The sequence below is a fragment of the Streptomyces sp. SN-593 genome, assembly GCF_016756395.1.
GTDB lineage: Bacteria > Actinomycetota > Actinomycetes > Streptomycetales > Streptomycetaceae > Actinacidiphila > Actinacidiphila reveromycinica.
The window spans coordinates 1728172-1785631 of sequence record NZ_AP018365.1; the positions used below are offsets into that span (position 1 = coordinate 1728172).

Below are 57460 nucleotides of genomic sequence, written 5' to 3' on the forward strand. Positions count from 1 at the left end.
TTGCCGCCGCGGCGCCGCCGCCTACCCGTCATGATCACTCGCGCCCCATGTCCCTGTGCACGGTCACCGTCTCCACTCCGTCCGCCGCCAGCCGCGCCGCGAGCCGTTCCGACATCGCCACGCTGCGGTGCTTGCCGCCGGTACACCCGACGGCGATGGTCACATAGCGCTTGCCCTCGCGCCGGTAACCCGCCGCGATGATGTGCAGCAGCTCGGCGTACCGGTCGAGGAACTCCTTGGCGCCGGGCTGATTGAACACGTACGTGGCGACCTCGTCGTTCAGGCCGGTGAAGGGCCGCAGCTCCGGCACCCAGTGCGGGTTGGGCAGGAAGCGGCAGTCCACCACCAGGTCGGCGTCGACGGGGAGCCCGTACTTGTAACCGAACGACATGACGGTGGCCCGGAGTTCCGGCTCCTCCTCGCCGGCGAACTGGGCGTCGAGCTTGGCGCGCAGTTCGTGCACGTTGAGGCTGGAGGTGTCGATCACCAGGTCGGCGTCGCCGCGCAGCTCGCGCAGCAGGTCGCGCTCGGCGGCGATGCCGTCGACGATCCGGCCGGAGCCCTGGAGGGGGTGCGGGCGGCGCACCGACTCGAAGCGGCGCACCAGCGCGTCGCCGGACGCCTCCAGGAAGATCACCCGGCGCTTGACGCCCTTGGTGGCGAGGTCGGCGAGCGACTCGCGCAGGTTGTCGAAGAACTGCCGGCCGCGGACGTCGACCACCACGGCGATCCGCGCCACGTTGCCCTGTGAGCGGGCGCCGAGGTCGACCATGGTGGGGATGAGGGCGGGCGGCAGGTTGTCGACCACGAACCAGCCGAGGTCCTCCAGGCACTTGGCCGCGGTGCTGCGGCCGGCCCCGGACATGCCGGAGATGATCACGAGTTCGGGGATGGCCGCGCCGGTCTCCCCCGTTGCGCCGCTGGTCATGTCGGTGCCGGTCCCGTTGTCGGTGGTGCCGTTGTCGTCGGCGCTGCTGTTGTCGCTGCCGCCGGTGGTGCTGCTGCCGGCGGTGTGCGCGCGAGTGGTGTGCGCGGTGTCCGGTGTCCCGGTCCTGGGTTCTTCCTGGTCGCTCATCTGCTCTTCCCCCGGTGGTCGGACGGGTCTGCCGCGGGCCCGGCGGGCCGCCCGTCACTGTCCTCGATGATCTCTCCGGTCGCGGTGTTCACGGCCGGCCCGGCCGGTGCGGCGGCGGCCAGGGTGGCGACGACGGTCTCCGCCGTGCGCCGCCCGATGCCCGGCACCTCGCAGATCTCCGCCACGGTCGCCGACCGCAGTCGTTTCAGCGAGCCGAAGTGCTTGAGCAGGGCCTGCCTGCGGGTGGCGCCGAGCCCCGGCACCGCGTCCAGGGCACCGGCCTTCATCGACTTCGAGCGCTTGCTGCGCTGGTAGGCGATGGCGAACCGGTGCGCCTCGTCGCGGACCCGCTGGAGCAGGTACAGGCCCTCGCTGGTGCGCGGCAGGATCACCGGGTCGTCCTCGCCCGGCAGCCAGACCTCCTCCAGGCGCTTGGCCAGCCCGCAGACGGCGACGTCGTCTATGCCGAGCTCGGCCAGCGCCCGGCCGGCGGCGGCGACCTGCGGCTTGCCGCCGTCGACCACGACGAGCTGCGGCGGGTAGGCGAACCTGCGGGGGCGGCCGGTGTCCGGGTCGATGGGCCCGCCGGCGGCTTCCCCGAACCCGTCCGCCCCGTCCGCCCCGGATTCCCCGAACTCTTCCCCGTGCCGACCATGGGCCCCGTGCTCACCGTGGATCTCGTGCTCACCGCGGACCTCGTGCTCCGCGTGCTCCTGGCCTTCCCCGTGGGCGGCGGCCGGACCGCCCGGACCGCCCTCCTCCTGCTCCTCCCACTCACTGGTGCGCTGCTTCTCCTGGAGGTAGCGGCGGAACCGGCGGGTGATCACCTCGTGCATGGACCGGACGTCGTCCTGCCCGGCGAACGTCTTGATCTGGAAGCGCCGGTACTCGCTCTTGCGGGCCAGGCCGTCCTCGAAGACCACCATGGAGGCCACCACGTCGTCGCCCTGGAGGTGGCTGATGTCGAAGCACTCGATCCGCAGCGGCGCGGTGTCGAGGTCGAGGGCGGTGGCGATCTCCTCCAGCGCGCGGGAGCGGGTGGTCAGGTCCGAGGCGCGCTTGGTCTTGTGCAGGGCCAGCGCCTGCTGCGCGTTGCGCTGCACGGTGGCCATCAGGTCCTTCTTGTCGCCGCGCTGCGGCACCCGCAGGCTGACGTGCGAACCGCGCCGCCCGGCCAGCCACTGCGCCACCGGCTCGGTCGGCTCCGGCAGCGCGGGGACCAGCACCTCCTTGGGCACGCCGCCGCTGCCGCCGGACTGCTCGGCGTCCCCCTGCTCGTCGCCGTAGAGCTGCTGGAGGGCGTGCTCGACCAGGCCGGCGGTGTCGACCGCCTCGACCTTGTCGGTGACCCAGCCGCGCTGCCCGCGCACCCGGCCGCCGCGCACGTGGAAGATCTGGACGGCCGCCTCGAGTTCGTCCTCGGCGACGGCGATCAGGTCGGCGTCGGTGGCGTCGGCGAGCACCACCGCGTTCTTCTCCATGGCGCGGCGCAGCGCCTCGATGTCGTCGCGCAGCCGGGCCGCCTGTTCGTACTCCATGGCGGCGGCCGCGTCCTTCATCCGCTGCTCCAGCCGGCGCAGGTAGGTGCCGGTGTGGCCGGCCATGAAGTCGCTGAACTCCTCGGCGAGTTCGCGGTGCTCCTGCGGGCTGACCCGGCCGACGCACGGCGCGGAGCACTTGCCGATGTAGCCGAGCAGGCAGGGCCGGCCGATCTGCTCGGAGCGCTTGAACACCCCGGCGGAGCAGGTGCGGACCGGGAAGACCCGCAGCAGCAGGTCCACGGTCTCCCGGATCGCCCACGCGTGGGCGTACGGCCCGAAGTAGCGCACGCCCTTGCGCTTGGGTCCGCGCATCACCTGGACCCGGGGGAACTCCTCGTTCATCGTCACGGCGAGCGAGGGGTAGCTCTTGTCGTCGCGGTACTTGACGTTGAACCGCGGGTCGAACTCCTTGATCCAGGAGTACTCCAGTTGCAGCGCCTCGACCTCGGTGGTCACCACCGTCCACTCCACGGAGGCGGCGGTGGTGACCATGGTGGCCGTGCGCTGGTGCAGGTGGGTGATGTCCTGGAAGTAGGACGAGAGGCGCTGGCGCAGGCTCTTCGCCTTGCCGACGTAGATCACCCGGCGGTGCTCGTCCCGGAACTTGTAGACCCCTGGGGAGTCGGGGATCTCGCCCGGCTTCGGTCGGTAACTGCTGGGGTCTGCCATGCCTTCCACCCTACTGTCGGGATGCGACGGTCCAGGAGCGATCCACGGGTGAACCCGGGGTGATCCGCGGGTGCTCCCGCAACGGTCCCGGCGCGGGTCGGGCGCGGTCCGGCGTCGGTCCCAGGCCGGTCCGGTCCGGTCCGGTCCGGACGCGGGGGATCAGGCCCCGGGGCCCGCCGTCAGCTTGCCGCCGACCGCCTTGACGTCCACCGCCGGCAGCGCCTTGTCGGCCGGGCCGCGCACCACGGCGCCGGTCTCGGCGTTGAACTCGCTGCCGTGGCACGGGCAGGACGCGGTGGTGCCGTCCACCGTGTCCAGCACGCAGCCCTGGTGGGTGCAGACCGCGCTGAACGCCTTGAAGGTGCCCTGCGTCGGCTGCGAGACCAGCACCTTGTCGTCGCGGTAGAGCTTGGCGCCGCCGACCGGGACCGCGGAGGACGCGCCGAGGTCCACCGCCGTGGTCGGGCCGTCCGAGGAGCCGTTCTTCTTGCCGCCGCACGCGCTGAGGCCGACGTCGGCGGCGCCGACGGCGCCGGCCAGGGCCACGCCGCGAAGGACGGTCCGGCGGGTGGCGGGCATTTCGGTGGACATGGGCGCTCCTGGTGCGATGGGGCCGGTCTTGCGGTCGGTACCTTACGTCCCGCCGCCGGGCGCCCACGCCTCGGCATGCCGTGGGCGCCCGACCGCCACCGCCGCCTGGACGGCCGGCGCTACGCCTTGGCGGCCCGTCGGCGCGGCGCGGCGGTCTTCTTCGCCGCCGCCTTCTTGGCCGGGGCCCTCTTCCTCGGGGCCGGCACCGCCGCGTCGCTGACCGCGTCCGGGCTGAGGATGTCCCGCAGGAACTTGCCGGTGTGGCTGGCCGGCACCCCCGCGATCTGCTCCGGAGTGCCCTCGGCGACCACCAGCCCGCCGCCGCTGCCGCCCTCGGGGCCCATGTCCACCACCCAGTCGGCGGTCTTGATCACATCGAGGTTGTGCTCGATGACGATCACGGTGTTCCCCTTGTCGACCAGCCCGGAGAGCACCTTGATCAGCTTGCTGATGTCCTCGAAGTGCAGGCCGGTGGTGGGCTCGTCCAGCACGTAGACGGTGCTGCCGGTGGCGCGCCGCTGGAGCTCGGAGGCGAGCTTCACCCGCTGCGCCTCGCCGCCGGAGAGGGTCGGCGCGGGCTGGCCGAGCCGGACGTATCCCAGGCCCACCTCGTTGAGGGTGCGCAGGTGGCGGGCGATGGCGGGCACCGCCTCGAAGAAGTCCAGCGCCTCCTCGATCGGCATGTCCAGCACCTCGGCGATGGACTTGCCCTTGTAGTGCACCTCCAGGGTCTCCCGGTTGTACCGCGCGCCGTGGCAGACCTCGCAGGGGACGTACACGTCCGGGAGGAAGTTCATCTCGATCTTGATGGTGCCGTCGCCCGAGCAGTTCTCGCAGCGGCCGCCCTTGACGTTGAAGGAGAAGCGGCCGGGCAGATAGCCGCGGACCTTCGCCTCCATCGTCTCGGCGAACAGCTTGCGGACGTTGTCGAAGACGCCGGTGTACGTGGCCGGGTTCGACCGCGGGGTGCGTCCGATCGGCGACTGGTCGACGTGGACCACCTTGTCCACCAGGTCGTCGCCGTCCACCCGGGTGTGGCGGCCGGGCACGCTGCGCGCGCCGTTCAGCTCGCGGGCGAGGTGGGTGTAGAGGATGTCGTTGACCAGGGTGGACTTGCCGGAGCCGGAGACGCCGGTGACCGCGGTGAGCACGCCGAGCGGGAAGGACACGTCGATGTCCTGCAGGTTGTGCTCGCGGGCGCCGTGCACGGTCAGCCGCCGGGCCCGGTCGATCGGGCGGCGCTGCGCCGGGGTCGGGATGGCGCGCTTGCCCGAGAGGTACTGCCCGGTCAGCGACTCGTCGTTCGCCAGCAGTTCCTTCAGGGAGCCGGAGTGGACGACCTTGCCGCCGTGCTCGCCGGCCCCGGGGCCGATGTCCACCACCCAGTCGGCGGTCTTGATGGTGTCCTCGTCGTGCTCGACCACGATCAGGGTGTTGCCCAGGTCGCGCAGCCGGACCAGGGTCTCGATCAGCCGGTGGTTGTCGCGCTGGTGCAGGCCGATGGACGGCTCGTCCAGTACGTAGAGCACGCCGACGAGGCCGGAGCCGATCTGGGTGGCGAGCCTGATCCGCTGCGCCTCACCGCCGGACAGGGTGCCCGCGGCGCGGTTGAGCGAGAGGTAGTCCAGGCCGACGTCGATCAGGAACCGCAGCCGCTCGTTGACCTCCTTGAGGACACGCTCGGCGATCTTGCGGTCACGGGCCGCGAGCTTCATCCCGGCCAGGAACTCGGCGCAGTCGCTGATCGACATCGCGGCCACGTCGGCGATCGACCGGTCCTGCACGGTGACGGCCAGCACGATCGGCTTCAGCCGCCGCCCCTCGCAGGTCGGGCAGGGCACCGCGCGCATGTACCCCTCGAAGCGCTCGCGGCTGGAGTCGCTCTCCGACTCGTTGTGCCGGCGGCGGACGTAGGGGATCACGCCCTCGAAGTGCGTGGTGTACGAGCGCTCGCGCCCGAACCGGGTCTTGTACGCGACCCGGACCTCGGACTTGTGCCCGTGGAGCAGCGCCTTCTTGGCGCGGGCGGGGAGCCCGGCGTACGGGATGTCGGTGCGGAAGCCGAGCTGCTCGGCCAGGCTCTGCACCAGCTTGTCGAAATACCCCTTGGACATGCCGCCGGACCACGGCGACAGGGCGCCCTCGTCGAGCGACTTCTGGTCGTCGGGCACGATCAGCTCGGGGTCGATCTCCATCCGGGAGCCGATGCCGGTGCAGTCCGGGCAGGCGCCGAAGGGCGAGTTGAAGGAGAACGAGCGCGGCTCCAGCTCCTCGAACGACAGGTCGTCGTAAGGGCAGTAGAGGTGCTCGGAGAACATCCGCTCGCGCTGCGGGTCGTCCTCGGGGAGGTCGACGAAGTCGAGGATGACCATGCCGCCGGAGAGCCCGAGCGCGGTCTCCACGGAGTCGGTGAGGCGGCGCTTGGCGCCGTCCTTGACGGTCAGGCGGTCGACGACCACCTCGACGGTGTGCTTCTCCTGCTTCTTCAGCTTGGGCGGGTCGGTGAGCTGGACGGTGACGCCGTCCACCCGGGCCCGGCTGTACCCCTTGGTCTGGAGGTCGGAGAAGAGCTCGACGAACTCGCCCTTGCGCTCGCGCACCAGCGGGGACAGCACCTGGAAGCGGCTGCCCTCCTCCAGCTCCAGCACCCGGTCCACGATCGCCTGCGGGGACTGCCGCGCGATCGGGCGGCCGCACTCCGGGCAGTGCGGCTTGCCGATCCGGGCGAAGAGCAGCCGGAGGTAGTCGTAGACCTCGGTGATGGTGCCGACGGTCGAGCGCGGGTTGCGGGAGGTGGACTTCTGGTCGATGGAGACGGCCGGCGACAGGCCCTCGATGAAGTCCACGTCGGGCTTGTCCATCTGCCCGAGGAACTGCCGGGCGTAGGACGAGAGCGACTCGACGTACCGACGCTGGCCCTCCGCGAAGATGGTGTCGAAAGCGAGCGAGGACTTCCCGGAACCGGACAGGCCGGTGAAGACGATGAGCGAGTCCCGGGGCAGGTCCAGCGAGACGTTCCGGAGATTGTGCTCGCGAGCGCCGCGGACGGTGAGTCGGTCGGCCACGCCAGTGCACCTTTCCGTAGGAGGGGGACGATGAACGGTCAACACCCCCCGGAAAGCCTAAACGGGGAGCAGCCGACTTTTCTTCCTGTCGGACCTCTTGCCGGTCCTGTCGCCGGCGTCCGAACCGGCCGCCGCGACTCCCACGACTCTATAGCACGCACATTCGATTTCCGGGCTCGTGCCGTCGCTTTCACCCGATCGTGTGGCGGCCGCGGCCCCGATGCGACAGGCCCTAGGCTTGGGCCATGGCGTATACGGGAGAGGTCACGGTCGGCGGCAAGCCCGACGTGCACGAACTGGAAGACCTGATCATCACGAAGATCGCGGTCGGTCCCATGAACAACAACGCGTACCTGCTGCGCAGCCGGGCCACCGGCGAGCAGTTGCTCATCGACGCGGCCGACGACGCGGGGGCCCTGCTGGAGGTCATCGGTACCGATGGTCTCACCTCCGTGGTCACCACCCACCAGCACGGCGACCACTGGCAGGCGCTCCAGGACGTGGTCACGGCCACCGGCGCCACCACGTACGCCGGGCGCGAGGACGCCCCGGGCATCCCGGTGGCCACCGACACGCTGCTCGACGACGGCGACACCGTGCCGCTCGGCCCGCTGCGCCTCACCGTCCGGCACTTGGTCGGCCACACCCCCGGCAGCGTCGCGGTGGTCTACGACGACCCGCACGGCCACCCGCACGTGTTCACCGGCGACTGCCTGTTCCCCGGCGGCGTGGGCAACACGCACGACGACCCGGCCGCCTTCACCAGCCTCCTCGACGGCGTGTCGGCCAAGCTCTTCGACGCGCTCCCGGACGAGACCTGGGTCTATCCCGGCCACGGCAACGACACCACCATCGGCGCCGAGCGCCCGCACCTCGCGGAGTGGCGCGCCCGCGGCTGGTAGCGGCGCGTCCGGCCGGGGCCCGTCCGCCGGGCCCCGGCCGGTCTCGGTCGTCCCCGGCCTTCCCGGTCGTTCCCGGCCTTCCCGGTCGTTCCCGGCCGGCCTCAGCGGCCGCGGCGCATCCGCGTGCCGACCTCGCCCTCGTCCGTCTCCCACCAGGGCCGGGTGGACACCGGCACCTCGGCCGCGACCTGGTCCGGTGTCCCGGAGGGCGCCGGCACGGCGGCCGCGGGGGCGGGCACCGGCGCGGGGCCGGACCGCGCCGACAGCGCGGCCTCGCGGTCGAGGGCCGCGTCGAGCACGGCGGTCCTGTCCCGCTCGGCCCGCCACCACTCCAGGAAGACCAGCAGGAGGAACGGCAGCCCGACCAGCTCGGCCAGGGCCAGCATGAGGCCGCCGCCGAGCATCTGGTCGCGCTGCACGGACGGGCCCCAGTCGCGGGTGTGCGCGTGGTACCAGTTGCCGGCCACCAGCGTGCCGCTGGTCATCACGACGATGCCCGGCACCGAGTCGAAGAGCCCGTCGAGGAAGACCAGCACCGCGCGCACCGGATGGGTGCACCAGCGCGGCAGCAGTTCCTGGCGGCTGAGCATGGGCAGCACGAACAGGCAGCCGGTGAGCAGCAGTTGCAGGTGCATAAGCTGCCGCACCGGGTCGCGGGCGAGCGCGTGGGCGAAGTACGGCGTGAAGTAGATGGTCAGCTCGGAGACGAGCACCAGGACCGAGCTGATCAGCGGGTAGGTGAGCACGCGCACCGGGCGGGAGGAGAACGCGCGCTGGAGGCGGCCGCCGGGCGCGGCGAGGCCGATCGGGTCGCCCAGGGCGAGCCCGAGCGGCGCGAACAGGTCGAGCAGGATGTTCTGCACGGCCGCCGGCCAGAACAGCACGCGGTTGTAGACCGCCAGCGCGGACATGGTCGCGAAGGCCAGCGTGCCGAGACCGAAGACGTAGAACAGGGCGGCCCGCCACAGGGGCCAGCGGTCGCCGGACGCGAGCTTGCGCCGCACCCCGTACCCGTACGCCGCGCCGAGCAGGACGACGGCGGCCAGGGCGACGCCGTCGAAGTGCCAGGTGCCGAGGAAGCGGCTCCCGGTCAGCTCGGGCAGTGCCTGGAAGCCGGGCGCGGCTGCCGTGGTGGCCACATCTGTGCCTTTCGCGTGGGTCCTGGACCGACGCAGCCACGCTAGTCCCCGTGCCGCGCCGCGCGTACGCAGGGGGGCGCTCGCGGGCGCGGTGTCGTCCGGGGGCGCGCCCGCGGACAGGAGCGGGCCGGCCCCGGGCACCGACGCGTCAGGCGCCCGGGCTGCGCTCCCGCAGGCACCGCCCGGCCGGGCTTCCGCCCTGGTCACGGATGTCCCCGGCACCTCCGGCGGTGGGCTGGCCGGGCAGTTCCGCCGGGGCGGGCGGGGCCGGCGCCGTGCTGTCGCGGCTGGCGAGCAGGCTCGTCACGGTCGTCACCGCGAGCACGGCCAGGATCACCCCCAGGGAGACGGGGACCGGGATCTCGGGCACGTGCGCGCCGGCCTCGTGCAGGGCGTGCAGCACCAGCTTGACGCCGATGAACCCGAGGACCAGCGACAGCCCGTACGCGAGGTGCACCAGCCGTCCGAGCAGGCCGCCGACGAGGAAGTAGAGCTGGCGCAGGCCCATGAGCGCGAACGCGTTCGCGGTGAAGACGATGTACGGGTCCTGCGTCAGGCCGAAGATCGCCGGGATCGAGTCGAGGGCGAAGAGCACGTCGGTGGTGCCGATGGCGAGCATCACCACGAGCATCGGGGTCATCAGCCGCCGGCCGTTCTCGGTGACGAACAGCAGGGTGCCGTGGTACCGGCTGGTGGACGGCACCCGCCGCCGCACTGCCCGCAGCAGCCTGTTCTCCTCGTACTCCTCCTCGCGCGCCGGTCCGGCCACCGCCTCCCCGGCCAGCTTCCAGGCCGTCCGGAGCAGGAAGGCGCCGAAGACGAAGAAGACCCAGGAGAAGCCGGCCACGAGGGTGGCGCCGGCGGCGATGAACACCGCGCGCAGCAGCAGCGCGATGAGCACGCCGACCAGCAGGACCCGCTGCCGGTACGGCGAGGGCACCGCGAACTTCGCCATGACCAGCACGAAGACGAAGAGGTTGTCGACGCTGAGCGACTTCTCGGTGACATAGCCGGCCAGGAACTCGCCGGCCGGTCCGGCGCCGGCGAAGACCAGCAGGCCGGCGCAGAAGAGCCCGGCGAGCACGGTCCAGACCCCGGTCCAGAGCCCCGCCTCGCGGACGGACACGTCACGGGGGCTGCGGCCGATCAGGAAGTCGGCGCCGATGAGCGCGATCAGTCCTGCGAGGGTGAGCGCCCAGAGGGTGAGCGAAACATCCACGGGCTCTCTCCGGCGGTGTCGGTCGGTCAAGCAACCTTACCCGCGACGCCAAAGGAGGGTAAAGGCGACGTCGGTCGTGTCGGCCGCGGACCGACCGGGCGCGGCCCTCACATGCCGTATGCCGGGCGCGCCGCCGCCAGCCTGCGCAGCACCTGCGCCACCACCTGGCTGCCGGGCGGCACCAGCGCGGGTTCGTACGTCCACGCGTGGCCGACCCACGGGTCGGCGAGGTGGTCGCTGGGCAGCGGGGTCAGCCGCAGCATCGAGCGCCACAGGACGTCCAGCACGGGGCCGTACGCCGAGGCGTCGTCGCGGTCCGCCACGAGCAGCAGGTGCACCCCGGCGGCCGGCCCCTCGTCGGCGAGGTACCGCAACTGGTTGACCGCCCGGTCGTCGAAGCCGTACGGGAACTCGTTGACGATCAGCAACTGCTCGGCCTGGTCGAATCCCGGCGGCAGGGCGTCGGCGGCGCCGCCGCGCATGGCCATCTGGAGCAGGTCCACCCGCGCGGTGAGGCGGCCGAGCACCTCGCTGACGCCGGCGGCGCCCGCGGCGGGGGGCGGCAGCGCCACCACGCCGCCGGAGTACAGCGGGGCGAGCGCGCCCGCCGCCGAGCCGGCCGGGTCCAGCACGTGCACGGCGAACCCGCCGGCCGGGTGGCAGGCGACCAGCCGGGCGGCGACCGCGGCGGCGGTCTCCAGGGCCCGCCCGCGCTCGTCCGCGCTGTCGACCCACAGCCCGCGCTCCAGCGGCAGCCTGACCAGCAGCGGGATGCTCAGCTCGGGCGCCTCCGGCACGGTCAGGCCACCGAGCCGAACGGCGATCGCCGGACGCTCGGGCACCTGGTAGGCGTGCCAGGCCGGGTTCTCCCAGCCGGCGAAGGCCGGGGGCAGCGCGGGCTCGACCACGTCCGCCTCGGCGGCGAGCTGGGCGAGGTCCCGGTCGAGCACGGCCCTGGCCTGGTCGACCAGCGCGACCCTCTTCGTCATCGCCTGGTCCCGGGCCGCCTCGGCCTGCGCCCCGCCGCGGGTGCGCGGGTCGGCCAGGAGCGCGTCCATCTCCTGGTCGTAGCGGGACTGTGCGAAGTCCTCGGCGCTGCGGTACGCGGCGACGGTGCGGGCCAGGTCCTCGAACATGCCCCAGATCTGGTTGTGCAGCCGCTCCTCCATCGTCCAGCCGCCGGCGTCCCCGGCGACCGGGGCGGGCGGGCCGTCCGCCGGGGCCGGCGCCTCGGGCGGCGGGGCGTACCGCGGCGCGTCGTCCTGCGGCGGGCCGGGGGTGTCCCCCGACGGCGGGGCCGGCGGCACGGGCGGCGCGGCCGGGGCGGCGCGGCGGCGCGGGTGGCGGTAGTCGACCGCTGGCGCGGGCGGCTCGCCGCCCGTGTCGGGGGCGCCGGAGGCGGCGCCCGTCGTGCCGGGGTCGGCGGGTCCCGCCGCCTCGTCGGCACGCGGGGCGGGGACGTCGGCGCGCGGGGCTGGCGCGTCATCGCGCGGTGCTGGCGCGTCGACCGAGCGGGACCGCTCGCGCCGCACCGCGGCGTGGATCTCGTCCGCGGCCGCGTCGGCGTCGGGCACGCCCTGGTCGAGGAGCAGCGCGGACAGCCCGTCGGCGTACCCCTGGCCGACCGCGCGGACCTTCCAGGCGCCCTGCCGCCGGTACAGCTCCAGGGCGAGCAGGGCCGTCTCGGCGCCGAGACCGGTCACCGTGTAGTCGGCGACGGCGGTGCCGTCGGGGGTGGTCACGGCCACGTGCGGGGCCGGCGTGGCGCCGAAGTCCGCCGGAGCGCCGGCCCGGTCGGCCGGCAGGGCCAGCAGGACGTGCACGCGGTGCACCGGCTGCGGCACGGCGCCGAGGTCGACGGCGAGGCGGTGCTCGGCGGCGGCCTGCCGCGGCACCTCCACGCCGGGCAGTTGAGGCGCGCCGGGGTGGGCCAGCCACTCCCGGTCGGGCGAAGGTCCTCCGCCGTCCGGTCCGACCGCACGGCCCCGCTCGTCCCCGAAGGTGGCCGCGGCCACCACCGGGGTGCCCGCCGACACCCGGATCTCCAGCCGGTTGCCGGGCAACGGGTGGTTCTGCCCCCGGACCAGTTCGGCCGTCATGCCAGCCGCCCCCTGCTTTTCGTTGTCGTGCCCGTGCGTGCCCGCGCCGTGCGACCCGGTCGCCCGGGTCGCGGCCACACCGTCCTACAGGGCGGGAAGGATCGCCGGGATCAGGTCCTGGAAGGTCCGGCCGTTGGCCGGGGTGCCGATCGCGGTCATCGACCAGCCGCCCGCGCCGCGCTGCACCTTGGCCATGATCTGCGCGGTGTACGGGCCGCCGCCGGTGAGGGTGTAGCGGGCCAGCTCCTGGCCGTTGGTCTCGTCCACCAGGCGGCAGAACGCGTTCTGCACCTCGGCGAAGGTCTGGCCGGTGAAGGAGTTCACGGTGAAGACGATCTGGTCGACGTGCACCGGGACCCGCTGCAGGTCGACGACGATCGACTCGTCGTCGCCGCCCTGGCCGGCGCCGCCGACCAGGTTGTCGCCGGTGTGCCGGACCGAGCCGTCGTCGCTGGTGAGGTGGCGGAAGAACACCACGTCGACCGGCTGCTTGTCGGCGAAGAGGACCGCGGAGGCGTCCAGGTCGATCTCGCGCGTCCGGCTGCCGAACAGCCCCCGGCGCGGCGCGGCCTGCCAGCCCAGCCCCATCCTCACCGCGGTCAGCGTCCCCCCGTCAGCCTTGCTCAGGCTGATCTTCTGCCCCTTGGTCATGTTGACCGTCACGTGCTGTCCCCTCTCGCGCGCTGTGCTCGTCCTGCTCGGTCCCGCGGCTCTGGCACGGAAAGTCGTGCCCGCACCATAACAAGACGCCGCCGGACGGTATCCCGGTTCGCCGCCGCCGGATTCCGATCGGCCCGTCCGCCCCGCCGCGGCACGACATCCGCAGGCGGGACGGGTGGTGCCGGTGTTACGCGATGCCCGCCTCGCGCATCTGACGCAGCTCCTTCTTGAGGTCTCCCAGCTCGTCCCTGAGCCTGGCGGCGACCTCGAACTTCAGCTCGCCGGCGGCGGTGTGCATCTGCTCGGTCAGCTCGGCGATGAGGTCGGCCAGCTCCTCCGCGGGCAGGGCCGCCGCCGTCCGCTTCCCGCCGGCCTTCGCACCCAGGGCCGGCACCGGCGCCTTGCCGCGCGAGCGCTGCCGCCCGGAGCCGAGCAGTTCCTGCGTGTCGGCCTCCTCCCGGGCGTAGGCGTCCAGGATGCCGGCGATCTTCTTGCGCAGCGGCTGCGGGTCGATGCCGCGCTCGGTGTTGTAGGCGATCTGCTTCTCCCGGCGGCGGTTGGTCTCGTCGATCGCCTTCGCCATCGCCGGGGTGATCCGGTCGGCGTACATGTGCACCTGGCCGGAGACGTTGCGGGCGGCGCGGCCGATGGTCTGGATCAGGGAGGTGCCCGAGCGCAGGAAGCCCTCCTTGTCCGCGTCGAGGATCGCCACCAGGGACACCTCGGGCAGGTCCAGGCCCTCACGCAGCAGGTTGATGCCGACCAGGACGTCGAACTCGCCGGAGCGCAGCTCCTGGAGCAGTTCCATCCGGCGCAGCGTGTCGATGTCGCTGTGCAGGTACCGCACCTGGACGCCGAGTTCCAGCAGGTAGTCGGTGAGGTCCTCGGCCATCTTCTTGGTGAGGGTGGTGACCAGCACCCTCTCGTCCTTCTCGGCGCGGACCCGGATCTCGTGCACCAGGTCGTCGATCTGGCCCTCGGTGGGTTTGACCACGACCTCGGGGTCGATCAGACCGGTCGGCCGGATGATCTGCTCCACCACGCCGTCGCCGCGGGAGAGTTCGTACGGCCCCGGGGTCGCCGACAGGTAGACCTTCTGGCCGACCCGGGTCAGGAACTCCTCCCACTTCAGCGGTCGGTTGTCCAGCGCGGAGGGGAGCCGGAAGCCGTGGTCGACGAGGGTGCGCTTGCGGGACGCGTCGCCTTCGTACATCGCGCCGATCTGGGGCACGGTGTTGTGCGACTCGTCGATGACCAGCAGGAAGTCCTCGGGGAAGTAGTCGATGAGGGTGTCGGGCGCGGAGCCGGGACCGCGGCCGTCGATGTGCCGCGAGTAGTTCTCGATGCCGGAGCAGGTGCCGATCTGCCGCATCATCTCGATGTCGTAGGTGGTGCGCATCCGCAGCCGCTGGGCCTCCAGGAGCTTGCCCTGCTTCTCCATCAGGGCGAGCTGGCCCTCCAGCTCCTGCTCGATGCCCGAGATGGCCCGCTCCATCCGCTCGGGTCCCGCCACGTAGTGCGTCGCGGGGAAGACGTACACCTGCTCGTCCTCGGTGATGACCTCGCCGGTGAGCGGGTGCAGGGTGTACAGCGCCTCGATCTCGTCGCCGAACATCTCGATGCGGACCGCGAGCTGCTCGTAGACCGGGAAGATCTCGACGGTGTCGCCGCGCACCCGGAAGGTGCCGCGGGTGAACGCCAGGTCGTTGCGCGTGTACTGGATGTCGACGAACTTGCGCAGCAGCCGGTCGCGGTCGATCACGTCGCCGACCTTGAGCCGGACCATCCGGTCGATGTACTCCTGCGGGGTGCCCAGGCCGTAGATGCACGAGACGGAGGCGACCACGACGACGTCCCGGCGGGTGAGCAGCGAGTTCGTCGCCGAGTGGCGCAGCCGCTCCACCTCCTCGTTGATCGACGAGTCCTTCTCGATGTAGGTGTCCGTCTGCGGGACGTACGCCTCCGGCTGGTAGTAGTCGTAGTACGACACGAAGTACTCGACCGCGTTGTTCGGCAGCAGCTCGCGGAACTCGTTGGCGAGCTGGGCGGCCAGCGTCTTGTTCGGCGCCATCACCAGGGTGGGGCGCTGGAGCCGCTCGATCATCCACGCGGTGGTCGCCGACTTGCCCGTGCCGGTCGCGCCGAGCAGCACCACGTCCTGCTCGCCGGCGCGGACACGGCGCTCCAGGTCGTCGATCGCCGCCGGCTGGTCGCCGCTGGGCTGGTAGGGACTGACGACCTCGAAGGGCGCCACAGTGCGTTCGATGTCTGAAACGGGCCGCATGACACCACCGTACGGCTCCCCTGTGACAATCGGGGTCCCGCGCGCCCCGACCGCCCCGGGAACCGGCTCCCACCTGCGGTTTCTCCGCGGGCGGCGGCCGCTGTCGGACCCTCCGGCTAGCGTGGTGGGCATGGACGAGGTGGCGTGGGCGGTGCGGGAGACGGCGGTGGGGCCGCTGATGGTGGCGTGCGGCGGCGCGGGGCTGGTGCTGGTGGCGTTCCGGGCGGAGCCGCGGACGGTGGCGCGGCAGGTGCGCGCGCTGGAGCGGCGGCTGGGATGCCCGGTGGTGGAGGACCCCGAGCGGACGGCACCGGTCTCGGAGCAGTTGGACGCGTACTTCGCGGGCGGGCTGACGCGCTTCGACCTGCCGCTGGACTGGTCGCTGACCACCGGGTTCAACCGGCGGGTGCTGCGGGAGCTGGCGGTGGGGGTGCCGTACGGGTCGGTGGTGGGGTACCAGGACCTGGCCGACCGGGTGGGCGAGCCGGGCGCGGCGCGGGCAGTCGGTGCGGCGATGGGGGCGAACCCGCTGCCGGTGGTGGTGCCCTGCCACCGGGTGGTGGAGAGCGACGGCGGGATAGGCGGCTTCGGCGGCGGCCTGGAGATCAAGCGGGCGCTGCTGGCGCTGGAGGGGGTGCTGCCCGCCCCCCTGTTCTGAGGGTCGGGCAGCACCGTCGGGCCGTGCGCGGTGGCGCCGCCGGGTCAGTCCGCGTCGAAGCGGGCCGCGGCCACGTAGTCGGGGCGCGGGTCGAGCGCGGCGGCGAGCCGGAAGTGCCGCTGCGCCTCGTCGGAGCGGTTCTCGCGCTCCAGGGTGCGGGCGAGCGCGAAGTGCGCGAAGGCGTTGTCGGGTTCCCTTTCGAGGACGATCTGGAACTCCAGCTCGGCCGGGCGCAGTTGGGCCGCGGCGAAGAACGCGCGGGCCCGCAGCAGCCGGACCGCCGTGTTCTCCGGATGCGCGGCGACCAGGGGGTCGAGCAGCTTGACGGCACCGCGCGGGTCGCGGGCGGACAGCAACTGCTCCGCGGCGCGGTAGTCGATGACGAAGGTTTCCGGGGACCGCTCTTGCAAGGCCGCCTCCCTGGAATCGGGCACGGGACGACTGATCGTCTGGACAGACGTACCCAACACGGCCGCCGGCAACCGCATTCCCGCCCCCGTACGGCCTCGCGGCCGGCCCGGGCCACGCCCGGCGGGCGGCCGCCCGGCCTGCTGGAGTTCGGCGGTGCGGCGCGGGGAGCGGTTGGAGTTCGGCGGTGCGACCCGGGGAGCGGAGGTCCGGCGACCCGCGCGACGACGTCCGGAACCCGCGCGGGGCGGGCCTACTCCCCCGCCGGAGCGGCCGCGCGCTCCCGCAGGCCCTCCCACAGCCGCCGCACCTGCGGTGCGAGCGCCTCCAGGGGGCCGTCGTTGTCGATCACCACGTCCGCGATGGCGAGCCGCTGCTCCCGTGTGGCCTGCGCGGCCATCCGGGAGCGGGCCTCCTGCTCGGCCATGCCGCGCTGCCGGACCAGCCGGTCGAGTTGGGTGGCGGGGGCGGCGTCCACGACCACGACCAGGTCGTAGCGCGGGGCGAGGCCGTTCTCGGTGAGCAGCGGGACGTCGTGCACCACGATCGCGTCCGGCCCGGCGGCCTGCCGGAGTTCGGCGGAGCGCTCGGCGACCAGCGGGTGCACGATCGCGTTGAGCGCCTTCCGGCGCTCCTCGTCGGCGAAGACGACGGCGCCGAGCGCCGGGCGGTCCAGGGTGCCGTCCGCGCGCAGCACCTGCGGGCCGAACTCCCGGACCACCGCGGCGAGTCCGGCGGTCCCCGGTTCCACCACCTCCCGCGCGACGCGGTCGGCGTCCACCACGGTCGCGCCGTACGACCCGAGGAGGCGGGTCACTTCGCTCTTGCCGGCACCGATGCCCCCGGTCAGCCCCACGTTCAGCATGGCCGAAGCCTACGGGGTGTCCGGGGGGCCGCGGCGGCGTGGGCGGCGCGGGGCGGGAGGACCCGGGCGGGGCGGTGGACCCGCCCCGCCGGCGCGTCAGCGCCCATCGTCTTCCCGGTCGGCGAGGAACCGCTCGAACTCGGCGGCCAAGTCGTCCGCGGAGGGCAGGTCGACCGGCTCGGCGATCAGGCTCTCGCGGCTCTGCGAGCCGGTCACCGCGTCGTACTGGCTCTCCAGGCCGCGCACGACGGAGACGAGTTCGCCGTCCCCCTCGGCGACCTGGCGGTCGATCTCGACGCGGACGGTGTGCGCCTCGCGGCGCAGGGCGTGCGCGACCTCGGGCAGCACCAGCCCGGTGGCGCCGGTGACGGCCTCCAGCACGGCGAGCGCGGCGTCGGGGTAGGGCGAGCGGGCGAGGTAGTGCGGCACGTGGGCGGCGACACCCAGGACGTCGCGGCCGGCCTCGGCGAGCCGCAGCTCCACCAGGCTCGCGGCGCTGCCGGGGACCTGTGCCTCCTCGAACCAGGCGCGGTGCCCGGGCATGAGGTCCACGCGGTTGCCGTGCGGGGTCAGGCCGACCGGGCGGGTGTGCGGGACACCCATCGGGATGCCGTGGAAGTTGATGGCCAGGCGCACGCCCAGCCGCTCGATCACCTGGAGCACGGCGGCGCTGAACCGCTCCCACTCCACATCCGGCTCCGAGCCGGTGAGCAGCAGGAACGGTGTCCCGGTGGTGTCCCGCACCAGGTACAGGTCGATGCAGGGCGCTTCGTAGGCCGACCAGTGGTCGCTCTCGAAGGTCATCAGGGGGCGCCGGGCGCGGTAGTCGACGAGCCGGTCGGCGTCGAAGCGCACCACGAGCTGGTTGTCGAGGCGGTCCAGCAGGTGCTGGGCGATCTGCTGGCCGGTCTCGCCGGCGTCCATGTACCCCTCGAAGTAGTAGAGCAGGACGGGACCGGTGTCGCCGACCGCTTCGTCAACGGCCTCGGCACCACCCGGTACGTACTCGTACAGCCCTTGCGGATCGGCCACGGTGATCGTCCTCCCTCACTCCTCGTCAGCAACAACGAACCGTGTCCGCCTGCCATTCCCGCCCTCCCGCACCGCTTTGCGGCACGCCCGGACGCGTGGGGGGAGGGCCGGCGGGGCGACGGCACGGTGGTCCGGCCGCGCACCGAGGTGCGCGGACACGGCGGTGGGCCCGCGCCTCTCGGGGAGAGGGGCGCGGGCCCACCGAAGAACCTGGAGCGGGGAGCGTCAGCTCTGGCCGCCCGCCAGCTTCTCGCGCAGCGCGGCGAGCGCCTCGTCGGAGGCGAGGGCGCCGCTGTTGTCGTCGGACTCCGAGGAGTACGAACCGCCACCGCCGCCCGCGGACGCCGCCGGGGAAGCGGAGCCGGCCTCGGCCGCCGCCTGCTCGTCGGCCTCGCGGGACTTGATGACCTGCGCCTGGTGCTGCTCGAAGCGGGCCTGGGCCGTGGCGTACTGGCCCTCCCACTCCTCGCGCTGCTTGTCGTACCCCTCGAGCCAGTCGTTGGTCTCGGGGTCGAAGCCCTCGGGGTAGATGTAGTTGCCCTGGTCGTCGTAGGACGCGGCCATGCCGTACAGGGTCGGGTCGAACTCGACCGCGGACGGGTCGGCGCCGAAGGACTCGTTGGCCTGCTTGAGGGACAGCGAGATCCGGCGGCGCTCCAGGTCGATGTCGATGACCTTGACGAAGATCTCGTCGTTGACCTGGACGACCTGCTCGGGGATCTCCACGTGGCGCTCGGCCAGCTCGGAGATGTGCACCAGGCCCTCGATGCCCTCGTCCACGCGGACGAACGCACCGAACGGAACGAGCTTGGTGACCTTGCCGGGGACGACCTGCCCGATCTGGTGGGTCCGGGCGAACTGCTGCCACGGGTCCTCCTGGGTCGCCTTCAGCGACAGGGAGACGCGCTCGCGGTCCATGTCGACGTCCAGGACCTCGACCGTGACCTCCTGGCCGACCTCGACGACCTCGGAGGGGTGGTCGATGTGCTTCCAGGACAGCTCGGAGACGTGCACCAGGCCGTCGACGCCGCCGAGGTCCACGAACGCACCGAAGTTGACGATCGAGGAGACGACGCCGGAGCGGACCTGGCCCTTCTGCAGGGTGGTGAGGAAGGTCTGGCGGACCTCGCTCTGGGTCTGCTCCAGCCAGGCACGGCGGGACAGGACCACGTTGTTGCGGTTCTTGTCCAGCTCGATGATCTTCGCCTCGAGCTCCTTGCCGACGTACGGCTGGAGGTCGCGGACCCGGCGCATCTCGACCAGGGACGCGGGCAGGAAGCCGCGCAGGCCGATGTCGAGGATGAGGCCGCCCTTGACGACCTCGATGACGGTACCGGTGACGATGCCGTCCTCTTCCTTGATCTTCTCGATGGTGCCCCACGCGCGCTCGTACTGCGCACGCTTCTTCGAGAGGATCAGGCGGCCTTCCTTGTCCTCCTTCTGGAGAACCAGGGCCTCGATCTCGTCGCCGACGGCAACGACCTCGTTGGGGTCGACGTCGTGCTTGATCGACAGCTCGCGGGAAGGGATGACGCCTTCGGTCTTGTAACCGATGTCGAGCAGGACCTCGTCCCGGTCGACCTTCACGATGACGCCGTCGACGATGTCGCCGTCGTTGAAGTACTTGATCGTCTCGTCGATCGCGGCGAGGAAGGCTTCCTCGTTGCCAATGTCGTTGACCGCCACCTGCGGGGTGGTACGAGGGGCCTCGGTGCTGCTCGTCATTAGGGAAAGGACTCCGGTACGGACAGTAAGTCGTAGGTACTGCTACGCCACGGAGCCTTTTTCAACCTGCCGCCCCCACGACTCGTGAGGGCCCGAAGCCGCTAGGCCGAGGGTTCTGCAACAGTTCGAGCGTGGCCTGCTCCGTCTGAGGCGCGCAGGCTCGCAGCGCAACTTGTAGCATACGGGGGCAGCCGGGCACGGTCAATGCGCGAAGAGGCACAGCAGGCGCATAACGGGCCCGAGCGGCGCAAAACCGCCACCCGCCGGTCCTCCGAGAGAGTACGACGACTGCCACGATGATCCAAGGACCCGAACCCGAAGCGACCCGGCGCAGCGCGGGGACCACGGAGAGCAGCCGGGCGAACCGCCGCTGGTGGGACCGCAACGCCGACGACTACCAGCGCGAGCACGGCGACTTCCTCGGCGACGACCGCTTCGTGTGGGGCCCGGAGGGGCTGGACGAGGCCGAGGCCGGACTGCTCGGCCCGGCCGACGGCCTCAAGGGCCTGGACGTGCTGGAGATCGGCGCCGGCGCAGCCCAGTGCTCGCGCTGGCTGGCCGCACGCGGCGCCCGGCCGGTCGCGCTCGACCTGTCCCACCGCCAGCTCCAGCACGCCCGGCGGATCGACCTCGGCGGGGCCGGCGGCGCGGACCCGGCGGCCGGGCCCGCTCTGGTGCAGGCCGACGCGGGCGTGCTGCCCTTCGCCGACGCCTCCTTCGACCTGGCCTGCTCCGCGTACGGCGCGCTGCCCTTCGTCGCCGACACCGCGCGCGTGCACCGCGAGGTGGCGCGGGTGCTGCGGCCGGGCGGCCGGTGGGTGTTCTCGGTGACGCACCCGGTGCGCTGGGCCTTCCCCGACGAGCCCGGCCCCGAGGGCCTGACCGCGGTGTCCTCGTACTTCGACCGCACCCCGTACGTCGAGCAGGACGACCGCGGGCTCGCCGTCTACGTGGAGCACCACCGCACCCTGGGCGACCGGGTGCGGGAGATCACCGCGGCCGGGCTGCGACTGGTCGACGTGGTCGAGCCGGAGTGGCCGGAGTGGAACGACCAGGAGTGGGGCGGCTGGTCCCCGCTGCGCGGGCGGCTGCTGCCGGGCACGGCGGTCTTCGTCTGCCTCGCGCCGTGATCCGGCCGCGGCCCGAGGGCCTGGCCCTGCCGGTCGCGGCGGTGGTGCCGGCGCTGCTGGCCGCGCTGCGGGAGCGCGGCCGTGCGGTGCTCGCCGCGCCGCCGGGCACCGGCAAGACGACGCTGGTCCCCCTGCTGCTGGCCGCGGAGTTCGGCGGCCGGGTGCTGGTCGCCGAGCCGCGGCGGATGGCCGCGCGGGCCGCCGCCCGCCGGATGGCGTGGCTGCTCGGGGAGGAGGTCGGCGGCACCGTCGGCTTCACGGTGCGCGGCGAGCGGCGGGTGTCGCCGGCGACCGCGGTGGAGGTGGTCACCACCGGGGTGCTGCTCCAGCGGTTGCAGCGCGACCCCGAACTCGCCGGCGTCGGCACGGTGGTGCTCGACGAGTGCCACGAGCGGCACCTCGACGCGGACACCGCGACGGCCTTCCTGCTGGACGTACGCTCCGTGCTGCGGCCGGAGCTGCGGCTGCTGGCGGCGTCCGCGACGACCGACACGGCGGCGTGGGCGCGGCTGCTGGACGGCCCGGTGGTCGAGGCCGAGGGGGTGCTGCACCCGGTCGCCGTGCGGTGGGCGCCACCGCCCCGCCCGGTGCGGCCGCCGCACGGCATGAGCGTGGACCCGGCGCTGCTGGAGCACGTGGCGGCGACCGTGCGCCGGGCGCTGGGCGAGCAGGAGGGCGACGTGCTCTGCTTCCTGCCCGGCGCCGGGGAGATCGCCCGGGTCGCCGGGATGCTCGGCGGGTCAGGCGCCGAGGTGCTCCAGGTGCACGGGCGGGCGCCCGCCGCGGTGCAGGACGCCGCGCTGCGCGCGGGCGACCGGCGACGGGTGCTGCTGGCGACGTCCGTGGCCGAGTCGAGCCTGACGGTGCCCGGGGTGCGCGTCGTGGTGGACTGCGGGCTGGCCCGCGAGCCGCGGATGGACCACGCGCGCGGCCTGGGCTCGCTGACCACGGTGCGGGTCTCCCGAGCGGCGGCCGAGCAGCGGGCGGGGCGCGCCGGCCGGGAGGCGCCCGGCACCGTGTACCGCTGCTGGCCGGAGGCCGAGCACGCCCGGCTGGCGCGGCTGCCCGCACCCGAGATCGCGCTCGCCGACCTGACGGCGTTCGCGCTCCAGGCCGCCTGCTGGGGGGAGCCTGACGCCGCCGGGCTGGCGCTGCTCGACGCGCCGCCGCCGGGCGCGCTGGCCGCCGCCCGGACGACCCTGCGCGGGCTCGGCGCCGTCGACGCCGAGGGGCGGGCCACCGACCGCGGCCGGCGGCTGGCGCTGCTCGGGCTGCACCCCCGGCTCGCCCGCGCCCTGCTCGACGCCGCCCCCGAGGCGGGTGCCGCCCGGGCCGCGGAGGTGACCGCGCTGCTGTCCGAGGAGCTTCCCTCCGCCTACGGCTCGGACCTGGCGGCCGCCTGGCAGCGGGCCAGGCACGGCGGGGACCCGTACGGCGCGCGCTGGCGCTCCGAGGCCCGCCGTCTGGAGGGTGCCCTGCGCTCCTCGACCCCGAGGCACGCGGGGGGCGCGCGCGACGAAGCGGCCACGAGTGGCACCGGCACGACGCGCCCCGGCGACTCACGGCCCGGCGGAACGGCGGCAGGCGGTACGGGCGCAGGCGACTCACGGCCCGGCGGAACGGCAGCAGGCGGGACGGCGGCCGGCGGCTCACGGCCCGGCGGAACGGCGGCAGGCGGTACGGGCGCAGGCGACTCACGGGCCGGCGGAACGGGCGCAGGGGGCGGGCGGCTCTCCGACGACGCCGTGGCCGGGCTGGTCGCCGCGCTGGCGTTCCCCGAACGGATCGCGCGGCGGCGGGGCCCGGGTGTCCATCTCATGGTCGGCGGCACCGCGGCCGAGGTCGCCGGCGGTATCGGCGAGGCGGAGTGGATCGCGGTCGCCGTCGCCGACCGGGGCGCGGGCCGGGCCGGTGCCAGGGCGCGCGTCGCGGCCGTCATCGACGAGGACACCGCCCGGCAGGCGGCGGGCGGCGTCCTGTCCTCCTGCGAGGAGGTGCTCTGGCGGGACGGCGACGTGGTCGCGCGCCGCGTGGAGCGCCTGGGCGCGGTGGAGTTGGGCACGGCGCCGCTGCGCCGCCCGGACCCCTCGGCGCTGCGCGCCGCGGTCCTGGAGGGGGTGCGGGCCGAGGGCACCGGGCTGCTGCGCTGGTCGCGCGAGGCGGAAGGGCTGCGGCAGCGGATGGCGTTCGCGCACCGGGTGCTGGGCGGGGCGTGGCCGGACGTGTCCGAGGAGGCGCTGCGGGAGCGGGCCCCGGAGTGGCTGGGCCCCGAGCTGGCCACCGCGCGGCGCCGCGCCGACCTCGCACGTGTGGACGCCGGCGCGGCGTTGAACCGGCTGCTGCCGTGGGCGACCGGCGAGGCGGCGCGCTTCGCCGAGCTGGTGCCCGAGCGGATCGAGGTGCCGACCGGGTCGCGCGTCCGCATCGACTACACCGGCGAGCAGCCGGTCCTCGCGGTCCGGCTCCAGGAGCTGTTCGGGCTGCGGGACACCCCGAGCGTGGCCGGGGTGCCGGTCCTGGTCCACCTGCTGTCGCCGGCGGGACGGCCCGCCGCGGTGACGGCGGACCTCGCCTCGTTCTGGCGCGAGGGGTACCGGGCGGTGCGGGCCGAGCTGCGCGGGCGCTACCCCCGCCACGCCTGGCCGGAGGACCCCGCCACGGCCGTGCCCACCCGCTCGGTGCGGCCCCGCAGGTAAGGGGGCGCGGCCCACCGGGCCGCCCCGTCCTGCCGGTTCGGGGCGCGCCCCTGCCGGTTCGGGGCGCGCCGGTGCGGGCCGGCCGCGCGGTGCGCCATCTCCTGCGGGCGGACGGCCGCGGGATCGGCGGTGCGCGCCGCCCCCGCGGGGCGCCGTTACGACTTCAGCGCCGCCCCGGTGGCCGCGCCCGCCGTGTCGGTCGGGTCGGGGGTGGCGGAGGTGCTGGAGCCGTCGCCGTCCGTGGCGCCGGAGCCGTCGTCCGTGCCGCACGTCGGGTCGGGTGTCGGCGAGGCCGTCCCGGAGTCCGTCGGGGTCGGGGTCGCGGTGCCGGAGTCCGTGGGAGTGGGCGTCGGGGAGTCGGTGGTGCAGCCCGGGTCGGTCGGGTCGCCGGTGGGCGGCGTGGTGGGCGGCGTCGTCGTCGGGTCGCCGCCGGTGGGCGGGGCGGTGGACTGCCCGCCGGTGCGGCTGGTCGTCGGGCTGGAGGAGCCCGGCCCGGTCGGCGCCACGGTGCCGCCGGCACTCTTCGTCGGGGACGGCGAGGGGGAGGCCGTGCCGGAGGCGGACGGCTTCGGGGTGGGTGTCGTGGTGGGCGTCGGGGACGTCGACGGGCTCAGCACGGGGCCGGCCGAGCCCGACCGGTCCGGCACGGTGACCGTGCCGCCCTGCCGGAAGTGCTCGTACCAGGCCATCACCAGGTTGAGGTAGTCCTGCGAGTGGTTGTAGCCGAGGATCGCCCGGTCCATGTCGGCCGGCGCGGCCAGGTCCCGGCCGTCGGCGCACAGGTAGTGCGCGGCGGCGAGGGCGGCGTCGTAGATGTTGTTCGGGTCGCTCACCCCGTCGCCGTTGCCGTCCGCGCCCCAGGTCCGCCAGGTGGAGGGGATGAACTGCATCGGCCCGACCGCCCGGTCGTGCACCGCGTCGCCGTCGTAGCGGCCGTTGTCGGTGTCGGTGATGTCGGCGAAGCCGTCGCCGTTGAGCACCGGGCCGAGGATCGGCTTGTACGTGGTGCCGTTCGCGTCGACCGCGCCGCCGCGGGCCTGCCCGGACTCCACCTGGCCGATCGCGGCCAGCAGTTGCCACGGCAGGTGGCAGCCGGGGTCGGACTGCGCGACGGACGCCTGGGCGCGCTCGTAGGCCGCCAGCACCGTCGTCGGCAGGCTCGCGCCGCCGCCGGGCACCGTGACGGTCGTGTCGGTGCCGGGGGTCGAGGCGACCGGGCCCTGCGGGGTGGTGAGCGGGGGGAGTTGGGTGACGTACGGGGAGCCGCCGTCGATGGAGCCGTCGGGGGTCGTGCCGACCTGCGACTGCTGCTGGTCCGGCGCGGCGGCGTGGGCGACCTGGATCAGGCCGGGGGCCTGCGAGGCTCCCAACGCGGCCATGGCCGCGGCGGCCACCGCGGTGCCCGCCGCTCCCCTGCGAACCCTCTTGCTGGTGCCGAAGCGCCGCGCTGCCATACCGGCGTCCCTCCCCGAAAGCGAGATGCGAGCCCGTCCCGGCTCCACAACTCGCACGACACTACGACAACTTCAGTCCCCCGACTACAGGGCGCCGGTGAATACACAGGGTACGAACGGGGGGCGGGTACGGCGGAGCGACGCGTTCCGCCGGTTCCGGGACCGCCTGCCGGCGGACGGTCCCGGAACCGGCGGGACCACCCGGCCCCGCGGGTCCGCCCAACCCCGCGGGTCCGCCCGGCTAGTGCGCCGCGGACTCCCAGTCGGGGCCCGCGCCCACCGAGACGTCGAGCGGCGCGCGCAACGGGTACGCCGTGGACATCTCCTGCCGGACCAGCGCCTCGACCTGCTCCCGCTCGCCCGGGGCGACCTCGACCACGATCTCGTCGTGCACCTGGAGCAGCATCCGCGAGGAGAGCTTGCGGTCGGCCAGCGCCTGGTCGACGCGGAGCATCGCGATCTTCACGATGTCCGCCGCCGACCCTTGGATCGGCGCGTTGAGCGCCATCCGCTCGGCCATCTCCCGGCGCTGCCGGTTGTCGCTGTTGAGGTCGGGCAGGTAGCGGCGGCGGCCGAGCAGCGTCTCGGTGTACCCGGTGCCGCGGGCCTCTTCCACCGCGCGGTGCAGGTAGTCCCGCACCCCGCCGAACCGCTCGAAGTACGTCTCCATCAGCGCCCGCGCCTCGGCCGCCTCGATCCCCAACTGCTGGGACAGGCCGAACGCGGACAGCCCGTACGCCAGGCCGTACGACATCGCCTTGATCTTGCGGCGCATCTCGGCGTCGACCTTGTCACGCGGCACGGAGAACACCTGCGAGCCGACGGTGGTGTGCAGGTCCTCGCCGGAGGTGAACGCGGCGATCAGGCCGTCGTCCTCCGACAGGTGCGCCATCACCCGCAGCTCGATCTGGCTGTAGTCCGCGGTCAGCAGCGAGTCGTACCCCTCGCCGACGACGAAGCCGCGGCGGATCGCGCGGCCCTCGTCGGTGCGCACCGGCACGTTCTGGAGGTTGGGGTCGGTGGAGGACAGCCGGCCGGTGGCGGCGACGATCTGGCTGAAGGTGGTGTGGATTCGGCCCTCGGGCGCGATCGTCTTCACCAGGCCCTCGACGGTGACCCGCAGCTTGGCCTGCTCCCGGTGCCGCAGCATGATCACCGGCAGCTCGTGGTCGGTCTGCCCGGCCAGCCACGCCAGCGCGTCGGCGTCCGTGGTGTAACCGGTCTTCGTCTTCTTCGTCTTGGGCAGGCCGAGCTCGCCGAAGAGCACCTCCTGGAGCTGCTTGGGCGAGCCGAGGTTGAACTCGTGGCCCACCGAGGCGTGCGCCTCCTCGACCGCGTGCCGCACCGCGGCCGCGAACTGCTCCTCCAGGCCCTCCAGATGCGCCCGGTCCGCGGCGATCCCGGCCCGCTCCATCTTCGCCAGCAGCGCCGAGGTCGGCAGTTCCACGTCGCGCAGCAGCTCGGTGGCGCCCACCTCCGGCAGCCGCTGCCCGAAGACCTCGCCCAGGTCGAGCACGGTCCGCGCCTGCACCATCAGCGCCTCGGCGGCGGCCGTCTCCCCGTCGTCCTCGTCGCCGAACGCCAACTGGCCGCTGTCGGAGGCGGCCGGCGCCAGCTCACGGCCCAGGTACTCCACCGACAGCACGTCCAGCGCGAACGACCGGCGGCCGGGCTTGATCAGGTACGCCGCCAGCGCCGTGTCCATCGCGACGCCCTCCACCCGCCAGCCGTGCTCGGCGAAGACCCGCATCGCGTTCTTCGCGTTGTGCACCACCTTGGGCCGCTCCGGGTCGGCCAGCCACTGCGCGAACGCCTTCTCGTCCGCCCCGTCGAGCTGGGCCGGGTCGAACCACGCCGCCTCCTCCCCCGCGGCCAGCGCGAGCTGGGTGACACCGCCCGAGCCCAGCGCCCAGGTGTCCACGCTCGCCAGCCCCACCGGGCCCTCGGCGTGCGCCTCCAGCCAGCCCGGCAGCTCGCCGGCCGACAGCACCACGCCCTCGACCGCCACCCCCTCGGCGATCTCCGCCTCCTCCGCCGCCGCGCCCGGGTCGGCGGCGAACAGCCGCTCCCGGAAGTTCGGGTTGCGGAACTCCAGCGCGTCCAGCACCTGGCCCAGCGCCTCGCGGTCGTACGGCTCCCGGCCCAACTGCCCGGCGCTCGCCGGCAGCGGGACCTCCCGCACCATCTCCGTCAGCCGCCGGTTCAGCTTCACCGACTCCAGGTGGGCCCGCAGGTTGTCGCCTGCCTTGCCCTTCACCTCGTCCACCCGCGCGCACAGCTCCGCGAACGACCCGAACTGGATGATCCACTTGGCGGCGGTCTTCTCCCCCACCCCCGGGATGCCCGGCAGGTTGTCCGACGGGTCGCCGCGCAGCGCCGCGAAGTCCGGGTACTGCGCGGGCGTCAGGCCGTACCGCTCCTCGACCTTCGCCGGGGTGTAGCGCGTCAGCTCCGACACGCCCTTCGTCGGGTACAGCACCGTGACGTGGTCGGAGACGAGTTGGAAGGCGTCCCGGTCGCCGGTGACGATCAGCACTTCGTACCCCAGCGCCTCCGCCTGCGTGGCGAGGGTCGCGATGATGTCGTCGGCCTCGAAGCCCTCCTCCGCGAACCGCGGCACCACCATCGCGTCCAGCAGCTCGCCGATCAGCCCGACCTGCGAGCTGAACTCGTCCGGCGTCTTGGAACGGGTCGCCTTGTACTCCGGGTACTCGTCGAACCGCCAGGTCCTGCGCGACACGTCGAACGCCACCGCCAGATGCGTCGGCCGCTCGTCACGCAGCGTGTTCGCCAGCATCGACGCGAACCCGTACACCGCGTTCGTCGGCTGCCCCGTGACCGTGTTGAAGTTCTCCACGGGCAGCGCGTAGAAGGCCCGGTAGGCCAGCGAATGCCCGTCGAGCAGCATCAGCCGCGGTCGGTCGGTCGTCGTCTTCGATCCGGATACTTTCTCAGCCACCCCCAGATCCTCCCACGCACCACCGACACTCCTTTCTTTCCTGCCACCGACTCGCCTCCGGGCGCTTGGACCCGGCGTCGACGGTCGACCGTGCTCGATCCCTCGTTCCTCGCGATCTCCGCGCGCTCTCCCTTTCGACACCGGCGCGCCCTTCGGCTCGCTGGCTGCCACGGGTGGGCCGGGGTCGTGTTCGTGCCCTCTCCGGGGAACCGTGGGGCCCCGAGGCGAGCCGGCGGCAAGGGGAAGTGGCAGGATCGTTGCATGGCGAAGAAGGCTCCGCACGGTGACCCGGTCCAGGACGCGCCGCACGTCGGCGCGCCGAAGCACGCCGCCGCGGGGCTTCCCGCGGTCGCCCAGAGCATGAAGATCGCCGAGGCCCAGATGGGCGCCCGGCGGACCGCGCTGACCCTGCTCAGGGTCAACCAGAAGAGCGGCTTCGACTGCCCCGGCTGCGCCTGGCCCGAGGGCGACCACCGCCACACCTTCGAGTTCTGCGAGAACGGCGCGAAGGCCGTCGCGGAGGAGGCGACGCTGCGCCGCGTCACCCCCGACTTCTTCGCCGCGCACTCCGTCCCGGACCTGGCCCGCCGCAGCGGCTACTGGCTCGGCCAGCAGGGCCGCATCACCCAGCCGATGTACCTGCCGGAGGGGGCCGACCACTACGAGGCCGTTCCCTGGGAGCGGGCGTTCGAGATCATCGCCGCCGAACTGACCGCCCTGGACAGCCCCGACGAGGCCGTCTTCTACACCTCGGGCCGCACCAGCAACGAAGCCGCCTTCCTCTTCCAGCTCTTCGCCCGCGCCTACGGCACGAACAACCTCCCCGACTGCTCCAACATGTGCCACGAGTCCTCCGGCTCGGCGCTCACCGAGACCCTCGGGGTCGGCAAGGGCAGCGTCCTGCTGGAGGACCTGCACCGGGCAGAACTCGTCATCGTCGCCGGCCAGAACCCCGGCACCAACCACCCGCGGATGCTCTCCGCCCTGGAGAAGGCGAAGCAGGGTGGCGCCCGCATCGTCACCGTCAACCCGCTCGCCGAGGCGGGCACCGAGCGCTTCAAGAACCCGCAGACCGCCACCGGCCTGGCCGGACGCGGCACCGCGCTCTCCGACCTCCACCTGCCGATCCGGCTCGGCGGCGACCAGGCCCTCTTCCGCGCCCTGGGCCGCCTCCTGGTCGAGGACGACGCCCTCGACCACGACTTCATCGCCGCCCACACCCACGGCTACCAGGAGTACGAGGCCGCCGCCCGCGCCACCGACTGGGACGAGGTGGAGCGCGCCACCGGCCTCGCCCGCGCCGAGATCGAGGAGCTGCACGCCCTCGTGCGCGGCGCCGGGAGTGTCGTCGTCTGCTGGGCCATGGGCCTGACCCAGCACAAGCACGCCGTCCCCACCATCCGCGAGGTCGTCAACTTCCTGCTGCTCGGCGGCAACATCGGCCGCCCCGGCGCCGGTGTCTGCCCCGTGCGCGGCCACTCCAACGTCCAGGGCGACCGCACCATGGGCATCTTCGAACGCCCCGCGCCGGCCTTCCTCGACGCCCTCCAGGCGGAGTTCGGCTTCGCACCGCCCCGCGAGCACGGCTACGACGTCGTCCGCGCCATCCGCGCCCTGCGCGACGGCACCGCCAAGGTCTTCCTCGCCATGGGCGGCAACTTCGTCGCCGCCTCACCCGACACCGACGTCACCGAGGCGGCCGTCCGCAAGGCCCGGCTGACCGTCCACGTCTCCACCAAGCTCAACCGCTCGCACACGGTCACCGGCGCCCGCGCCCTGATCCTGCCCACCCTCGGCCGCACCGAGAAGGACCGGCAGGCCGGCGGCGACCAGTTCGTCACCGTCGAGGACTCCATGGGCATGGTGCACGCCTCCCACGGCAACCTCGCCCCCGCCTCGCCCCACCTGCTGTCCGAGCCCGCCATCATCAGCCGGCTCGCCCGCGCCGTGCTCGGCCCCCGCCACGCCATTCCCTGGGCCGACTTCGAAGCCGACTACGACCGGGTCCGCGACCGCATCTCCCGCGTCGTGCCCGGCTTCGACGACTTCAACCGCCGCGTGCGCCGCCCCGGCGGCTTCACCCTGCCGCACGGGCCGCGCGACAGCCGCACCTTCCCCACCGCCACCGGCAAGGCCAACTTCACCGCCGCGCCCCTGGAGTACCCCGAGGTCCCCGCCGGACGGCTGCTGCTCCAGACGCTGCGCTCGCACGACCAGTACAACACCACCATCTACGGCCTCGACGACCGCTACCGCGGCATCAAGAACGGCCGCCGCGTCGTCCTCGTCCACCCCGACGACGCCGCCGCGGCCGGGCTCGCCGACGGCGACTACGCCGACCTCGTCGGCGAGTGGACCGACGGCACCGAGCGCCGCGCCGACGGCTTCCGCGTCGTGCACTACCGCACCCCCCGCGGCTGCGCCGCCGCGTACTACCCCGAGACCAACGTGCTCGTCCCGCTCGACCACACCGCCGACACCAGCAACACCCCCGCGTCGAAGTCCGTGGTCATACGGCTCGAACCGCACGGGCCCGGCCGCCCCTGAACCGCCGGCCGGCCCGGAGCCGCCGTCCGGGCACGGGACACCGTCCGGCCCCGAGCCGCCGACGTGGCGGCCGGGCCGCCTTACGGGCGGCCGTCCTCCACCACCACCCGGCCGGGCACGGGGCCCGACCGGCCGCCGGCACCGGCCGGCCCTTACCCTCGACCTGCGCGACCCGCCGCACCGGCCGGCCGCGTCCCCGGCCGCACCAGCGCAGAACGGAGCCGACCCGCATGGGCGAGCAGACCACCACCCGGTTCTCCCCGGAGACCCTGGAACAGTACGCAGGACTCGGCATCGACCTGCCCTCCTTCTTCTCCGCCGGCCCCCTCGGCGGCCGGATGGGCATCCGGATCGTCGAGGCCGCGCCCGAGAAGGTGGTCGGCACCATGCCCGTCGAGGGCAACACGCAGCCGTACGGGCTGCTGCACGGCGGCGCCTCCGCGGTGCTGGCGGAGACCCTCGGGTCGGTCGGGGCGATGCTGCACGGCGGGCCCAACAAGATCGCGGTCGGCGTCGACCTCAACGCGACGCACCACCGCAGCGTGCGCGGCGGCACCGTGACGGGCACGGCCACCCCCGTGCACCGGGGGCGCTCCTCGGCCAGCTACGAGATCGTCATCACCGACGACGCCACCGGCAAGCGGGTGTGCACCGCCCGCCTCACCTGCATGCTGCGCCCTGCCTCCCCCACCCCGCCGCCTCCGGCCGACGCCTGATCCCGTCCGGTCCGGGCACGCCGGGGGCACAGGAAACTGTCATTGTGGGGCGGGGTCGCGGAACCTAACGTCGAGGCATGGCAGCGACATTCTGGGCGCTTGAGCCGGAACCCGGCGTGCGGACCGACCTGGGAGAGCACATGAAGTCCTCGGCATGGACGATCACGGCACCGAGGCCGCAAAGTCCGCAGGCCCCGCAAGGGACGCCGCACGGCTTCGGGGTCACGCTCAGCACCCTGCGGGAGCTGACGGGGATGACGCAGGAGGAGCTCTCCGAGAACTCCGGGCTGAGCGTGCGGGCGATCAGGAACCTGGAGAACGGCCACACCGAGCGGCCCCGCAAGAAGACCTGCGAGCTGCTCGCCGGCGCCATGGACCTCCGCGAGGGGGAGGCCCGGCGGCTGCTGACCGCGGCCGGCTGGGGGCCGCGCACCCGTCCCGTCCTGCTGAGCGAGGTCGGCCGACCGCGATCCGAACTCCCCCCGGCCGAGCACGGGTTGGTGGGACGCCAGGAGGTGCTGGCCGGCATCCGCGCACACCTGGCGGGCGAGGACGGCGGTCACGGCGGCGGGCGCCTCGCCGTCGTCACCGGGGCGCCCGGAGCGGGCAAGACCGCGGTGGTCGCGCACGCCGCCCAGTCGCTGCGCGCGGACTTCCCCGACGGCCAGATCTTCATCGACCTCGACGACTCCGGGCACGAGCCGCTGACCCCGGCGGCCGTCACGCTGCGGATGCTGCGCTCGCTGCGCGGCGGCGAGCCCGGCGCGGCCGGCGAGGAGGGCGCGGCCGCGTTACGGGCCCTGCTCACCGAGCGGCGGGTGCTGACGGTGGTCGACAACGCGGACAGCGAGGCGCAGATCCGCCCGCTGCTCACCGGCTCGCCCGGCAGCGCGGTGCTGGTCGCCGCCCGCCGCCAACTGTGGGCGCTGCCGCAGGCGTACACCGCGCAACTCGACCCGCTCGCCCCGCAGGACGCCGTGCTGGCCCTGGAGAACCTGCTCGGGCGGGACCGCACCGGCAGCGAGCCGTCCGCCATGGGCAGCATCGCCGCCTCCTGCGGGTACCTGCCGCTGGCCCTGCACATCGCCGGACTGTGGATCGCCGCGCGGCCGCACCGGCGGCTGCGGGACATCGCCGACCGGCTGGTGGACGAGAAGGACCGGCTGGACTGCCTGCGGATCGGCGACCTGTCGGTGCGCGCGAGCGTCGCCGCCTACGTGCGCCGGCTCTTCCCCGCCGAGCAGGAGGCCCTGCGCCGGCTGGCGGCGCTGCGCGGCTTCTTCGACGTGGCCGACGCGGCGGCGACGCTCGGCATGTCGCGGGGTGCCGCGGCCGACCTCACCGACGAACTGACGCACCGCCAGATGCTGCGGACGGCCGGCCGCGCCGCGGGCGGCCCGGTCCGCTACCAACTGCACGACGCGGTCCGGCTCTACGCCAACTGGTCCGCCGTGGGCGGCGGTTACTGACACCGGTACGGCTGCGCGCCTCCCCGGACGGCGCCTCCCCCTCCTTCCCGGGGGCCGTCCCTCCGTACCCGGCGCCCCGCCTCCCTTCCGCACCGGACCGCTCCCCCTCCGCCCCGAACTGCGCCCCCCGTCTCGGGACACGCCTCCCCCGCCCCGAACTGCGCCCCCGTCCCGGGCCACGCCTCCCCCGCACGTCGGGCAGCGCTCCGGTGCGCCCCGCCCTCCACCGGGCCGGCCGCCCGGCCGCGCGACCCGCACCCCGCGCACCCCGCACCCCGCGCACCCCGCCTCCGTAAGCGACCCGCTTCCGTACACACATCCCGAGCCCGCACCCGCCGGGCTCCCCGCCCACCCACAGAAACGGTTCCCCATGACTCCTCGCGTGGTCCGCCCCGACGGGCGCGGCTTCCTGCTGTTCGACGCCCACCCGGCCGGCTGTGCCCGGTCCGTCGACGACCTGGCCGCCGAGGCGGGACCGCCCGCGCCGCCGCCCGCGCGCCGCCCGGTCGCCCTGATCATCGGCTCCAGCGCCGGGTACGGCCTCGCCGCCGCGGTGGCCGGGATCGTCCGGCACGGGATCGACGGCGTGGCGGTCTGCTTCGAGAAGCCGCCGACCGCCCGCCGGACCGGCGGCGCGGGCTGGTACCGCACCCGCCGGCTGGCCGAACTCGCCGCGGCGCACGGCAGCCGGCTGGAGTTCGTCAACGCCGACTGCTTCCTGGACAGCACCCGCGCACAGGTGCTCGCGCTGCTCGCCGAGCGGTTCGGCCCCGTCGACCACCTGATCCACAGCGTCGCCGCGCCGCGCCGCCCCGACCCCGCCACCGGGCGCACCCTGACGTCCGTGATCAAGCCCCTCGGCGCGCCCTACCGCGCCCTGACCCTGGCCTTCGGCGAGGAGGGCGCCCCGCTGCTGGCCGACGCGCAGATCGCGCCGGCCACCGAGGCGGAGCGGCAGGCGACCGTGCAGGTCATGGGCGGCCGGGACTGGGAGGACTGGGTCGGCGCGCTGGCCGGCCGGAACCTGCTCGGGCCGCGCTTCCGGACGGTGGCGCTGTCCTACGTCGGCCCGGAGGCGACCGCCCCGATCTACCGGCGCGGCACGATCGGCGCGGCGAAGGACGACCTGGAGGCGACCGCGCGCCGCCTCACCGGCGCGCTGCCGGCAAGTCGCGGCGGCGGCGCCTGGACCTCCGTCAACGGCGTGGCGGTGACCCCCGCCTCGATGGCCATCCCCGGCATCGCCCTGTACGCCGCGCTGCTGCGCCGGGTGCTGGGCGACGGCGTGGACGGCGTGCAGTCGCCGCTGCGCCAGATGGTCCGGCTGTGGGACCTGCTGGCCGCCGACGCCGAGCCGCCCACCGACGCCCTCGGCCGGATCCGGCTGGACGACTGGGAGTTGCGGCCCGAGGTGCAGCGGGAGGTCGCCGGCGCCTGGGACCGCGTGAGCGCCGCGCTCGACGCCGGCGGTCCCGCGCCCGCCGGCGGTCCCGCACCCTGGCTGGACGCGCACGCCGACACCGCCTGGCTGCGGCGCGAGTTGCTGCGCCTGTACGGCTTCGGCCTGCCCGGCGTGGACTACGACGCCCCGGTGGAGTCGGACCTCCCCTGGCCGGGTCCGTCCGTCCCGGCGACCGCCCTCCCGCCGGTCCCGGCGGCCACCTGACCACCCGGGCGGCCCGCCGCGGCCCACGACGACCCGCGGTGGGCCGCCCGCCGCGACCACCCTGCCCCCGGCCCGGCCCGGCAGCTCCCCGGCTGCCGGGCCGGCGGCGTCACCCCTTGACCGCGGCGGCGCGCTGGGCCCGCTGGGCCCGCATCCAGCGGACCGCCTCGGCCGCCGAGCGGGCGCCGCTGTCCGCCGTCGCGGGGCGGGGGGCGCCGCCCATGGCGGAGAAGAAGTCCTCGGTGCGGGCCGCGTCGCGGGCGACCTCCGCGATCATCCGCACCCGGTGCTCGGGCACGGACAGCCGGGCGGTGGACAGGGTGTCGTGGTAGTCGTCGATCAGCGCGTCGTACCGCTCGCGGGCGTAGGAGCGCAGCGCCAGGTCCAGCCGGGGCGCGTCCTCGGTGGTGCCCGCCACCCGGTCCGCCAGCATCTGGGCCTGGAGGAACGCGTGGGTGATGCCGCGGGCGGTGATGGAGTCGCGGTGGTGGCCGGCGTCGCCGACCAGCGCCCAGCCGGGACCGGCCGCCTCGCGGAAGAAGTTGCGCTGGTGGCCGGTGCCGCGCAGCCGCTCGGTGCAGCCGCCGTCGAGCATCCGCGCGTGCAGGTCCGGCGCGGTGGCGCGCACCGCCTCCAGGTAGGCCGCCTGCGCGTCCGTGCGCACCCGCGCGTACTCGTGCTGGGGGAAGTACGCCTGGACCAGCGTCTGCCCGTCGTCGGTGGGCACGGCGCCGATCCAGCGGTCCTGGGCCTCGTACAGCTCGAAGTGGTCGGCCGCGCCGTCCCAGAAGGCGTAGTAGACGCACGTCTTGGGCTCGTCCTCGATCAGGGTGCGGGCGCCGGCCAGCTCCGCGAGGGTGGAGCGCATGCCGTCCGCGCCGACCACCAGGCGGGCGCGCTCCTCGCAGCGGACGCCGCGGCTGCGCAGCCGGACGCCGGTGACCCGGTCGTCCTCGTCCCGCAGCAGGCCGTCCAGGGTGCAGGACGGCCGGAACTCGACGCCCGCGGCGACCGCGGCCTCGACCAGCAGCGCGTCCAGGGTGCTGCGGCGCGGCGCGTAGGCGGCGCCGACCCCGTCCACCGGGCGCGAGCAGCCCTCCAGGCGGACCGCGCCGATGGTGTAGCTGACCCGGTCCAGGGCCGGGCACCGCGCCGCGACCCGGTCCAGCAGCCCCCAGCGGCGCAGGTGCGCGACACCGCGCTGCTGGATGTAGAGGGTGGACATGGTGTCGCTCGGGAAGGAGGCGCGGTCCACCATCAGCACCCGGTGGCCGGCGCGGGCGAGCAGCAGGGCGGTCGCGGAGCCGGCGCAGCGCGCGCCGACCACGATCGCGTCGTACGGGACTTCAGACACGGCGTCGCTCTCCTGGGGGTTGCGTGGGCAGCGGGGTGTGCGGGGGGCGGGCGGCCAGCTCGTCGAGGGCCACCTCGACCGCGCGGGCGAGCTGGGTGTCCAGGCCGAGCGCGTGGTCGTGCGGGGCGATGGCGACCGGGACGTCCGGCCGCACCCCGCTGTTCTCCAGCGATCCGCCGACCCGGTCGAAGCGGTAGACGTACTCGGGCTGGGTGGTGATGGTGCCGTCGGCCAGCGGGAAGCGCGGTTCGGTGGCGATGACGCCGCCCCAGGTGCGGGTGCCGACCAGCGGGCCGAGGCCCATCTGCCGGAAGACGTGGGCGAAGATGTCGCCGTCGGAGCCGGTGTGCTCGTTGACCAGTGCGACCATCGGGCCGCGGGGGGCCTCGGCCGGGTAGGGCAGGGCGCCGTTCCAGCGGCCGAACTCGTAGCCCTGCCGGCGCCGGGCGAGCCGCTCCAGCACCAGCGGGGAGACGAAGCCGCCGCCGTTGAAGCGGACGTCGACGACGAGCGCCTCCCGGTCGTGCTCGGCGAGGAAGCCGCGCAGGAACTCCGCCCAGCCTCCGGCCAGCATGTCCGGCACGTGCAGGTAGCCGACCCGGCCGGCGGTGCCCGCGTGCACGTAGGCGCGGTTGTCCCGCACCCAGGCGCGGTAGCGCAGCACGGACTCGTCGGCCAGCGTGCGCACGGCGGCGCGGCGCGGCGGGGCGTCCGGGTCCGCGGCGGCGCGGACGGTGAGTTCGACGGCCTGCCCGGCCCGGCCGACCAGCAGTTCGTCCGGGCCGGCCGGGCCGGTCGGGACGCCGTCCACGGCCGTGATCAGGTCGCCGGGGCGGATGCCGGTGCCCGGGTCGAGAAGCGGGCTCGACGCCCGCGGGTGCCAGGGGTCGCCGGCCGGGATGCGGGCCACCCGCACGCCGCCGGGCCCGGGGGCCAGGTCGGCGCCGAGGAAGCCCTGCGCGTGGCGCTCCGGGCGCCGGTGGTCGCCGCCCAGCTCGTAGGCGTGCGACGCGCCGAGTTCGCCCTGCATCTCCCAGACGAGGTCGGACAGTTCGGCGCGGCTGCCGACCAGGTCGAGCAGCGGCAGGTACCGGCGGTGGACCGCCTCCCAGTCGAGCCCGGCCATGTCCGGGTCCCAGAAGTGCTCGCGCTGGAGCCGCCACGCCTCGCGGAACATCTGCCGCCACTCGCCCCGCGGGTGGACCGGTACCCGCACCCGGCCGAGGTCGGCCCAGCCGGAGGCTCGGCCGACCTCGCCGCCGGCGTCCCGGGGTTCCTCGCCCTCGCGGGGGTGGGCGGGCAGCACCCGCAGCCGGGCGCCGGCCTCGGCGAGCAGGGTCCGCGCGGCGGCGTCCAGGTGGACGGCGTCGACGCCCTCCACGTAGCGGGTGAGGGTCCCGTCGTCCAGTTGGTAGTGGTCCACCACGCCGGCCGGCTCCTCGGCGTCCTCCTCGACGGTGCCGGAGGGGTCGCCGACCAGCTCCGGCGGCGCGGACAGCAGCAGGACGCCGCCGTGCGTGCCGAGCACCTGCCGGTAGTCGCCCGGCGGCACCGGCAGGGCGGCGGCTCGGTGCGCGATGCCGTCGAGGTCGATCCCGGTGGGGGGCGGGTCGTCGCCGGCGGCTTCGGTGGCCGGCTCGACGGGGTCCGCGGTGGGGTCCGCGGTCGGGGCCGGCGTCCGGTACGCGGGTGTCCAGGGCAGCGCGGTGGCGGGCAGCAGCGGGACGGCGTAGGGGTGGCCGCCGTGCGGGAGGCCGAAGTCCAGGCCGATCCGGTCCTGCACGGTGGTCAGGTCGCGTTGCCCGATGAAGTACAGGTACCGGCCGTCCGGGTCGAACGAGGGCGCCCGGTCGCCCAGTACGGGCTCGGTGACGGCGCGGGTCACGCCGTCGGCGACGTCCGCGAGCCGGATCTCCGAGCGGTGCGGACCGCACGGCCACGCGTACGCCAGCCGCCGCCCGTCCGGCGACCAGGCGAGCCCGGTGATCGGGCCGTGCGGGCTGTGGTCGAGCCGCAGGTGCCGCAGGGGGGAGGTGCCGGGGGTGCCGGACGCATCGGACGTGCCGCCCGAGGCGGGGACGTCCGAGGCGGGGACGTCCGAGGCGGGGACGTCCGGGAAGGAGGCGTCCGAGGCGGGGGGAAGGCACAGCACGTGCAGCTCGTGGCGGTTGGTGGCCAGGGCGATCCAGTCGCCGGCCGGGGAGGCGGCCAGCTCGCCGACCCGGCCGAGGTCGGGGAGGGGCAACTCGGCGGGCGGCACCGGACGTTCGGTGTCCACCAGCGCCAGGTGCTCCGCGGGCCGCCCGTCCGCGGCCGCGGCCACCAGCCGGGTGCCGTCGGCGAGCCACACCGGCAGCCGGTAGCGGGTGCCGCACGGGTCGCCGTGCGCCCGGACCGGTCCCTGCCAGGGGTCGAGGGTGAACAGCCGTCCCCGCGAGGTGATCGCCAGCCGGGAGCCGTCGCCCGACAGCCCCTGCCCGTCGAGGTACTGCTCGGCGTCCACGAACCGGCGCTCCCACTGGGACCGGGTGAGCGGCGCCGCCACCTCCAGCGGACGCGCACGCCCCTGGGCGGGGTCCAGCAGGTGCAGCCGGGCCCCGCACTGGTAGACCAGCCGGGAGCCGTCGCCGGACAGCGCGCGGACGTAGTGGTCGCGGTGGTCGGTGTGCCGGGTCAGGCCGGTGCCGTCCGGACGGCAGGAGTAGACGTTCCCGGTGCCCTCGTGGTCGGAGACGAACCAGACCCGGCCGGCGGCCCAGCAGGGGAACGCGAGCGTGCCCGGCAGGTCCAGCAGGCGGCGGAAGACGGTGCCCTGCTGCTCGTCACCGACCCACAGCTCACCGGCCGTTCCGCCGCGGTAGCGCTTCCAGCGGGCCGGGTCGGTGGTGTTGCGGCCCAGCACCATGCGGCCGTCGCCGGCCACGTCCACGGCGGTGGCCGGACCGTACGGCAGCAGGCGCGGCAGGCCGCCGGCCGGGTCCACCGCGAACAGCCGCTGGCCGAAGCCGCGGGGCTGCCCGGCCGTGGAGGCGTAGAGCACCTCGCGGGTGCGGGGGTGCCAGCCCAGGACGGTGCAGCGGTCGGCCGCCTGGAACGTCAGGCGGCGGGCCGGGCCGCCCGGGACCGGCTGCACGTACACCTCCGCGGGGCCGTCCTGGGTGCCGGTGTAGGCGAGCAGCCGGCCGTCGGGCGACAGCCGCGGATGGCAGGACTCGCCGGCCCCCGCCGTCACCCGGGTGGCGACCGGCCGGTCCAGCGGCGCCAGCCACAGGTCGTCCTCGCAGACGAACGCGAGCAGCCCGGCGGCGAGCGAGGGCTGCCGCAGGTAGCCGCCGTCGGGCCCGCCGCCCCCGGCGGGGACGGGCCCCCGGCCGGGTGCCGGGGGCGGGGTCGGGGGCGGGGGCGTCATCGGGCGCCCCCGGGAAGGGCCCGGGCGGCCCGGGCGGCCAGCGCGCCGCGGTCCGTCTTGCGGTTGGCGTTGAGGGGGAACTCCTCCAGGTGGACGAAGGAGAGCGGGATCATGTAGCGGGGGAAGAACGCGGACAGCTCGTCGATCAGGTCCGCGGGCGGGCGGCGCCGGCCCAGGTAGAAGGCGACCAGCTCGTCGCCGACCGCCACGGCCACCGCGTCCTGCACCCCGGTGCAGCGGCGCAGCCCCCACTCGACCTCGGCGAGCTCCACCCGGACCCCGCGGATCTTCACCTGGTGGTCGCGCCGCCCGAGGTAGACGAGTTCGCCGTCGGGCCGCAGCCGCGCCAGGTCCCCGGTGCGGTACCAGCGTTCGCCGCCCAGCCGCAGGAACCGGCCCTCGTCGTCGCCCGGGTCGAGGTAGCCGGGCACCATCTGCGGCCCGCGCACGCACAGTTCGCCGCTCTCGGGGTCCGCGCGGCCGTCGGGGCCGACGAGCACCCACGGGGAGCCGGGGTGCAGGGTGCCGATCGGCACCACGTCGTTGACGCAGGCGTCGGGCGAGGTGCGGTCGTCCCAGCGGTGGGCGCTGCACGAGATGGTCAGCTCGGTGGGCCCGTAGAGGTTCTCCAGCCGGGAGTCCGGGGCCGCGGCCTGCCAGTCGGCGGCGTCGAACCGCAGCAGCGGCTCCCCGCAGAACAGGCTCAGCCGCAGCGTGGACAGGGCGCCGGGGACGAGCCGGCGCAGCCTCCGCACCAGCGAGATGACGCTCGGCGAGGAGAACCAGACGGTGATGCCGTGCTGGGCGACGAAGTCCGGCAGCGCCATGAACGCCTTCGGCGGCACCGTCACCAGGGTGCCGCCGCTCCCCCACGCGCAGAACAGGTCGAACATCGCCAGGTCGAAGGTGAGGTCGAAGGTCTGCGAGAACACGTCGTCCGCGGTGAAGGCGTACCGGTCGTGCACGTGCCGCAGGTAGGCGTCGACGTTGCGGTGCAGCACCGGCACGCCCTTGGGCCGGCCGGTGGAGCCGGAGGTGAACAGGATGTAGGCGACGTCGTCCGGCGCGGGGGTGAACGGACGGGCGAGGGGGGCGGCGTCGCCGTCGGCGTCGTCGCCGCTGTCGCTGTCGCCGATGACGGCCGCGGCGCCGAGTTCGTCGGCGAGCTCGGGCAGCAGGGCGCGGCCGGACGCGTCGACGAGCACGGCGTCCAGCCCGGCGGCGGCGATCATCCGGCGGTTGCGCTCGGCGGGGAAGTCGGGGTTGAGCGGCACCACGGCGGCTCCGGCGTAGCCGGCGGCGAGCACCCCCGCGTAGGCGAGTTCGCTGCGGGCGGCCAGCAGGCCGACCCGGCGCGGCCGGCCGCCGCAGGCGCGCACCAGGCTCCCGGCCAGGGCGAGGGCCCGCTCGTGCAGCCGCCGGTAGCTGTACCCGTGCGGGCCGATCCGCAGTGCCTCGGCGTCGGGGTCCCGCGCCACGCCGCGCAGGAACCAGCCGTGCAGGCAGCCCTCGGCGGTCACCGGGGCGAGGGTGTCGGTGGGTGGGGTCATGACGGTCCTCCGGTCGGACGCGGCGATGGACGGTGGCACGCACGTCCGGTGCGGACGGCGGATACGGGCGGCGGAAGCGGGCGGTACGGGAGCAGGGCGGCGGAAGCGGGCGGGTCGGGGCCGGGCCGGGGTCGGTCGGGGTCGGGCCGGGCGTTCCCGCCGTGCGGCGAAGGGCGGGGGACGAGGGTCGGGCGGGCCCCGGGGGCGGCGCTGCCCTACGCCGCCGCCGTCGGGCGGTCCGCGAGCGGGGGCGGGGGCGGGCCGGTGAGCACCGCGGTGCCGGCCAGGCCGTCGGGGTCCACGGCCAGGACCACGCCGGCGTCGTCCGGTCCCCAGTCCTCGGCGCGGGCGGCGGCCGCGGTGCGGGCGAGCTGGACGGCGGCGTGCGCGGTGTAGCAGTCGCCGATCCGCTCCTCGTCGAACAGCGGTGGCACCGGCAGCAGTCCGGCGACGGCTTCCCGGACGGCCGCGTCCACCCGGGGCTCGCCGGTGTGCCGGACGCAGATGCGGCGGACCCGGCCGGGCGGGATGCCGGCGCGGTCCAGCGCGTCGGCCAGCAGCCCGCGCAACTCGTCCGGGGCGGCCGGGTCGAGCGTGGCGGTGGCCACGGCGGCGACCCGGCACAGGGCGCTGCGGCCGGCGCTCGCCGCCACGTCGTCCCGCTCCACCACCAGGACGGCCGCGGCCTCGCCGAGCACCGCGTGCGGGCGGACCGCGGCCGCAAGCCACGCCTCGTGCCGCCCGTACTCCTCGGACGCGCCGACGAGCATGGTGTCCACGTGCCCGGCGCGCAGGGTCAGTTCGGCGGTGCGCAGCGCGTTCACGCCGGCCACCGGGCCGCCGGCGACGGTGGAGTTGGCGCCGCGCAGCCCGTGCCGGATGGCGACCGCCCCGGCCGCGGTGTTGATCACCAGGTTGGGGAAGGTCGCCGGGTCGACGTTGTAGGGGCGCGGCTGCGCGAAGGTCTCCGCGCCGAACACGACCGAGCCGCTGACGCTGCCGCAGAAGGTGCCGAGGGTGACCCCGACCGCGTCCTGGTTGGCCTCGGTGACGCGGACTCCGGCGTCCCGCAGGGCGGCGCCGCACGCCTCCATGGCCAGCAGGGTGCTGCGGTGGTTGTAGCGGACGGTGCGGCGGCCGAGCGCGGCGACCGGGTCGAAGCCGGTGACCGTGAAGGCGGACGGACCGGGATGGTCCTCGCCGACGGGCTGGGGGCCGCTCGGGCCCAGGTATCCGGTTCCGGTGACGACCAGGGTGTTCACGGTGCGCTCCCCAACATGACGATGGCGTTGTTGCCGCCGAACGCGAAGCCGTTGTTCTGCGCGACCCGCACCTCGGCGGGCCGGGACCGGTTGGGCACCGGGTCGAGGTCGGCGAAGGCGGGGTCGTGGGTGCGGTGGTTGACGGTGGGCGGCAGGAAGCCGTGGCGGATGCCGAGCGCGCACGCCGCGGCGCCGAAGCCGCTGGCCGCGCCCATGGTGTGGCCGAGCATGGACTTGATGGAGCTGACCGGCGGCGGGCGGTCGCCGAAGACGGTGCGCACCGCGGTGCTCTCGACCTGGTCGTTGGTGCGGGTGCCGGTGCCGTGGGCGCAGATGTAGTCGACCTGGTCGGGGCTGAGCCCGGCGCGCTTGTGCGCCAGGCGCATGCAGCGGGCGATGCTGTCCGCGTCGGGGGCGACCGGGTGGAGGGCGTCGCACGTCATCGCCCAGCCGAGCACCTCGGCGTAGATCCGCGCGCCGCGGGCCCGGGCGCCCTCCAGCGACTCCAGGACCAGCGCCACCCCGCCCTCGGCGGTGAGGATGCCGCTGCGGTCCTTGTCGAAGGGGCTGCACCGGTCGGTGGTGAGCGCGCCCAGCCGGTGGAAGCCGGCGTGCAGGAAGCGGTTGACGGAGTCGGCGCCGCCGGCCACCGCGACGTCCGCCTCGCCGAGCGTGATCAGGTCGTAGGCGTGGCCGAGGGCGTAGTTGCCGGCGGCGCACGCGGTGCCGAGGGTGACCGCCTCGCCGCGCAGGCCGAGTTCGGCGGCCACCGCCAGGCCGAGCCGGGAGGTGGGCAGTTTCCCGGCCGCGGCCCGGTCCGGCACGCCGAGGCCGTCGCGCTGCCAGGTCTCGGTGATGCCGACCAGGGGCAGCAGCTCGCCGGTGGTGGTGCCGACGACGGCCGCGGCGCGCGTTCCGGCCGGGTCGATCCCGGCGTCCTGGAACGCGAGCCGGGCCGCCGCGGCGGCGAACAGCGAGGAGCGGCCCCAGTCGTCCGGCGACAGCCGGCGCAGGATGTCCTGCGGCCGGAAGTCGCGCACCTCACCGGCGACCACGCGCTCGAAGCCGGTGGTGTCGAACGAGGTGATGGGCCCCACTCCGGAGCGGCCGTCGCGCAGCCCCTGGGTGAAGGAGGTGACGCCCACCCCTATCTCGGAGATGGGTCCGATGCCCGTGACGACGACGCGGCGGTTCACGGCCCGCTCACCAGCCCGCTGCCTGCGCGACGACCTCGTAGGTGTCGCGCAGCGTGGTCATCCGGCTGGACTCGGACTCGGCGATGCGGATGTCGTAGCGCTTCTCCAGGTGGGTGAGCAGTTCGATCGCCAGCAGCGAGTCGGTGCCCAGGTCGTCCACGAAGGACTCGGCGGCGGCGACCTCCTCGGCGGTGACGGAGAACAGGTCGGCGGCCATCGCGGCGATCTCGTCGAGCCGCAGTTCCTCGGTGGCGGTGCCGGTGGCGGTGGCGGTCTGTTCCATGACGCACTCCTCTTTCTCGCGGACTTCGACCCGGGCGGTCCGGGTGGTGGGGTGGTGGCCGGTCGGGGTCGTACGGGGCGGCTGGGCCGGGGCATCGGCCACGGCCCGGCCGGGGGCCTGCCGGGGTGCGGGCGGCGCCGGGGCACGGGTGTCGGCGGCGGCCACGGCGACCACCAGGCCGGCCTGGTGGGTGAGCGAGATGACGATGTCGCCCACCCCGCGCTCCTCGGCCAGTTGCCGGGCGCCGCGGTGCAGGACGACCGCGGGGGCGCCGAAGCGGTCGCTGGCCACCTCGATGTCCCGCCAGTTCAGGCCCTGGCCGAAGCCGCGGCCGAGCAGCTTGCAGGTGGCCTCCTTGACGCAGAAGCGTCCGGCCAGCCATTCCTCGTAGCGCTCGCGGCCGAGGTCGCGGGCGCCGGCGAGCTCGTTCTCGGTGAACAGCACGCGCGGGTAGCGGTGGTGGTGCGCCACCCGGGAGAACCGGGACACCGACATCAGGTCCACACCGATCCTCATGCCTCCTCCCGCACCGCGGCCCGGATACGGGCGCCCAACTCGGTCCGGCGGCGGTCCTCCCCGGCACGCCAGGCGCGGAACTCGTCCCGGCGCCGGGTCCAGTAGCGTGCGGTGCGCCAGGTGCCGACGGTGTAGGAGTCGTACGGGCAGCGCATCCGGCTGAGTTCGCTCAGCTCGTCGCGGGAGTGGAGCATCGTGTTGTGCTCCAGCACCTGGTCCACGACGACCTCCATGTTCAGCTCGTCGTACAGGTAGGCGCGGGCGGCGTTGATGGTCGGCGGGCCGAACCCGCCGCGGTAGCGCGGCAGCATCGCGAAGGACAGCTCGCAGCTCTGGCTGCGCCAGTCCACGTCGGTGATCCACAGGAAGCCGATCACCTGGCCGCCGGGGCGGCACGCGGTGAAGATGCGCTTGGTGTGCTGCTCCTCGGCGATCGTGCGCAACTGGCCCCGGTCGAGGGCGTCGTCGCCGGTGGTGACGGCGAAGTCGGTGAGGTTGGCCTGGAAGCTGTCCTCGCGCAGCAGGGCGGTGCGCAGCGGGACGTCCTGTTCCTGGAAGTGCCGGATGATGATCTTCACTGCGGTTCCAGCCGTAGGTGGTGGACGAGGGCGTCGTGGTAGTCGCCGGAGCGGTACCAGTGGTCGCGCAGCCGGCCGGTCTCGGCGAAACCGGACGAGGCGAGGGCCTCGCGGGCGGGCTCGGCGGTGCCGGTGACCGCGACCAGGGACAGGTGCCGGCGGTAGACCCGCAGGAACTCCGCCAGGGCCAGCACGGGGGCCGGGTCGGCGCCGGTGGTGGCGATCTCGGCCTGGCGCGGGTTGTCCGGGTTGGGCCGGGCACCGAGCAGGGTGTCCCCGCAGGCGTAGACGGTGGCGCGGTGCCGGGCGAGCAGGCGGCCGATCAGCGCGTCGTTCTGCGTGACCGGGTCCAGGCCGAGGAAGCCGCGGACACCGGCGGCCCGCAGCCGGACCGCCGCCTCGGCGGGGGCGAGCGGCGTGATCGCGGTGTCAGGCATCGCGCAGCACCGCCCAGATCTCGCGGTCCACGGCGCGGCCCTCGTGCCACAGCGCCTGCGGCCACCTCGCCTCGCGGACGAAGCCGGCCGCCGCGAGCGGTTCGGGGTCGGTGCCCGGCAGCGGGGTGAACGCCCCGTGCACGCGGCGCAGTCCGAGGACGTCGAAGGCGTGGGTGACGGCCAGGGCCAGCACCTCCTTGGCGCGGGGGGCCGCGTCCGGGAGCAGCCCGGTCTCCAGCCGGGCGCGGCGGGCGATCCAGTCGATCGCGGTGAAGCGGACGACGCCGACGCCGTCGGCGACGCACAGCCGCTCGTCGGCGTCCTGCCCGGGCCCGCCGGGGGCGGGCACCTCGGCGGGCACGGCCAGGGCGGGCCGGCCGGGCAGGGGCAGGCCGAGCAGCTCGCCCGGTGTCCAGTGGCCGTGCAGCAGGTCGTGGTCGGTGTCGCGGTAGCCGCGCAGTCTCATGGCCGGTCCTTCCACAGCTGCGAGAAGTAGTGGTAGCCGCGGCGGCGGCCGTCGCGCAGCACGACGCCGTCGAGCAGGCCCTCGTCGTTCAGGCCCAGGCCGCGCAGCACCCGGGTCCAGCGCTCGTCGAAGTCGCCGGCGCGCACGGTCAGCCGCACCACCTCGGTGCGCAGCCGCAGCGCGGCCACCACCTCGCGGTAGGCCGACTGCCACTGCTCGTCGCTCAGGCGGGCGCTCAGCCGCAGGTCGAGCAGGTGGTGGCAGGCGTGCTCGGCGCCCATCGGCTCGGCCGCCCACAGGCCGGCCGGGCGGCCGTCGGCGGTGATCAGGTGGGTCTCGTCGCCGAGCAGCGCGGTGATGCCGGCCTGGGCGAGGGTCTCGGGCTGGGCGGTGCGGAAGAAGAACTCCGGTTCGGTGAACAGCTCCCACACCGCCGGGTGGTCGGCCGCGGTGACGCGGTGCCCGGCCCACCGGGTGGGGGGCGCGGCGGTGCGGGAGGCGGTGTCGTGACGGGTCGTCATGTCGGCTCCTCGGTGGTCTCGGGGCCGTGCGCCACCAGGCGCGGCCGCAGGGCCGCCCGGCTCGCGGCCGGCAGCCCGGTGACCAGGCTGGCGGCGGCGGCGACGGCCATGGTCCAGTACAGGGCGGTGACGTCGTGCCGGGCGTGGACGACCGACCAGCCGATCACCAGTACCGCCGCGAAGTAGCCGGCGTTGAGCAGCACCGCGAGCAGGCCGCGGCCGACCTGTTCCATCACGGTGAGCACGCAGAGCATCACGCCGGTGCAGCCGAACACCGGTCCGACGACGGCGAGGAAGTGCCGCGCCTGGTGGGCGACGGCCGGGTCGCCGGACAGCAGGCCCGCCAGCGGGCCGCCGGCGGCCAGCATCACCACGGTGACCAGGGCGTATCCCGCGGCGGCCAGCAGCAGGCCGCGCCGGAAGACGGTCCGGGCCGCGGCCGGACGGCCGCCGGACAGCTGGTGGTTCATCAGCACCGAGACCGCCGAGCCGAAGCCGACGGCCGGCACGATGACGGCGGTCTGCACGGTGGAGCCGACGGTGAAGCCCGCCACCACGTCCGGCCCGAAGGGCGCGACGATCCGCAGCAGCAGCAGGTTGACCACGGCCAGCACGATCGAGGAGGCGCCGACGGGCAGGCCCACCCGCAGCAGGATGCCGGGCGTGCCCGGCATCCAGCCGGCCCGCCCCGCTGCGCGGCCGACGATCCCGGCGCGGGCCAGCACCGCCAGGCCCAGGAGGAGTTCCACCAGGCCGGCCGCCCCCGCTGCGCACGGCACCACCATGAGCCCGCCGCCGAGCACCGGCCCGGCCACCACGATCGAGCCGAGGTTGAGCGCCACGTACAGGGCGGTGACGGCGGCGGCCGTACCGGTCCTGCCCATGCCGCGCAGCACCGACGAGGTCAGCTCGCCGAGCATCCCGAGGACGGCGGCCCCGGCCATCGCGGCGAGGAAGACGTGGAAGGTGCCGCTGCGGCCGGGCTCGATCTCCACCGCCTCGCCGAGCGGTCCGGCGAGCAGCACCAGCAGTCCGCCCAGGGCGACCAGGACGGCGGTGCCCACCCGGGCGATGCTGCCGAGGTGGCGCCGGACCAGGGCGGGGGTGCCGCGGCCGACCGCCTGCGCGGTGCACACCTGGACGGTGACGCCCAGGCCCGTGGTGACCGCGAGGAACAGGTAGGCGATCGGCGTGTACACCGAGCGGACGTACAGCGCGTCGCTGCCGATCCGCCCGATCAGGCCGGTCACCACGAGCTGCGAGCCGATGCCGGTGGCCGTGGACAGCACCATCGGCAGGGCGATGCGCAGGATGCGGCGGTAGGAGACGGCCTCGGCGGCGGCCGACGGGGCCGGCCCGGGCCGGTCGCCGGCCGGGGGCGCGCCCGGCCGGTCGTCGCGGACGGCGCTCATGCGGCGGCGCTCCTTCGTCCGGGGCCGTCGCCGGCCCGTTCCAGCGCGGCCGGGTCGGCGGCGCGCAGCAGCAGCCAGCCCTCACGGTGCGGGCCGCGCGTGTGCAGCAGCACCCGCTCGCCGGCGGCGATCGACCCGGAGTCCAGCGCCGCGCCCAGACGCGTCCAGCCGTCGCAGGCGCGGGGGCCGCCGAAGCGGTGGTCGGCGGCCAGCGCGTGCGGGCCGGGCGCCCCCTCGCCGAGCGCGAGCACCTCCAGCGGGCCGGGGCCGCGCCGCACCCGCAGGGCGACCGCCGTCGCCGGTTCCAGGCCGGTCCTGGCGTCGGCGAACATCTCCTCGTCGCAGATCAGCGCGGTGGCGCCGGCGACGGGGTCGGCGGCCCAGGCGAGCAGGTCGAACACGAGGGTGCCGCCGAGCTCGTCGAGGTGGGTGACGCCGGTGTCGGGGCCGGCCCATCCGGCCTCGTGCACCAGCCGGGCCAGCGTGGCGACGTAGGGGTCGGGCAGCGGCCCGGAGCGTACGTAGAACAGCGGTTGGGGCTCGGGCGGCGCGCCGAGGGCGGCCAGCGCGAGGGTGCTGACGTCCTTGCCGTCGCCGGGGTCGGTGAGCATCTCCAGGCGGTGCGCCGGTATGCCCTTCAGCTCCGCGACCGCCTGCACCAGCGGCAGCAGGTCGTCGGTGTCGGCCAGCCCGCTCACCGGCCGGTAGCACGGCTGTTCCTGCACCGACACCGCCAGGGCGGTGACGGACAGCGGGAGGGTGGCGCACCCGCCGGCGGGGGGCCCGGCGGGGACCCCCTGGGCGGGGGCCTCGGCGGGGCGCGGATCAGGCATCGGCGTCTCCCGCCAGGTATCCCTTGGCGACGTGCAGCCGCTGGATGTTGCCGGTGCCCTCCATGAACTCGAAGGCGCACACGTCGCGGCTCCACTTCTCCAGCAGCGGGTGCTCCAGCAGCCCGGCCGGGCCGAGCGAGGCGCAGGCCCAGTGGGAGATCTCGACGGCCATCCGGGTGGCGGCCAGCTTGGCCACGTTGGACAGGTAGCCGCGCTCGGGGTCGCGGTCGATGCGGGCTGCGGCCTCGTAGACCAGTTCCCTGGCCGCCTCGGTGCGGTGCAGCGCCACCTGCGCGCCGGGCGCGTTCTTGCGGTGCTCGACGACGTACTCGGTCATGGCCAGCGCGGTGCCGACCGCGGCCGCGGCCACCTGGATGCGCATGTTGTGGAAGGTCTTGATGGCGCCCCACATGCCGCGCCGGGTGACCGGCAGGTGCCGGCCCAGCAGCATGTCCCCGGCCACCGGCACGCCGTCGAAGCGCAGTTCGCTCAGGTAGGCGCCGCGCAGCCCGACCATGTCGAGCCGCTCGCCCTGCCAGCCGGGACCGCCCGGCTCCACCAGGGCGGCGCGGATCGACAGCGCCGAGGGCCCGGTGCGGGCGAAGACCACGCCGATCCCGCCGCGGGCGCCGTTGCCGATGTAGCGCTTGTGCCCGTACAGCCGCCATCCGTCGCCGTCGCGCTCCAGCCGGGTCTCCATGGCGGTCGCGTCGTTGCCGCGGCCGGGCTCGGTCATGGCGAAGAAGGTGTGGGTGCGGCCGCCGTGCAGCTTGGTGAAGAACCGCTCCTGCTGCTGCTCGTCGCCGAGCATCCGGACCACGACACCGGCCAGCGCCGGGCCGGGGCAGGCCAGGATCATGCCGGCGTCGCCGCGGGCGAGTTCCAGCGTGCCCACCACGTTCTCCAGGCAGGAGTCCTCGTCCAGCAGGCCGTCGCCGAGCCCGGGCACCGTCTCGCGGTAGGGCTCGGGGGTGCCGGCCCGGCGCATCAGCGCGAAGGTCGGCGAGTCGAAGTGCGCTTCCATCGCGTCCGGGTCCGCGTCCACCGACAGGGCCCGGGCCCGCAGGTCCTCGGCCGCCTCCCGGGCGGCGTCCCGGATCGCGTGCAGTCTGGTGCCGAACTCGATCATTCTCCCGCTCCCTCGCCCGCGGCCCAGGTGTTCGCCACCAGGGCGGATACGTACAGCGCCCGCGCCGGGTGGTCGGCGATGTAGCCCATGGCGCCGAAGAGCCTGGCCACCTCCCAGCCCAGGGCGTCCAGGCGCCGGTGCAGGTCGTCCACGGCGGCCGGGTCCTGCCGGCTCTCGGTGTACGCCCGCAGCAGCTCGATCTCGGCGATGGCGTCGGCCACCGCGCCGGTCACCATCTGCTTGCGCAGCAGCGGCTCGCCGCCGCCGGTCCGGGCCGACAGCTCCTCGACGGCCAGGTCCAGCAGCCTGCGGACCAGGCCGAGCCGGACCGCGGCCAGCCGGCGGCCGACCTCGGTCACCCGCGGCCCGCCGGCGCCCTGCCCGGCGCACGCCACGAACACGACGCCCTCCCGGTCGGCCAGGTCGTGGGTGCGCACCGCCGCGCCCGCCGGCGCCCGCCGGGCGCTGACGGCGGCGTGGCGGCCGGGCGCGGTCGCGGTCACGTCCACCCCGGACAGGGCGGCCTCCAGACCGGCGGCGAGCCCTTCGTGCCGCGCGGTGCTCTCGCATTCCTGCAACAACGTGCTCATCAGTCCTCCGCGACTTCGACGACGAACGCCTGGAAGTAGGCGCCCTGTCCGAGTGAGACCAGGGCGCAGCGGTCACCGGGACGCAGCCTGCCCTGCCGGTCGGCGTGGTCCAAGGCCATGACGGCGTCCGCCCCGAAGTTGTGGCCCTGGACGGGGATCAGATCCAGGCAGATCCGCTCCCGGGGGATGCCCGAGGCGCTGCTGAAGGTGCGCCAGAACATCCGGTTGGACAGGTGCGGCATCACCCAGTCGATGTCACCCAGCTCCAGCCCGGACCGCCGGGCCGCGTCGCGCACGGTGACCACCGCCTGCTCGGCGCAGACCTTGCCGAACAGCGCGAACTCCTCGGGGGTCATCCGCAGGTTGCTGTGGAAGCGGGCGTCCCGGCCGGCCGCGCCGCCGAGGTAGCGGTAGCGGGCGGGCCGGTCCGGCCCGGTGTGCTGGAGCACGAACGCCACCACGCCGTCGCCGCCGACCGTCATGCCGGGCACGAACCGCGAGCGGTCGTTGATGCTCCCGTGGTCGCCGCCCAGCACCAGCACCCGCTCGTCCGGGCCGGCGCCGGGCCGGCCGAGGAACGCCCGCCCCAGCTCCACGGCCCGCAGTACCGAGGTGCAGTTGATGTGCGACAGGCCGTAGAAGCGGGCGCCGGGCAGGCCCAGGGCCTGCCGCAGCCGGTCGGGGAACCCGCCGCGGTAGCCGAGCTCCTGGGTGAGCAGGGTGTGCCCGTACAGCACCAGGTCGGCGCCGCGGCCGGCGAGCGCGGCCCGGCCGGCCGCGGCCAGCAGGTCCTCGGTGCGCTCGCCGGGGGCCAGCACGGGGCTGTCGCCCAGGCCGTACACCTTGCGGAACATCTTGCGTTCGGTGGTGCCGCGGTCCAGCCGGACCAGCACGTCGTCGACCGGCTCGGTGCGGCCGGGCAGCCGGACCGCGATGCCGGACAGGCCGGTGGTCATGGCAGTCGGTCCTCCTCCGGTGCGCCGGCGGGCACCAGCAGGCAACTGTGGAAGCGGCCGGCGGCACTGTCGTGGTCGGCGAGCAGCAGCGGCTCGGTGAGCGGCAGCCGCCGGCCGAGCTCGGCCCACACGCCGGTGCAGCACGCCTCGTCGGGGGCCGCCGTGACCCGGTCGGCGACCGGGCTGCCCGCCACCGCGGCGGCCAGCGAGGGGCCGATCAGGACGGCCGGCCCGCCGTGCGCGGCCACGGCCTGCTCCAGCGCCTCGGCGGGGGTGGGGTCGTCCTCCTCCCGGGTGCGGACCTCGTCCAGTGCCGTCACGAGCACGTCGCCGTCGCCGTCGCCGTCGAGCGCGAGCAGCACCGCCGCGTCCGGGCGACGCTGCACCTCCTCGTTCGCCTCCCACACCGCCGCGTTCTGGTCGTAGACGAACAGCGCGCCGTGCCGCAGTTCGCCGAGCCGGGCCATGCCGTCGGCGATCCGCAGGGCGGTGAAGGGGGCGCCCGGACCCTGTTCGGCGACCGAGCAGGGCACCGGAGCGCCGGGGAGCTGGGCCAGGTAGCAGCCGGCCACGTCCGAGTAGTAGAGGTCGGGCGACTGGTAGGCCAGCAGCACCGCGTCGAGCTCGGGCAGCGGTTCGGGCAGCCGGGTCAGCAGCCGGTCGCTCATGGCGATGAAGCTGTTGCCGGTGCGGGCCAGGAACGACGCGAACTCGTCGGCCCTGCCGTAGGCCCGCAGCATGTCCTGGGCCAGCCTGACGTCCCCGCCGATCAGCGGTTGGGACCGCTCCCGGAACACCTCGTGGACGACACCGGACAGCCGGACCCCGGCCGGCTGCGGCGCGGTGCCGCGCGTGTCCGGGCGCGTCAGCGTCTTCAGCGGGGCCATGGCGTCAGACCGCCGCGGTCTTCGCGAACCCGGCCTGGATGTAGTCCGTGAGGCTGCCGACGGTGCGGAACACCTCCGGCTCCAGCTCGTCCGGGTCGATCTCCAGCGCGATGGTGTCCTCCAGGCCCATCAGGAGCTCGATGACGCTGGTGGAGTCCAGCGCGAGGTCCTCGAACAGCCGGGACTCCTCGGTGAGTCCGGGCACGTCCCGGTTGAGGACGGTGGACAGGGCGATACGGACGTGGTTGATGATCTGCGTGCGGTCCATCTCGGTCTCACTTCCCAGGAGTGGTGACGGTGGTCGGGTCGAGCAGGTGCTGGGGGCGCAGCAGGTCCTCGGGCTGGTCGCGGTCGCGCACCAGGTGGGCGCGGCCGCCCGTGACCAGGACCTCGGCGGGGAAGCCGTGGCTGAGGAAGTTGCCGGGCGAGGCGGACGGGCCGTAGGCGCCCGAGCGCGTGACCCCGATCAGGTCGCCGGGCCGCAACTGCGGCAGCAGGGCGTGCTTGAGCAGGGTGTCGTTGGGGGTGCACAGCGGGCCGGTGACGTTCCACGGCTCCAGTTCGCCCTCGTCGGGCTCGCCGTCGTGGTCGAGGGCGACCGCGGGGAAGTTCCGCTTGACGAAGGAGCCGATGCCGACCGCGGCCATGTGGTGGTGCGTGCCGCCGTCGGCGACCGCGAACCGCTCGCCCATCGACTCCTTGACGTAGCGCACGCCCAGCACGTAGACACCGGCGCGGCCGGCCAGGAAGCGGCCGGACTCCATGATCAGCCGGGTGCCCGGGCGGTGGGAGGCGAACTCCTCCAGCATCGGGTTGAGGACCTCGGCCACCGACTTGGGGTCGATGTCCTCCTCGCCGTCGAAGTAGGCCACGCCCAGGCCGCCGCCGATGTCCACCGCGTCCAGCCGGATGCCGGTGGCGTTCACCACCCGCTCGGCCAGGTCGAGGATGTAGCGGGTGTTCTTCCCCACCACCTCGGCGTCCAGGATGCGGGTGCCCATGTAGACGTGCACCCCGGCGACGTCGGCGTGCCGGTACTTCGCCGCCAGGTCGCCGGCGGCCAGCACCTCGGCCTCGTCGATGCCGAACTGGCGGGGCTTGCCGCCCATGGTGAGCCGGGAGCCCTGCACGGCCACCGCGGGGTTGACCCGCAGCAGCACCCGCTGGCGCACGCCCCGCTCGCCGGCCAGCTCCTCGATGCGGTCCAGCTCGGCGAAGGACTCCACCACGATCGCGTAGATGCCCTCCTCCAGGCAGGCGACCAGCTCGCGCTCGCTCTTGCCGGGGCCGAGGAAGATGATGTCGTGCGCGGGGGTGCCGGCCAGCACCGCGGTGCGCAGCTCGACCAGCGAGGAGACCTCGGCGCGGGCGCCGCCGGCCTTCAGGGTGTGGTAGACGCTGATGTTGGGGTTGGACTTGAGCGAGAAGAACACCTCGATCGCCGGGTGCAGCGCGTCGCGCAGTCCGGTGATCGCCTCGGTGAGGACTTCCGCGTCGTAGACGTACAGCGGGGTGCCGAACTGCTCGGCGAGTTCGCGGTACTCGATGCCCTGGACCTTCACTGCGGTCCGCTCCTTCCGCCCGTCGGGGGGCTCGTCGTCGTCATCGCCCGGCCATCTCCGTCAGGCGCCGGTCCGCCTCCTGGCGCAGCGCCAGGGCCGCGTCGGCGGTGTCGGCGACGCACACGGCGTAGAGCCGGCCGTGGAAGTCGCCGTCGGTCCTCGCGGCCGCGTTGAGGGTCGCGAAGTTGTTGATGAGCACGCCGGTCCGCCCGGAGCCGTCGAAGAGCAGCTCGCCGAGGGCGCCGGCCACCTCGTCGAAGCCGTGCACCCGCGACGGCCGCAGGCCGAACGTGGCGGCGATCGCGTGCGCGCCCTCGGGGATGAACCGCTCGGCGATCCGGCTCTGGTACGTGGACATGTTGAACCGGGCGTTGATCTCCAGGCACGGGTAGAGGGTGCCGTCCGGGCCGAGCATCGCGTCCACGCCGACCATGCCGAAGTAGCCCTCGGCGTGCAGCGCCTTGCCGATGGTCCGCGTGGCGTGGTGCAGCTCCTCCACGGCGGCTGGCGGCAGGTCCACCGGGAAGCGGTGCCCCTGGTGCACGTTGTTCTTCAGCACCGCGGCCTTGACCGTCTCGAACCGCACCTCGCCGCCGCGGGCCACCACCAACTGGTAGTTGAGGTCCTGGGCGCGCTCGATCCAGCTCTCCACCACCAGGTTGGCCGGCGCCTGCGGCCCGCGCCGCTCGATCAGCCGCAGCAGCCGGGCCGCGCCGCGCTCGTCCTCCACCACGACCATGCCGCGGCCGGAGACGCCCAGCGACTCCTTGACCACCGCCCGGCCGCCGGAGGCCAGGTGGGCCTCCAGGGCGCCGCGCAGTTCGCCGACGGTCTCCACGACGGTGCCGGGGACCGCGTTCAGGCCGGTCTCCAGCACCAGGCGGTGGCTGAACACCTTGCCGTTGACGGCCTTGCAGGTGGCGGCGTCCGGGCCGGCCAGCGGCAGGCCGGTGGCCGCGGACAGCCGCTCCTCGGCGGCCGAGATGCCCAGCGGCATCAGGTAGGTGCGGCCGTCCGCGAGCGCCCGCAGCGACTCCAGCAGGCGCGGCGAGACGAGTGCGTCCTCGGTGACCATCCGGGCGGGGTCGCTGTTCTCCGCCGACAGGGTGCTGCCGGCGGCGGCACCGAGCGACCCCAGGTAGCCGGCGAACCGCTCGTCCATGGGGGCCTTGAGGACGACGACGTCGCCCTCGCCGGCCAGCAGGACGCCCATCTCCTCCATGCGGTTGACGGTCGCGCCGGCGAAGGCGATGCCGGCGCCGGGCAGCTTGGGCTCGCCGGCCGCCCAACTGCGCTCGACCTCGAAGTTGTTGACGAACACGAACCTCGCGCCGGGATCACCGGTGAGGTCGCGCTTGAGCCGTTCGACGAAATTCATGGTGCACTCCTTTCTCCGACCTGGACGACGGTCGCCGCGAATGCCGCGCCGAGACCGGCGGACACCATCAGCACGAGGTCCCCCGGGGATATCCGCGCACCGTCACGAGCCGCCGCCAGATTGATGAAGGGGTCGGAACTGAAGCAGTGCCCGAGTTTCGGGACGTTGTCCAGATAGACCCGGTCGACGGGGATCTTGAGCTCGGCGCAGATCTTCTTCCACGACAGCCGGTTGACGTTGTGGGGGAGAATCGCGGCGATGTCCGCCGATGCGATCCCCGCGTCCTCGACGGCCTCGCGCATGACCGCGCTCAGGCTGTCGGCGTACATGTGCTTGTATTCCATCCGCAGGTCGTCGGGGCAGGCCAGGCACTGGTAGAAGCGGCCCTGGACGTCCACCGCGCGCCCGAGGATGCGGTCGCCGGACGGGTCCCCGCCGACCAGGACGGCGGCGGCGGCCTCGCCCATCACCGTGGTCTCGGGGATGAGGTGGATGCGGTGCGAAAGGATCTTGTCGCCGGTGACGACGAGGACCTTGTCGTCGGGGTGGGCGCCGTCCAGCAGGAACCGGGCGATCTGGAGCGCGTACAGCCCGACCACGCAGTTCATGTGGGACAGCCCGAACACGGCGGCGTTGCGCAGCCCGAGCCGGCGCCGCACCTCCTCCAGCGTGTGCTGGGACGGCGGGGCGGCGTGCTGCATGGTGTGCGCGTGCACCAGGTACCGGACCTTGTCCCGGTCGGTGTCCCCGAGCGCGTCCTCGCCGGCCGAGGTGAGCATGTCGGCCAGTTCGACGCCGGGGGCGACCGCGACCCGGTCGAGCCCGAGGAACCGGGTGAACAGGAGCACCTGGCTGGGCGTCAGGTCGAGCGGCTCGCCCAGTTCCTGGACGGAGGTACTCGTCTCCGGCACGAATGCGCCGACCCGTTCGAGATAGAGCACAGTTCTCTCGCCTTCTGGAGGGAGGCCATGGTCGAGGGCCCGGGGGCATGGCGCCGGCAGGAAATCCCGCCGGCGCCGTGCCACCGGTCTGCGATCAGGCGGCCTTGACGGCAACCTTCGACGCCGCCTTCACGGCCGACTTGACGGCGACCTTGGTCGCGGCCTTCGTCGCGGCCTTGGTGGCGGCCTTCGTCGCGGCCTTCGTCGCGGACTTGGTCGCAGCCTTGGTCGCGGCCTTGACGGCAACCTTGGACGCGGTCTTCGCAGCAACCTTCGCCATGGTGATTCCCCATTTCCCTTCGGTGGTGTCCGGTGCTCTGCGCTCCGGACTGAGATCAGTGAACCGTCGGAACCGGGGTCCGGCCCAGGAAGTTCGACGGGCACATGGACCGGAACATCCCGGGGAATCCGGCACCGGAAATCGGGGCGGTATCACCGGGCCGCCCTAATTCCGCGCGGCGGCCCGCGGACACCTCACACGCGTCGCCGGAGAATCATCGCGTCACACCCGCCACAATCGTTACCGGGCCGGCGTACGGGCGCGCGCTTGGCAGGAATGTGCGAGGCAGTTTCCTGGCGTCCGCAGCACCGGACAACGGGCGGACGGGGGTGGTTATCTCTTCCCAAGGGGCGCCGCCGACCCGGCCGGAGCCCCCGCACCTCCCCCGCGCCTCCCGCACTTCCGGCGCTTCCCGCACTCCGGCACCTTCCGCACCGCCGTACCGCCGCACCGCCGACCGGCACGCGGTTCCACCGCGTGGGACAGCACTCCCGACCATGACCCGTCCGCGCCCCCGAAGAGGAGTTCCCCATGAAGCTCACGCACCGCGCCGCATTCGTCACCCTCGGCAACATCACGGCTCTCGCCCTCGCGCTGGCCTTCGCCGCGACGCTCACCGGCGGCTCCCCCGCCCACGGCCACCGCACGGCCCTGGGGCTCACGACCCAGGCCCCCGCGCACGCCTCGGCCCACCGGCACCCGGCCGGCCAACTGCCGGGCACGGCCATGTCCCCCGACGACTTCGTGTGGCCGTGACCGGCGCCCACCCGCGGCACCCCGGACCACACGGCGGCACGGCCGATGCGCGCGGCGACACGGACCGCGCGCGGGCCAACGCCGCCGGCGCACGGGGCGGCACGGCCGGCTCACCGAACGGCACGGCCGGCGACCAGGGCGAGACGGCGGCCGGGACGCGACCGGCCCGCGGCTCAGACCCAGTCGTAGCGGGCGGCCTTGACCCCCGCCTCGAACCGGCTGGACGCCTGGAGCCGCTCCATCAGCTCCGCGACGATCCGCCGCTCGGTCCGCACACCGATACCCATCGCCCGGGCCACCGCCTCATCGGTGGCCCCGGCCGCCAGCAGCCGCAGCAACTCGTGCTCCTGCGGGGTCAGTCCGCTCTCCGACCGGTCCGCGGGCCGGCCGAGCTGGGTACCCCGCTCCCAGTACGCCTCGAAAAGCGCCAGCATCGCCTGCACCACCGGCGGACTCGTGAGCACCAGCGCGGTCGGCTGCGCCCCCTGCGGCGGCCCCGGCACCATCGCGGTGACGCCGTCCACGATCAGCAGCCGCAGCGGCAGCGTCGGCGAGGTCCTGATCTCGCTGCCGTGCTCCGCCATCCACTTCGCGT

Annotated in this window: 46 protein-coding genes and 1 pseudogene (2 of these 47 running past the window's edge); 9 read left to right on the forward strand and 38 right to left on the reverse strand. The window is 74.4% G+C overall.

Features of this window, described 5'->3' with window-relative positions:
* The 5 genes from RVR_RS07245 to uvrA form a co-directional block, all read right to left on the reverse strand.
* Nucleotides 1-32, reverse strand: the 5' portion of a protein-coding gene (locus RVR_RS07245; RefSeq protein ID WP_202233056.1) for a gluconeogenesis factor YvcK family protein. 988 nt of this gene lie to the left of the window's left edge; 32 of the gene's 1020 nt are visible here — the first part of the coding sequence; its start codon is at nt 30-32; its stop codon lies beyond the left edge, outside the window.
* A gap of 2 nt (nt 33-34) precedes the next feature.
* Entirely contained in the window at nt 35-928 is an 894-nt protein-coding gene (rapZ, locus tag RVR_RS07250; RefSeq protein WP_202238449.1) for an RNase adapter RapZ, read from the reverse strand.
* Nucleotides 929-1071: 143 nt separating this feature from the next.
* A complete protein-coding gene (gene uvrC, locus RVR_RS07255) occupies nt 1072-3285 on the reverse strand; it encodes an excinuclease ABC subunit UvrC (protein WP_202233057.1) in 2214 nt (737 codons plus the stop codon).
* A gap of 159 nt (nt 3286-3444) precedes the next feature.
* A complete protein-coding gene (locus tag RVR_RS07260; protein ID WP_202233058.1) occupies nt 3445-3876 on the reverse strand; it encodes a Rieske (2Fe-2S) protein in 432 nt (143 codons plus the stop codon).
* 119 nt (nt 3877-3995) lie between these two features.
* Complete coding sequence (gene uvrA / locus RVR_RS07265) at nt 3996-6941, reverse strand: excinuclease ABC subunit UvrA (protein ID WP_202233059.1); 2946 nt, start codon at nt 6939-6941, stop codon at nt 3996-3998.
* Nucleotides 6942-7186: 245 nt separating this feature from the next.
* Between uvrA and RVR_RS07270 the strand changes: the two genes are divergently transcribed.
* Nucleotides 7187-7843, forward strand: a complete 657-nt coding sequence (locus RVR_RS07270; RefSeq protein ID WP_202233060.1) for an MBL fold metallo-hydrolase — start codon at nt 7187-7189, stop codon at nt 7841-7843.
* Nucleotides 7844-7944: 101 nt separating this feature from the next.
* Here RVR_RS07270 and RVR_RS07275 read toward each other — a convergent pair whose 3' ends face one another.
* From RVR_RS07275 to uvrB, 5 genes are all read right to left on the reverse strand, one after another.
* Nucleotides 7945-8982: a cytochrome c oxidase assembly protein gene (locus RVR_RS07275; RefSeq protein ID WP_202233061.1), complete on the reverse strand. Its 1038-nt coding sequence runs from the start codon at nt 8980-8982 to the stop codon at nt 7945-7947.
* 148 nt (nt 8983-9130) lie between these two features.
* Entirely contained in the window at nt 9131-10201 is a 1071-nt protein-coding gene (locus tag RVR_RS07280) for a TerC family protein (protein ID WP_202233062.1), read from the reverse strand.
* A gap of 107 nt (nt 10202-10308) precedes the next feature.
* Complete coding sequence (locus tag RVR_RS07285) at nt 10309-12300, reverse strand: TerD family protein (RefSeq protein ID WP_202233063.1); 1992 nt, start codon at nt 12298-12300, stop codon at nt 10309-10311.
* Between the two features lie 84 nt (nt 12301-12384).
* Complete coding sequence (locus RVR_RS07290; RefSeq protein ID WP_202233064.1) at nt 12385-12963, reverse strand: TerD family protein; 579 nt, start codon at nt 12961-12963, stop codon at nt 12385-12387.
* 184 nt (nt 12964-13147) lie between these two features.
* Nucleotides 13148-15244 carry an excinuclease ABC subunit UvrB gene (gene uvrB, locus RVR_RS07295; protein ID WP_202233065.1) on the reverse strand — a complete coding sequence of 699 codons (2097 nt, stop codon included), beginning with the start codon at nt 15242-15244 and terminating at the stop codon, nt 13148-13150.
* Nucleotides 15245-15374: 130 nt separating this feature from the next.
* Between uvrB and RVR_RS07300 the strand changes: the two genes are divergently transcribed.
* Nucleotides 15375-15902 carry a methylated-DNA--[protein]-cysteine S-methyltransferase gene (locus tag RVR_RS07300; RefSeq protein ID WP_202233066.1) on the forward strand — a complete coding sequence of 176 codons (528 nt, stop codon included), beginning with the start codon at nt 15375-15377 and terminating at the stop codon, nt 15900-15902.
* A gap of 44 nt (nt 15903-15946) precedes the next feature.
* Here RVR_RS07300 and RVR_RS07305 read toward each other — a convergent pair whose 3' ends face one another.
* From RVR_RS07305 to rpsA, 4 genes are all read right to left on the reverse strand, one after another.
* The gene (locus tag RVR_RS07305) at nt 15947-16312 is read right to left on the reverse strand and encodes a tetratricopeptide repeat protein (RefSeq protein ID WP_202233067.1); all 366 of its coding nucleotides are present in this window, start codon (nt 16310-16312) and stop codon (nt 15947-15949) included.
* A gap of 251 nt (nt 16313-16563) precedes the next feature.
* Nucleotides 16564-17175 carry a dephospho-CoA kinase gene (coaE, locus tag RVR_RS07310; protein ID WP_202233068.1) on the reverse strand — a complete coding sequence of 204 codons (612 nt, stop codon included), beginning with the start codon at nt 17173-17175 and terminating at the stop codon, nt 16564-16566.
* Nucleotides 17176-17271: 96 nt separating this feature from the next.
* Nucleotides 17272-18207, reverse strand: a complete 936-nt coding sequence (locus RVR_RS07315) for a PAC2 family protein (RefSeq protein WP_202233069.1) — start codon at nt 18205-18207, stop codon at nt 17272-17274.
* Nucleotides 18208-18432: 225 nt separating this feature from the next.
* A complete protein-coding gene (gene rpsA, locus RVR_RS07320) occupies nt 18433-19932 on the reverse strand; it encodes a 30S ribosomal protein S1 (RefSeq protein ID WP_202233070.1) in 1500 nt (499 codons plus the stop codon).
* Nucleotides 19933-20228: 296 nt separating this feature from the next.
* Between rpsA and RVR_RS07325 the strand changes: the two genes are divergently transcribed.
* Nucleotides 20229-21062: a class I SAM-dependent methyltransferase gene (locus tag RVR_RS07325; RefSeq protein ID WP_202233071.1), complete on the forward strand. Its 834-nt coding sequence runs from the start codon at nt 20229-20231 to the stop codon at nt 21060-21062.
* The gene (locus RVR_RS07330) at nt 21059-23758 is read left to right on the forward strand and encodes an ATP-dependent RNA helicase (protein ID WP_237404620.1); all 2700 of its coding nucleotides are present in this window, start codon (nt 21059-21061) and stop codon (nt 23756-23758) included. The genes RVR_RS07325 and RVR_RS07330 overlap by 4 nt, the downstream gene beginning before the upstream one ends.
* A 155-nt stretch (nt 23759-23913) precedes the next feature.
* On the opposite strand, the gene RVR_RS07335 is transcribed toward RVR_RS07330, so the two are convergent.
* Together RVR_RS07335 and polA are read right to left on the reverse strand one after the other, a co-directional pair.
* The gene (locus RVR_RS07335) at nt 23914-25212 is read right to left on the reverse strand and encodes a lytic transglycosylase domain-containing protein (protein WP_202233073.1); all 1299 of its coding nucleotides are present in this window, start codon (nt 25210-25212) and stop codon (nt 23914-23916) included.
* A 241-nt stretch (nt 25213-25453) separates the two neighbouring features.
* Nucleotides 25454-28120, reverse strand: coding sequence for a DNA polymerase I (gene polA / locus RVR_RS07340; RefSeq protein ID WP_202238450.1), 2667 nt, complete (start codon nt 28118-28120; stop codon nt 25454-25456).
* A gap of 312 nt (nt 28121-28432) precedes the next feature.
* Here polA and RVR_RS07345 point away from each other — a divergent pair, with 312 nt between their 5' ends.
* The 4 genes from RVR_RS07345 (at nt 28433) to RVR_RS07360 (ending at nt 34569) form a co-directional block, all read left to right on the forward strand.
* Entirely contained in the window at nt 28433-30718 is a 2286-nt protein-coding gene (locus tag RVR_RS07345) for an FdhF/YdeP family oxidoreductase (protein ID WP_202233074.1), read from the forward strand.
* Nucleotides 30719-30948: 230 nt separating this feature from the next.
* Nucleotides 30949-31434 carry a PaaI family thioesterase gene (locus tag RVR_RS07350; protein ID WP_202233075.1) on the forward strand — a complete coding sequence of 162 codons (486 nt, stop codon included), beginning with the start codon at nt 30949-30951 and terminating at the stop codon, nt 31432-31434.
* 77 nt (nt 31435-31511) lie between these two features.
* On the forward strand, nt 31512-32903 hold the full coding sequence (locus RVR_RS07355) for a helix-turn-helix domain-containing protein (RefSeq protein ID WP_202233076.1): 1392 nt from the start codon (nt 31512-31514) through the stop codon (nt 32901-32903).
* A 370-nt stretch (nt 32904-33273) separates the two neighbouring features.
* Nucleotides 33274-34569, forward strand: coding sequence for an enoyl-[acyl-carrier-protein] reductase FabV (locus RVR_RS07360; RefSeq protein ID WP_202233077.1), 1296 nt, complete (start codon nt 33274-33276; stop codon nt 34567-34569).
* Between the two features lie 109 nt (nt 34570-34678).
* On the opposite strand, the gene RVR_RS07365 is transcribed toward RVR_RS07360, so the two are convergent.
* From RVR_RS07365 to RVR_RS07465, 21 genes and pseudogenes are all read right to left on the reverse strand, one after another.
* Entirely contained in the window at nt 34679-35923 is a 1245-nt protein-coding gene (locus RVR_RS07365) for an NAD(P)/FAD-dependent oxidoreductase (RefSeq protein WP_202233078.1), read from the reverse strand.
* Nucleotides 35916-39332, reverse strand: coding sequence for a S41 family peptidase (locus RVR_RS07370; RefSeq protein ID WP_202233079.1), 3417 nt, complete (start codon nt 39330-39332; stop codon nt 35916-35918). The genes RVR_RS07365 and RVR_RS07370 overlap by 8 nt, the downstream gene beginning before the upstream one ends.
* Nucleotides 39329-40882 (reverse strand): amino acid adenylation domain-containing protein, encoded by a 1554-nt coding sequence (locus RVR_RS07375; protein WP_202233080.1) that lies wholly within the window; start codon nt 40880-40882, stop codon nt 39329-39331. The genes RVR_RS07370 and RVR_RS07375 overlap by 4 nt, the downstream gene beginning before the upstream one ends.
* A gap of 215 nt (nt 40883-41097) precedes the next feature.
* Nucleotides 41098-42144 (reverse strand): beta-ketoacyl synthase N-terminal-like domain-containing protein, encoded by a 1047-nt coding sequence (locus RVR_RS07380; RefSeq protein ID WP_202233081.1) that lies wholly within the window; start codon nt 42142-42144, stop codon nt 41098-41100.
* The gene (locus RVR_RS07385) at nt 42141-43340 is read right to left on the reverse strand and encodes a beta-ketoacyl-[acyl-carrier-protein] synthase family protein (protein ID WP_202233082.1); all 1200 of its coding nucleotides are present in this window, start codon (nt 43338-43340) and stop codon (nt 42141-42143) included. The genes RVR_RS07380 and RVR_RS07385 overlap by 4 nt, the downstream gene beginning before the upstream one ends.
* Nucleotides 43341-43347: 7 nt before the next feature.
* A complete protein-coding gene (acpS, locus tag RVR_RS07390; protein WP_202233083.1) occupies nt 43348-44139 on the reverse strand; it encodes a holo-ACP synthase in 792 nt (263 codons plus the stop codon).
* Nucleotides 44136-44717 carry a GNAT family N-acetyltransferase gene (locus tag RVR_RS07395; RefSeq protein WP_202233084.1) on the reverse strand — a complete coding sequence of 194 codons (582 nt, stop codon included), beginning with the start codon at nt 44715-44717 and terminating at the stop codon, nt 44136-44138. The genes acpS and RVR_RS07395 overlap by 4 nt, the downstream gene beginning before the upstream one ends.
* Nucleotides 44714-45154, reverse strand: a complete 441-nt coding sequence (locus RVR_RS07400) for a hypothetical protein (protein WP_202233085.1) — start codon at nt 45152-45154, stop codon at nt 44714-44716. Before RVR_RS07400 ends, RVR_RS07395 begins: the two co-directional genes overlap by 4 nt.
* On the reverse strand, nt 45147-45620 hold the full coding sequence (locus tag RVR_RS07405; protein WP_202233086.1) for a GNAT family N-acetyltransferase: 474 nt from the start codon (nt 45618-45620) through the stop codon (nt 45147-45149). Before RVR_RS07405 ends, RVR_RS07400 begins: the two co-directional genes overlap by 8 nt.
* A complete protein-coding gene (locus RVR_RS07410; protein ID WP_202233087.1) occupies nt 45617-46141 on the reverse strand; it encodes a hypothetical protein in 525 nt (174 codons plus the stop codon). The genes RVR_RS07405 and RVR_RS07410 overlap by 4 nt, the downstream gene beginning before the upstream one ends.
* Entirely contained in the window at nt 46138-47553 is a 1416-nt protein-coding gene (locus RVR_RS07415; RefSeq protein WP_202233088.1) for an MATE family efflux transporter, read from the reverse strand. Before RVR_RS07415 ends, RVR_RS07410 begins: the two co-directional genes overlap by 4 nt.
* The gene (locus tag RVR_RS07420; RefSeq protein WP_202233089.1) at nt 47550-48386 is read right to left on the reverse strand and encodes a hypothetical protein; all 837 of its coding nucleotides are present in this window, start codon (nt 48384-48386) and stop codon (nt 47550-47552) included. The genes RVR_RS07415 and RVR_RS07420 overlap by 4 nt, the downstream gene beginning before the upstream one ends.
* Nucleotides 48379-49515 carry an acyl-CoA dehydrogenase family protein gene (locus RVR_RS07425; RefSeq protein WP_202233090.1) on the reverse strand — a complete coding sequence of 379 codons (1137 nt, stop codon included), beginning with the start codon at nt 49513-49515 and terminating at the stop codon, nt 48379-48381. Before RVR_RS07425 ends, RVR_RS07420 begins: the two co-directional genes overlap by 8 nt.
* On the reverse strand, nt 49512-50105 hold the full coding sequence (locus RVR_RS07430) for an acyl-CoA dehydrogenase family protein (protein ID WP_202233091.1): 594 nt from the start codon (nt 50103-50105) through the stop codon (nt 49512-49514). The genes RVR_RS07425 and RVR_RS07430 overlap by 4 nt, the downstream gene beginning before the upstream one ends.
* On the reverse strand, nt 50105-51061 hold the full coding sequence (locus tag RVR_RS07435; protein WP_202233092.1) for a 3-oxoacyl-[acyl-carrier-protein] synthase III C-terminal domain-containing protein: 957 nt from the start codon (nt 51059-51061) through the stop codon (nt 50105-50107). The genes RVR_RS07430 and RVR_RS07435 overlap by 1 nt, the downstream gene beginning before the upstream one ends.
* Entirely contained in the window at nt 51058-51948 is an 891-nt protein-coding gene (locus tag RVR_RS07440) for a hypothetical protein (protein WP_202233093.1), read from the reverse strand. The genes RVR_RS07435 and RVR_RS07440 overlap by 4 nt, the downstream gene beginning before the upstream one ends.
* Nucleotides 51949-51952: 4 nt before the next feature.
* Entirely contained in the window at nt 51953-52216 is a 264-nt protein-coding gene (locus RVR_RS07445; RefSeq protein ID WP_202233094.1) for an acyl carrier protein, read from the reverse strand.
* A 7-nt stretch (nt 52217-52223) separates the two neighbouring features.
* A pseudogene (gene lysA / locus RVR_RS07450) lies at nt 52224-53513 on the reverse strand (diaminopimelate decarboxylase); the annotation flags it as partial.
* 37 nt (nt 53514-53550) lie between these two features.
* Nucleotides 53551-54888 (reverse strand): preATP grasp domain-containing protein, encoded by a 1338-nt coding sequence (locus tag RVR_RS07455; protein WP_202233096.1) that lies wholly within the window; start codon nt 54886-54888, stop codon nt 53551-53553.
* Nucleotides 54885-55829, reverse strand: coding sequence for a 3-oxoacyl-ACP synthase III family protein (locus tag RVR_RS07460; protein WP_202233097.1), 945 nt, complete (start codon nt 55827-55829; stop codon nt 54885-54887). The genes RVR_RS07455 and RVR_RS07460 overlap by 4 nt, the downstream gene beginning before the upstream one ends.
* 94 nt (nt 55830-55923) lie before the next feature.
* Nucleotides 55924-56109, reverse strand: a complete 186-nt coding sequence (locus RVR_RS07465) for a hypothetical protein (RefSeq protein WP_202233098.1) — start codon at nt 56107-56109, stop codon at nt 55924-55926.
* A gap of 531 nt (nt 56110-56640) precedes the next feature.
* Here RVR_RS07465 and RVR_RS07470 point away from each other — a divergent pair.
* Entirely contained in the window at nt 56641-56865 is a 225-nt protein-coding gene (locus RVR_RS07470) for a hypothetical protein (RefSeq protein ID WP_202233099.1), read from the forward strand.
* Nucleotides 56866-57038: 173 nt separating this feature from the next.
* On the opposite strand, the gene RVR_RS07475 is transcribed toward RVR_RS07470, so the two are convergent.
* On the reverse strand, nt 57039-57460 hold the end of the coding sequence (locus RVR_RS07475) for a LuxR C-terminal-related transcriptional regulator (protein ID WP_237404621.1). Its footprint extends 562 nt past the window's final position; 422 of the gene's 984 nt are visible here — the last part of the coding sequence; its start codon lies beyond the right edge, outside the window; it ends in the stop codon at nt 57039-57041.

What these genes read in the sequence shown, in the direction of transcription:
- rapZ (WP_202238449.1), bottom strand. Translation starts at nt 928, where the DNA reads ATGACCAGCGGCGCAACGGGGGAGACCGGCGCGGCCATCCCCGAACTC.
- uvrC (WP_202233057.1), bottom strand. Translation starts at nt 3,285, where the DNA reads ATGGCAGACCCCAGCAGTTACCGACCGAAGCCGGGCGAGATCCCCGAC.
- RVR_RS07260 (WP_202233058.1), bottom strand. Translation starts at nt 3,876, where the DNA reads ATGTCCACCGAAATGCCCGCCACCCGCCGGACCGTCCTTCGCGGCGTG.
- RVR_RS07270 (WP_202233060.1), top strand. Translation starts at nt 7,187, where the DNA reads ATGGCGTATACGGGAGAGGTCACGGTCGGCGGCAAGCCCGACGTGCAC.
- RVR_RS07285 (WP_202233063.1), bottom strand. Translation starts at nt 12,300, where the DNA reads ATGACGGCCGAACTGGTCCGGGGGCAGAACCACCCGTTGCCCGGCAAC.
- uvrB (WP_202233065.1), bottom strand. Translation starts at nt 15,244, where the DNA reads ATGCGGCCCGTTTCAGACATCGAACGCACTGTGGCGCCCTTCGAGGTC.
- RVR_RS07300 (WP_202233066.1), top strand. Translation starts at nt 15,375, where the DNA reads ATGGACGAGGTGGCGTGGGCGGTGCGGGAGACGGCGGTGGGGCCGCTG.
- coaE (WP_202233068.1), bottom strand. Translation starts at nt 17,175, where the DNA reads ATGCTGAACGTGGGGCTGACCGGGGGCATCGGTGCCGGCAAGAGCGAA.
- rpsA (WP_202233070.1), bottom strand. Translation starts at nt 19,932, where the DNA reads ATGACGAGCAGCACCGAGGCCCCTCGTACCACCCCGCAGGTGGCGGTC.
- RVR_RS07325 (WP_202233071.1), top strand. Translation starts at nt 20,229, where the DNA reads ATGATCCAAGGACCCGAACCCGAAGCGACCCGGCGCAGCGCGGGGACC.
- RVR_RS07335 (WP_202233073.1), bottom strand. Translation starts at nt 25,212, where the DNA reads ATGGCAGCGCGGCGCTTCGGCACCAGCAAGAGGGTTCGCAGGGGAGCG.
- polA (WP_202238450.1), bottom strand. Translation starts at nt 28,120, where the DNA reads ATGCTGCTCGACGGGCATTCGCTGGCCTACCGGGCCTTCTACGCGCTG.
- RVR_RS07345 (WP_202233074.1), top strand. Translation starts at nt 28,433, where the DNA reads ATGGCGAAGAAGGCTCCGCACGGTGACCCGGTCCAGGACGCGCCGCAC.
- RVR_RS07350 (WP_202233075.1), top strand. Translation starts at nt 30,949, where the DNA reads ATGGGCGAGCAGACCACCACCCGGTTCTCCCCGGAGACCCTGGAACAG.
- RVR_RS07355 (WP_202233076.1), top strand. Translation starts at nt 31,512, where the DNA reads ATGGCAGCGACATTCTGGGCGCTTGAGCCGGAACCCGGCGTGCGGACC.
- RVR_RS07360 (WP_202233077.1), top strand. Translation starts at nt 33,274, where the DNA reads ATGACTCCTCGCGTGGTCCGCCCCGACGGGCGCGGCTTCCTGCTGTTC.
- RVR_RS07370 (WP_202233079.1), bottom strand. Translation starts at nt 39,332, where the DNA reads ATGACGCCCCCGCCCCCGACCCCGCCCCCGGCACCCGGCCGGGGGCCC.
- RVR_RS07375 (WP_202233080.1), bottom strand. Translation starts at nt 40,882, where the DNA reads ATGACCCCACCCACCGACACCCTCGCCCCGGTGACCGCCGAGGGCTGC.
- acpS (WP_202233083.1), bottom strand. Translation starts at nt 44,139, where the DNA reads ATGAGGATCGGTGTGGACCTGATGTCGGTGTCCCGGTTCTCCCGGGTG.
- RVR_RS07400 (WP_202233085.1), bottom strand. Translation starts at nt 45,154, where the DNA reads ATGCCTGACACCGCGATCACGCCGCTCGCCCCCGCCGAGGCGGCGGTC.
- RVR_RS07405 (WP_202233086.1), bottom strand. Translation starts at nt 45,620, where the DNA reads ATGAGACTGCGCGGCTACCGCGACACCGACCACGACCTGCTGCACGGC.
- RVR_RS07410 (WP_202233087.1), bottom strand. Translation starts at nt 46,141, where the DNA reads ATGACGACCCGTCACGACACCGCCTCCCGCACCGCCGCGCCCCCCACC.
- RVR_RS07415 (WP_202233088.1), bottom strand. Translation starts at nt 47,553, where the DNA reads ATGAGCGCCGTCCGCGACGACCGGCCGGGCGCGCCCCCGGCCGGCGAC.
- RVR_RS07420 (WP_202233089.1), bottom strand. Translation starts at nt 48,386, where the DNA reads ATGCCTGATCCGCGCCCCGCCGAGGCCCCCGCCCAGGGGGTCCCCGCC.
- RVR_RS07425 (WP_202233090.1), bottom strand. Translation starts at nt 49,515, where the DNA reads ATGATCGAGTTCGGCACCAGACTGCACGCGATCCGGGACGCCGCCCGG.
- RVR_RS07430 (WP_202233091.1), bottom strand. Translation starts at nt 50,105, where the DNA reads ATGAGCACGTTGTTGCAGGAATGCGAGAGCACCGCGCGGCACGAAGGG.
- RVR_RS07435 (WP_202233092.1), bottom strand. Translation starts at nt 51,061, where the DNA reads ATGACCACCGGCCTGTCCGGCATCGCGGTCCGGCTGCCCGGCCGCACC.
- RVR_RS07440 (WP_202233093.1), bottom strand. Translation starts at nt 51,948, where the DNA reads ATGGCCCCGCTGAAGACGCTGACGCGCCCGGACACGCGCGGCACCGCG.
- RVR_RS07445 (WP_202233094.1), bottom strand. Translation starts at nt 52,216, where the DNA reads ATGGACCGCACGCAGATCATCAACCACGTCCGTATCGCCCTGTCCACC.
- RVR_RS07455 (WP_202233096.1), bottom strand. Translation starts at nt 54,888, where the DNA reads ATGAATTTCGTCGAACGGCTCAAGCGCGACCTCACCGGTGATCCCGGC.
- RVR_RS07465 (WP_202233098.1), bottom strand. Translation starts at nt 56,109, where the DNA reads ATGGCGAAGGTTGCTGCGAAGACCGCGTCCAAGGTTGCCGTCAAGGCC.
- RVR_RS07470 (WP_202233099.1), top strand. Translation starts at nt 56,641, where the DNA reads ATGAAGCTCACGCACCGCGCCGCATTCGTCACCCTCGGCAACATCACG.